Source organism: Chryseobacterium edaphi, from assembly GCF_025628985.1.
Taxonomy (GTDB): Bacteria; Bacteroidota; Bacteroidia; order Flavobacteriales; family Weeksellaceae; genus Chryseobacterium; species Chryseobacterium edaphi.
In genome coordinates this window covers 1,441,784-1,499,454 of record NZ_JAOTEM010000001.1, presented here as the reverse complement: position 1 = coordinate 1,499,454, position 57,671 = coordinate 1,441,784, and the positions used below count along the sequence as shown (strand labels likewise).

Here is a 57,671-nt window from a genome sequence, read left to right as displayed (position 1 = left end):
TGAAAGACCCGTTCCAAAAGGAGATACAACACAGGTTTTAGTTGCAATAGGTTTAAACAGTCGTGAAGAAGTCGATAAAATTGTAAATGCTGCTGTTGCCAATGGTGCTACTCAACACGAAGAACCACAGGATTACGGTTGGATGTACCAGAATTCTTTTTGGGACATCAACGGACACGGCTGGAATGTTACATTTGCCGACATGTCACAAATGCCTTCTGAGTAATTTTAGTTTCTCGCCAATTTAGCTGATGACGTAGATTTATAAATTCGGTGAAATCTGCTCAATCCGTAAAATCTGCGAGAGAAAATAAATAATAAATCTATCAATATTCTTTAATAAAACCACATTGATCTTTGAAAATCTGAGAAATCTGTGGGAAAATAAAAATCAAACTTATGGACACACCAAAATCAAAAAAGTTAGACATCATCATTCCTGCATTTCGTGGTCACAGCCAGAACTTTGTAATGGTCCTTGATGGAATTTCTGAAGAAGATGCTTTGAAAAGAATTGAAGGCAGAACCAATCATATCATTTGGATGGTTGGGAATTTCCTTGATATGCGTGATGCCATGGGAAATGTTCTCGGAATTGAAGACGAATTTGAATTCAAAGAATATTTTTCTCAGGGAAAAGCTTTAGATGAAAGTTTTAAATATCCGACTTTACAACAACTTAAAGACAGTTTTCATAAAATTTCACCTTTAGTATATCAAAAATTGCTTGAAGTTTCTGACGAAGATTTGGAGAAAGCCTTCCCGATGGGAATGAACATTGATTTTTTTCCGGAAGATGTTCTCAACTTCGTAGGAATGTGCATCGGTCGTGAAGATTATCTTTCCGGACAAGTCGGATTAATGCGAAGAATTCTCGGCTACGAAGGAATGAAATATGACTTTGACGAGAATATGAAGTATTGATTAAAGATTACAACTAACTAACTAACTAACTAACTAACTAACTAACTAACCCAAAAAATCATGGCAAAATTAAATCCATACCTCAATTTTGACGGTAAAGCAGAAGAAGCTTTTACGTTTTACAAATCAGTTTTCGGCGGAGAATTCGTTGGAGGAATCCACAAAATGGGAAATGCTCCCGGAACAGAGAATTTATCTGACGAAGAAAAAAATCGTGTTATGCATATTGCATTGCCGGTTGGAGGCGATCTTTTGATGGCTTCAGACATTGTTCCGTCATTTGGACAAACTTTGACGGTTGGAAACAATAATTATATTTCAATTTTCCCGGATTCAAGAGAAGATGCAGATAGAATTTTCAGAGCACTTTCTGAAGATGGAAATGTTGAAATGCCATTGGAAGATCAGTTTTGGGGCGACTATTTCGGAAGTTTCCAGGATAAATTCTGCGTTTACTGGATGATTAATTATAACGAAGAGTACACAAAATAATCTTATATTTAAATAATCAAGGGTAACCGTATTTTGGTTGCCTTTACTTTTAAAACAAATAAACAATGGAACCTATAAAAATAGATATTACGATTTTAGCACCTGTAGAAAAAGTTTGGGAATATTATAACGAACCGAAACATATCGTAAAATGGAATTTTGCACACGAATCATGGCAATGCCCGAGTTCTGAAAATGATCTAAGAGTAGGTGGAAAATTCAATAATAGAATGGAAGCCAAAGACGGAAGTTTTGGTTTTGATTTTGTGGGGATTTACGACGAAGTTGTAGAAAATGAACTGATCAGATATCACATGGAAGATGGCCGGAATGTTGAGATGATTTTTGATAAGATCGATGAAAACACAACGAAAGTCAATATCAGTTTTGATCCTGAAAAACAAAATTCTGTCGAAATGCAGCGTGACGGGTGGTATGCAATTCTGAACAACTTCCACAAGTACGTGGAAAATAACTAAAAACTCTTTCTATAACTCATGATCAATTTAGTAATAATGGCCAGATTTTTAAAACCCATTTGTACTGATCGTCATGAGGTTTCAGATAATTTTTTGAAGGGAATTATTGCAATGCCCGCAAGAAGAGCTTTGGGAAAAGAAAAGATAGATTCTCTAGAAAAACTCGCAGATTATTCTGAAAAGGAAATTTTACAGCTTCATGGTTTCGGAAAAAATGCAGTTGAAAAACTGAAAAATTATATGAAAGAAAATAATTTGTCTTTCAAAACTTAAACTAAATTTTATAGTTATGAACAACGATATATTTCCATGTCTATGGTACGATGGAGACGGCAAAGAATCAGCAGAATTTTATTGCAAGGTTTTCGGTGGAACGATCACGGCAGATACTCCTGTTGTATTGAATATTGATCTTTTTGGCCAGAAACTGATGCTTTTAAACGGTGGTCCGCAATTTGAAAAAAATGCTTCAGTTTCATTTATGGTAATGTGTGAAACTGAAGATGAAGTTCAGAAATATTGGGATCAGCTGGAAGAAGGCGGAATTGCTTTGATGCCTTTGGATTCTTATCCATGGAGTAAAAAATATGGTTGGATTCGCGATAAATTCGGAGTTACCTGGCAAGTTTATTTAGGTGAAAAACAAAACGACCAGAAAATTGTTCCGACTCTGATGTTTATCCATCAAAACAACGGAAAAGCGATGGAAGCAATGGAATTGTACACTCATATTTTTCCAAATTCCCAGATTGGCGGAGTTTTGAAATACGGAGACGGAGTAGGAGACGAAAATCACGAAGTTCCGGAAAATGTACAGCATGCTCATTTTGAAATCAATGGTTATTCTATATTCTGTATGGATAATTCTTACGATCACAAATTTGATTTCAATGAAGGAATTTCAATGGTCGTAATGACTGACGATCAGGAAGAAACAGATCATCTTTGGAACTCACTGACCGCCGATGGAGGAAGAGAAAGTATGTGCGGTTGGCTGAAAGATAAATTCGGATTCAGCTGGCAAATCGTTCCGAAAAAACTGATTCAGTTGATGAGTGATCCGGATCAGGAAAAGGCACAAAAAGTGGTTCAGGCAATGATGAAAATGCAGAAAATTGTGATTAAAGATTTAGAAGAAGCCTATAACTCTTAAAGTGTCGGAGATAACAAAAAACTGAACTTCAATAGTTATGGTTTAAAAAAAACTTCTAGCTTCCAATATCCAACTTCAATCTTTAACTCTTCGGCTTGCTGTTTGATGTTGTTGAGCTAAAGATTTGCCTATGAAAACGCAGAACAAGTCCAGATCTCTGTCAAAAGTACCTCAAGAGGGATTATACCCTGAAATTATCAGAAAAAATTATTTGGGAAGTAAAAAGCTTCTCAGTAAAAAAGCAGTAATTTCCGGTGGAGATAGCGGAATCGGACAGTCTGTAGCTGTTCATTTTGCCAGAGAAGGTGCAGATATTATCATTATTTATAAAGAAAATGATAAAGATGCCAAAGAAACGTTGAAACTTGTAGAAAAAGAAGGTCAGAAATGCATTTTAATGAAAGGTGATATTTCTAAAAAAACTTTCAGGAATAAATGTTTTGACAGAATAAAAAAAGACTGGAAAGAAATTGATATTTTGGTCAATAATGCAGGAATTCAGTTTCCTAAAAATGATGTTGAAAAGATTTCTGACCATCAGATTTCCGAAACTTTTAACGTCAATATTATTTCGATGATTTCTTTTACAAGAGATCTTTTAAAACTGATGAAAAAAGGCGGAAGAATCATCTGCACAACTTCCGTTACCGCATATCGTGGAAGCGAACATTTGATTGACTATTCAGCAACGAAAGGTGCGATTGCCACATTTATTCGTTCACTTTCGGTAAATCTTGCAGAAAAGAAAATTTTGGTCAATGGAGTTGCTCCCGGTCCGATCTGGACACCTTTAGTGAAAGAAACTTTTGAAGATATCGCATCCTTTGGGAAAGATACACCACTAAAAAGGGCAGGTCAACCCTCGGAAGTTGCTCCGGCTTATGTCTTTCTCGCTTCCGAAGATTCAAGTTTTATAACCGGAGAAATTATCCACATTAATGGCGGTGATTTTGTTGGAGGATAAATATTTACCTAAACCTAAACCTAAACCTGAACCTAAACCTAAACCTAAACCTAAAATTATATGGAAACTTTAGAATACACAATTCAAATCAATGCAACTCCTGAAAAAGTATGGACGGTACTATGGGATGATACAAGTTACAGACAATGGACTTCTGCTTTTACAAAAGGGTCATTTTATGTTGGAACTTGGGAAGAAGGAAGCATGATGAAATTTTATGACCCCGAAAACAACGGTATGTACAGCCGCGTTCTGAAAAATGATCCAAATAAGGAAATGGTTTTTATTCACTTAGGAGAAATTTTTGATGGAGTTGAAGTCCCACAAGATTGGGGTGATGCTACCGAAACATACATTTTGGAAGAGACTGAAGAAGGAACGAAACTGATTGCAAGAATCAAAGCTTCAGAAGAATTTAAAGGATTCTTTGAAGATAAATTTCCGGTAGCGCTTCAGAATGTTAAAAATTTATCTGAGAATCAATTATAACTAAACGCAAGTTGTACAAGTCAACTTCATAAATAAAATTAATTCTTATTAATCATTACTATGTAATTTCATTTGTGATTAAAATTAATGTTATTTGTGTTCAAATTAAAATTAAAATTATGGAAACTTTATCTTACGAAAAGATCATCAACGCACCAAAACAGAAAGTTTGGGACGTTCTTTGGGGAAAAGAAACTTACAGCGAATGGACACAATTTTTCGGTCCGGGATCGCAAATGAAAACTGACTGGAAAGTGGGTGGCAAAACCTATTTTGTAAATCCAAAAGGTGCAGGAATGGTATCTACCATCGACAGTATTGAAGAACCGGATCAGATGATTTTCAAACACCTCGGAATGATTGACGAAAATGGAGTAGAAGACACCGAAAGCATGGAAATCAAACAGTGGAGCGGTTGTTTTGAAAAGTATATTCTCATAGATTATGATGGCAAAACCAAGCTTCATGTGGAAGTTCAGACAGAGAAAGATTGGGAAGAGCATATGCAAAATGGTTTTACCAAAGGATTAGAAGTCGTTAAGAATCTTGCCGAAGCAAATTAGTGGGAGTTGAATAGCTGTTCGATTATTGATTTAGTTTAGATTACAACTTTTAGATTAGATTTACAGTTATAAAATTATAATCTGTAAGAAAAATGAAATTGTTAAGCATCCTTTTTGTCACATTTATTTTAACTTTAATTGGAAGCAAATTCATTCAGGGAAACTGGAATTTTTTGTTTGCAGGAAATCTGGGAATGGCAGCTTTCATTATTTTCACGGGTTTGTCGCATTTTAAATTTCAAAAAGGAATGGCTTTAATGATACCTGATTTTATTCCCGCTAAATTATTCTGGGTTTATTTTACTGGAATTATTGAAATTGCAGCAGGAATTGGTTTAATGATTCCTTCAATTCGTGAGATTACCGCAATTTTACTGATTACTTTTTATATTCTAGTTTTTACAGCCAATGTCAATTCATCTAAAAAGAATATTAATATTTTCAAAGGAGATTATTCAGGTCCCGGAATGGCTTATTTGTACAGAGAAAGAATTCCAATGCAGATTATTTTAATTGCGTGGACTTGGTATTTTGGAATTTATTTAAATTAAATCAGACAGAGTTTAAAATATAAAAGGGAGAGCATTTTGCTTTCCGTTTTTTTTTATTAAATAAAAATACAATTTTTTCACAATATTTCAGCGTATACAATTCCCCTCTTCTGGAGGGGTGGATCAATTTTCTTTGAAAATTGAGACGGGGTGGTTCTTATAGCCCGGATAGAAACGGCATCCTTTTTTGCAGTGGACGGAGCGAAGTGGAGACCAATGCAAAAAAGATATAGTGGATAGCCGGATAAGCTCCCGAAAAAAATCTTGCAACAAAAACACGATTAACAAACGAAAAACTGAAATGTCAAAAAAAATCTTTACATTCATTAAAGTAAAACAAAAAGTACAATCGTCATAGCAATATGGAGATTGCCGAGAAAATAACAATGCCACAGAAGGAAAAGGAAAACATTATTTCGCAAACCGTATCAAACTACGGCGGAAAACTGATGTCTTTCATTCGCCCGAAAGTGAAAAATACCGAAGATGCGGAAGATATTCTGCAGGAGGTGTGGTATCAGTTCAGCAGTTTGACCAATCTTTCTGAAATTGTAAATGTCGGCGGATGGTTATACCGAGTTACTTCCAACAAAATCATTGACAAATACCGTAAAAAGAAAACTGAAAACCTTGAAGATTTTGTCTATGAAGATGAAGACGGTTCGTTTTCGATAAAAGATATTCTGTTGCTCGACGACAGTGCAGGACCCGATGTGAAGATGTTTCAGGATGAAATTTGGAAAAAACTGTTTGAAGCTTTAGAAGAACTTCCGGAAAAACAGAAACTGGTTTACATGGAAAATGAACTCAATGATAAAACTTTACAGGAGATCGCTGATGAACAGGGAGAAAATATCAAAACCATCATCAGCCGTAAAAATTACGCAGTAAAGCATTTGAGAAACAGACTGAGACAGTTGTACGAAGATTTAAATAATTAGAAATAAAACAAAATGAACAATAAATATAAAAAAAGCTGGGCACTTCTAATTTTATGTCCGCCCTTGATTTTCCTTGCTGTTGCGCTGATTGTAATGTGGCTTTGGAACTGCATTTTACCAGAAGTTCTTGGTGTGAAAAGTATCAGTTACTGGCAGGCAATGGGAATTCTGGTGTTGAGTAAAATTCTTTTTGGTGGATTTCACGGAAAATTCGGGAGAGGAATGAGAGATATGAAAGAGAAACATCTGCAACATAAAATGGAAGGGATGTCTGACGAGGAAAAAGAAAAATTCAAAGAAGTCTGGAGACAGAAATGTTCAAGCGGATTTTTCAACAGAAATAACGAATAGATTCAGGAATTTTCTTTCCCCAACCCTGAAGGGAGGAAAATTTCTTTATCAACAACACAATTGATGTCATCCTGAGCTTGTCGAAGGATTTGCGAAATTAATTTTGATGAATTTAAAATAAGTAGTAAAGTAAAAACTAAAACAAATTCGTCTCTATAAAAAAACAAGAAGTAGTAAAATTTAAAATTTAAGAAAATGAAAAATTCAGTATTAAAAGGTGTTCTAGGAGCACTAGCCGTTGCCGGAGTTGCAGTGGTTGCCAAAAAAGTAATTGAAAGAAAAAGATTTGTAAGAGGTATTTTTAATGAATACGGAATCAAAGAAAAATCGCCTTTCGGACTGGCAGACAAAATCAGAGAAATGGATGAGGAGCAGTATCAGGAACTGAAAGGAAAGTTTAAGAAAGAATTTGCTTCAAAATGCTGTAGAAAAGATGTAAAAAAAGAAGATTTTGCAGAAGCATAATTAGAAAGTAACTAAATGAAATTGTTAAATTCCGGCGCAAAAGATGTGTCGGAATTTTTTTGCCACGAATGCACAAATTTCTTCAAATTTAAATCAACACAACGTCTGTCATTACGGAGGAATCTTGACAACGAAGATAAATGAATTCTTAGATTCTTGACAGAATAACAAATACGATAATCGTTCACTCAAAATTAAAACTAACTAACATTGCTGTCATTTGCTGATTAGAGCGTCTTTGCGAACGAGAAATGCACAAAAAACCTAAAAAATATCTTACCGACCTTTTCGTTAAAATAATACGTTCGTTTTGATAAAATTCGTGCATTCGTGGCATCATTATTTTTGCCCGCAACGACAAAATCCTTATTTTTGTTAGCCTAAATGAAAGACTACTACTATTTTCTCGGGATTTCTCGTGATGCTTCGGATGAAGACATCAAAAAATCCTACAGAAAACTTTCATTAAAATACCATCCTGATAAAAATCAAAATGATGATTTTTTTGCCGAACGTTTTAAAGAAATTCAGGAAGCGTACGAAACGCTGAGCGATAAAGGGAGAAGGATTACTTACGACCAGAATTTAGAAAGTCTACAGAAAAGTTTCAGATACACGGTTCCGCCTTCAATTAAAACTTTTTCGGCGAATAAAATTCATGCGAAAAAAGGTGAGGAAATCATCATCACTTGGCAGACACAGAATGCTGATGTGGTGAAAGTTTTACCGTTTGGTTTGGAAAAGGCGTATGGAGAAAGAATTTTTAAAATTACCGAATTTAAAAACGGAAAATTTCAGTTGCTGCTTCATGCGACCAATTCGCTTTTGCATAAAACTGTTGTTCAGGGAATTACAATAACGGAAGTTTTTGAATCTGACGGAGAAAAGTTCAGAGACAGAGCGGAAGAATTATTTAAGCCACAACCCAGAACAGTTATCAACCGACGAGGTTATCCAAAGATTATGTTGCTGATTTGGGGAATTATCATTCTGGCAATTGCTATTTATTTCTGGATCAGCAATTTCATTTAAGATTTTACAAACCCAAAATCTCTCAGACAGTAAAACACTCCAACACAATTAAGCCAGCTTTTTATTTCCCGGACATTTTTTGCATCGTTTCCCTTTCTTGAATTTTTTACAGCAAGATTTTTTGTCGCCACAGAACATTTCTTCATTCGCGAAAGAAAATACCGGAGCCAATGGCGGAACTTTAAACGGAGTAATGTTATTCATACTGCAAATATATTAATTTAGAATAAATATAATTAATAAAATTTAAAATTTCTTTAATTGCTGATTAGCAAAGGATATGAGACAATATTTTGTGGGAAAATTTATAGATGATTTTCATTAATTAATCACAAAAAAACCTTTAGCTTTTATAAGTTAGATCGAAAATTCGACGATGTCAAACGGCTCTGTTAAAATTAAGAACCGCTAACTGGCAAAAACTTTAATATCCTTCGTGTTCAAATTGAGTTATTAGTAAAAGAACTTTATAACCCAAATCGTTTCGATAGAAGATTTAAATAAATTCCGGATTATCACTCACAACCGGTCATTTGAAACATTAAAAACTTCGATTTTAAAGCCAATTGCAAAAAGCCAATCTCTGACAGCGACTTAGGTTGTGAAATCATTTTAAAAATCGTAATTTTACGAATCTTTTTTTTCAAACAAAATCTAATATATAAAAATGAATACAGAGCAGTTTGTGAGCCGTCACATTTCCCTAAACGAAGCCGATAAGCAGGCAATGTTGGAAAAAGTTGGCGTTTCAAGTATCGAAGAATTGATTTCTCAAACCATTCCATCATCAATCCGTTTAGATAATGATCTGAACATTTCAGAACCGCTTTCAGAATATCAGATGCTGAACCATTCGAAAGAACTGGCGGCGAAGAACACTGATTATACGAGCTATATCGGTTTTGGATATCACAATACCCTGTTGCCATCGGCGATTCAGAGAAATATCTTTGAAAACCCAAGCTGGTACACAGCGTACACGCCTTACCAGGCAGAAATCGCACAGGGAAGATTAGAAGCTTTGCTTAATTATCAGACTGTTGTGTGCGATTTGACAGGTTTTGCTTTGGCAAATGCATCTTTGTTGGATGAATCTACGGCGGCTGCAGAAGCGATGCACATGTTCTTCAACAACAGAACTAAAGATCAGAAAAAAGCAGGAGCCAACAAGTTCTTTATCTCTGATTTGGTTTTACCTCAAACCGTTTCTGTTTTAAAAACAAAAGCTGAAGGTTTAGCAATCGAAATCGTTGAAGGTGATCACAAAACGCACCAGTTCGACGAATCATATTACGGAGTTTTACTACAATATCCTGGAAAAAACGGAATCGTTTTAGACTACACTGAAGATATCGTTGAATACAAAAAATTAGACTTACAGGTTGTTGTTGCCTGTGATCCGATGGCTTTGGTTAAATTGAAATCTCCTGCGTCAATGGGCGCTGACTGTGCGGTTGGGACTTCGCAGAGATTCGGTATTCCATTGGGTTACGGTGGTCCTCACGCGGCGTTTTTCTCTTGTAAAGAAGATTATAAAAGAGATATTCCGGGAAGAATCATCGGGGTTTCTCAGGATATGTACGGAAAACGTGCACTGAGAATGGCTTTGCAAACGAGAGAGCAGCACATTAAAAGAGAAAGAGCGACTTCAAACATCTGTACTGCTCAGGTTCTTTTAGCGGTTATGGCCGGAATGTATGCTGTTTATCATGGTCCGAAAGGATTAAATTATATCGCTGACCAGATTCACTTTAAAGCCAATGCTTTGAAAGGCGGATTGAAAGCTTTAGGTTATCAGACGGTTGAAGAGCCGATTTTTGATACAGTAAAGATCGTGATGGCTGAAGATGAGAAAGCAAGATTAATGAGAATGATGCTTGATCATAAATTAAACCTGAACTATTTCACAGAAGGCGTTATCAGCATTGCGATCAACGAAAGTACAACGCTTGAAAAACTGAATGTTTTGATGGCTTCTTTCGCTCAGTTCAAAGACAAGCAGACTTTTAAATTAGAAATAAAAGAAGGATACAGCATTCCTGAAGAAAATCTTAGAAAAGATGAAATCTTAACGGAAGAAGTATTCAACAAATACCATACAGAGACAGAATTGATGCGTTACATCAAACGTCTTGAAAGAAAAGATTTATCATTAACCCACTCAATGATTTCTCTTGGTTCTTGTACTATGAAACTGAATGCTGCGACGCAGATGTTGCCGCTTTCATGGGCAGAATGGGGAAGTATTCACCCATTTGTACCGGTAAATCAGGCAGGCGGTTATCAGGAAATGATCAGAGAATTAGAGAAAGATCTTTCTGAAATTACTGGTTTTGCAGGAACTTCACTTCAGCCCAACTCTGGAGCTCAGGGAGAATATGCAGGATTGATGGTGATCAGAGAATATCACATCTCAAGAGGCGAAGGTCACAGAAATGTGGTGTTGATTCCTCAGTCTGCACACGGAACCAATCCGGCTTCTGCAGCAATGGCAGGAATGAAAATTGTTGTCGTGAAAAACCTTGAAAGCGGAGAAATTGATTTCGAAGACTTCAAAGCAAAAACTGAACAGCACTCTGAAAACCTTTCTTGTGTAATGATCACTTATCCGTCAACTTACGGATTCTTTGATGCCAATATTAAAGAAATTACTCAGTTGGTTCACGATCATGGTGGACAGGTTTATATGGATGGTGCCAACATGAACGCTCAGGTTGGATATACAAGTCCAGGAAACATCGGAGCAGATGTTTGTCACCTAAATCTTCACAAAACTTTCGCTATTCCTCACGGAGGTGGAGGTCCTGGAGTTGGTCCGATCTGTGTTGCAAAACATTTGGTTCCTTTCTTACCAACAAATGCCAACATTAAAGTAGGTTCAAAAGAAGCAATCGAAGGAATTTCTGCAGCGCCTTACGGTTCAGGATTGATCTTAAATATTTCTTACGCGTACATCAAAATGTTGGGAACTTCAGGTTTGAAAAAAGCAACTGAGCACGCTATTTTAAATGCAAACTATTTAAAAGAAATCTTAGCGGAGCATTTCCCTATTTTATATTCAAATACAGAAGGTAGAGTAGCGCACGAGTGTATCGTAGATTTCCGTCAGTTCAAATCTTTAGGAATTGAAGTGGCTGATGTTGCAAAAAGACTGATGGATTATGGTTTCCACGCACCTACGGTTTCTTTCCCGGTTGCAGGAACTTTGATGATTGAGCCTACAGAATCTGAAAGCAAATCTGAAATCGACCGTTTTGCAGAAGCTCTTATCGCCATCAAACATGAAATCGATGAGATTGCCAACGGTGAAGCTGATCAGGCAAACAACGTATTGAAAAACGCTCCTCACACTGAGCAATTGGTAATTTCTGACTCATGGGATAAACCATACAGCAGAGAAAAAGCAGCTTATCCATTAGACTGGGTTAGAGAGCACAAATTCTTTGCTTCAGTTTCCAGAGTTGATGAAGCTTACGGAGACAGAAACTTAGTTTGTACTTGTGAGCCGATTGAAGCTTATATGTAATTAGAAGTTTTTTTATATAATTAATCCCTTTCAGTTTTGAGAGGGATTTTTTGTTGACGAAATTGATTGATTAATAATTCAGAACAACCACTTCTACCTGCTGGTTAATTTTTTAATTAAAAAAACATTCATTATCTAATTAAATCCCGCCCGAAATTCAACCGGACTTTGCTGGGTCTTTGTTTTAAACAATTTACTGAAACTCTGTGAGTGCTCAAATCCCAATTCATAAGCAATTTCTGAAACAGATAATTCTGATGTTGATAATTTTTCCTTTGCTTTTGCAATCAGCTTTTCGTGGATGTGCTGTTGAGTGGAAAGCCCAGTCAGCTGTTTTAACAAACTTCCTAAATATTTACTTGAAATATTCAGCGTGTCAGCGACCAGTTGCACTGAGGGCAAACCTTTTGAGACCAAATCTTCGTTGTTAAAATAATCATTCAATACATCTTCCAACCGTTCCAAAACTTTATGATTCGTGATTTTTCTGGTAATGAATTGTCGTTCATAAAAGCGTTGAGCATAAGTAAATAGCAATTCCAGTTGGGCAATGATCACATCCTGACTGAATTTGTCAATATTAGAATTGTATTCGCCACGAATATTTTCAATGATCCCGTTCATCATCGTTTCTTCTTTGTCGGAAAGAAACAAGGCTTCGTTGGTGGCGTATCCGAAATATTCATATTGTTTTATTTTTTTTGCCAGTGAAGAATTCCACAAAAAATCGGGATGAATAAACATCATCCAGCCTTCAAGGTTTGGCGGAATCCCACTTTCTTCGCCTCTCAAAATTTGTCCGGGCCCCATAAAAGCCATCAACCCTTCATCAAAATCATATTTCTGCTGACCGTACAATAAATTATCACAACCCCGTTTCAGAGACACTGCATAAAAATCAAAAACCACAGCATTTACATCGGAATCATTTGTAAATTTTGAAACATCTACAATGCTGATCAAAGGATGGTTGGGTTTTTCAAGTCCTGCCAAACGATGAATTTCGGTGATGGATTTAATTCTATGCAGTGTCATTTTTAAGCAGTTTTAATAAAAGGATATTTCAGCCAAATCATAATTAAAGGCATAACCAAAAAAGGAATTTCCATGAAAACAATTTTAAAATTTCCTGCCTTCATCGCAAGTGCCATAATGATGACAATTGAAATGGCATTCAACATATTTCCCAGGAAAAAAGTTTTAGGAATGATCAGCAAAATACCAATCAATAATGTCAATCCACCAAAAATGGGAATCAAGGTTTCGGTAATGCCGAGTTCGTTCATCATCTTTAAAGATTCGGGATGTTTTTTATAATTTAAGGTATCCCAACCGTGCTTGAATGCCAGAAAAACTGATACAAGCAATAATATTAATGAAATTATACTTTTCAACATTGTTTTATTCTTTAATTAAAATCTAATTTATTGAATTTGTCGAGATTTATGATGATGACGAACACATTAAAATCTTGTAAATCATTTTATGAACTTTTTTTGTTTTGAATTTTTTTAATCTCCTTAAATTCTTTGTGACCTAAATTTAATAATACGTTGGGAATTAATCGGGCAGCCAATTTGATAATATTGATGGTTAAAGGTTTCAGTTCTTTTTTATTCTTCAAAAGTCCGTCGATTGATATTCGTACCATTTCATCGGCGTTCATCATCATTTTCGGGTTTGGCTGTTTTACCCAATCATTTTGAAGATTTGTTTTTACACCCGGTGGAATCATTTCAAAAACTTTCACATTGGTACCCTGAAGTTGGAGTCGCAAAGCTTGCGTGTAGGCACGAACTCCGGCTTTTGTAGCACTGTAAATAGGCGCCGGCGAATAGCTCATAAAAGCAATTCCCGAACTGACATTCACAATGCCTGCGGATTTTTGCCTGAGTAAATGCGGCAGAAACTGATGTACCATTTGGATGGTTCCTGTAAGATTCGTAGCAATTTCTCGGTTGATATTTTCCAAATCCAATGATTGATCCTGTAAATCTATTAAACGCATCATTCCGGCGTTGTTGATGATGATGTTCAGATCAGGAAAAAGTGTGGTTACATTATGAAACAAATCTTCAATATCTTTTGGATTGCTAACGTCGCTTTGAAACGTGTGCACATTTGGAAACAGACTTTTTGTTTCATACAAAGCTTCAAGATTACGGCCGGTTATGATAATATTAGCTCCGATTTTAGTTAATTGTTTAACAAATTCTAATCCCATTCCGCTGGTTCCTCCGGTAATGAGAATGGTACTGTTTTTTAAATCCATTTTTATGATTTTTATTGAAGCAAAGTTCTGCAGAAATCAAAAAGCGGATGTAGCCAAAAATCTGAAAATTGTAGTCTAAGTAGAGTATTAATTTTTTTTAAAGTTGAATGTTGATTTTTTTTATCATTACTAATTTGATAAAAACTCATTACCTTTTGTATCGTAGAATCACAATTTTCGTTGTACCGGCATAGTGATAGTTGGAGAGAAATTTCATTTCACTCAGTTTGAAATTAATTACTATTCAAATTTGTTCTTAGTATGATAATCAAATTAATTGCTGATGAGTCATCTAAAATGAAATCTTTCTATTTTCAACTTTTGAGGATTTATTAATTTTCTAAATATAAAAATTCCCTTTCAGATTTTGAAAGAGAATTTGTTTTTCCGTAGAAATTTTATTTTAAGTTGTAATGATTAATGGCGATAAGACGCACCAATAAAGTATTGTTTCTCTGCGTTATGCTGAAGTCCGTAATTAATTCCGGCATCAAGTTTTAAGTCTTTTACAACCTCCATCTGAATAGATGCATTTAAAAAATTAGATAATTCGTGAGCTTTAAAATCATAAGTGTAATACGTTTCAGCGATCCCGTCAATATTTTTTACTAATTGATGACTGAGAGTCAATGTTTGCAAAAATTCAGTATGCATTGCTTGCTGATCCAGATCTTTTAATCTGTCAACTTCCACCTGAAATCCCAGATTCCATTCTCCGGGCAGTTTATAAACCATTGGTACAATTAAGCCACCTTCAAAACGACTGTTTTCATCATATTTTGAAGTTGGAAATTTAATGTAAGGTAATAATGCCAATGCAAAGTTTCCGTTATTATTTCCTATTAAATTCTGTTTGATTCTCAAGGTCACATCACCGAAACCATGTGTCGTTTCTGTACTACCGGAAATGATGTCCGTTTCTTTTTGCCTTCCATAAGTCTGGAAACCAATTTGTAGTGCGGTGCTTCCGGTAAGTCCGATTTTAAGGTTTGCCTGATTGATCAATATTGTATTGGTCTTCTGAACATCAGATTTCTCTTTTATCAATCTTACAAAATCAGTTTCGTACTGAAAGTGTCCCGCATCTACGGTATACGGAGATTCTGTCACATCAGGACGGTCAGTTTCCATTTCTCTCATAAGAGATTGGGGAACAGGATTGAATAGCGAATAATTCTGATGTACGTCTTGCTGACCATAACTTATGAAAGGTAAAAGCAATGCACCAAAAAGAACTTTAAAAATCTTTTGATTATTTTTCATGGTTATAATTTGTGTTTGTGGAATATGCTTTTTAAACTAAAAATTTACTCTTATATCTTGTGGATTTTCCATAATGATTTTAATTTGTCTAAGATCATTGATGATTTCTGCGTCTATCTCGGCAAGAGTACCATCATCATTTTTCTTTTGTAATTTGACATCTCCAAAACCTATTTCATCTTTTGGAATTTCCAGGAAATACTTACCGTTTTTTTCGTCCTGAATAAAATGTTCTTTTTTGAATTCAATAAATTGCATAATAATATTTTTTAGTGGTGTTATACATTATTTGGCAAATTTCATCTAAGATCTGATCACTTTTCAAAGGCTGATCTTAAATTTGAAATGCTGTAATTTTCTTAACGCAATAACGAAGCCAGAGAGAAAATTTTAAAATAATTAGTTGTGACTAATTATTTTAAATTTCATTACTGGTGATAGTCTTTTCTGAAGAAGACAGTTGATTTTCCGATATTAATATTTTACACATCGCTTACTTCCATACCTTTTAATGGTAAATAAATATCGTCAGCTAAACAATCAGTAATTCCAACTCAAATGAAAATTAAAAATGAAAATTAAAGCTTAAAAAAGGAAATTTTACACTCTTTTATTTTGTGATTTTCAGTATGTTAAAACTTGTTCACTTCGTATGAAAAAGATGATTTAGGCTGTAAATGTTTGATTTTTAGGAGGTAGCAGGATGGTGCAGGATGCTCATATTTGCGTTTGTGTTTAGCTTGGTTAACACAAAATTAATATTTTATGAAAAGCAAATCTTTACCATTTAAGCATGTATTTAAATCTCTACTGCTTGGTGGATTAATTGTATCCACAGTCGATATCAATGCGCAAACTCTTGCATTTCCGGAAGCTACCGGTTTTGGTAGATTTACCACAGGAGCAAGAGGTGCAGCAAACCCTCAAATCTATTTAGTGACCAATTTGAATGACAGTGGTGCCGGTTCGTTTCGTGATGCGGTAAGTCAGCCGGGTCGTTTTGTTATTTTTAAAGTCGGAGGGATTATTAATCTACAATCTGTAGTTGCTGTCGCTGCTAATACCACGATTGCAGGACAGACTGCTCCCGGAGAAGGAGTTTTATTTTTAGGACCCAGAGTATCTTTTTCTGGAGCGAATAATACCATTGCACGATTTATGCGTCTGCGTTACGGAGGAACTTCTCAAAATCAGGATGCTTCGGGAATCGCCAACGGAGCCAATATCATTTTGGATCACATGACTTTTACCTGGGGTACAGATGAAGTATTTTCTGTGAACTGGGATAATAATGGTACTGCCCCGGATAATATTACAATTCAGAATTCTATCATCGGACAGGGAATGCACCGTCACAATCACTCTGCAGGAGGATTGATGCAACCGCCACCAGGAGGAAAAATAAGTCTGATCGGGAATTTATACATCTGTAACAAAACCCGTAACAACAAAATAAAAGGAATCAACGAGTTTGTGAACAATGTTGTTTACAACTGGGGGAACTATGGAAACACTTATGGTCACACTCAGTCCGGTGAAGCTTACATCATGGGTGGAGATTCTGCAGGAGCTTCGTATGCAAATATCATCAACAATTATTTCATCGGAGGTCCAAATACAGGTCCAACTGTCAGTACACCTTTCAGCGTAGGAAATGCTAACTTTAATTTGTACGGTTCGGGGAATTACTTCGATAACAATAAAAACGGAGTTCTGGACGGAACTTTGGTTCCGCAGGATTTGACGGGCTATCCTGTCGGAGATATTACTGCAATACAGCCAACTTCGTACGATTATCCGATGAAAAACCCGACATTGACCGCATTGGCTGCTTACAATAATATAGTTGCAGGTGTTGGTGCATCTTATCCGGTACGTGATCAGGTAGATCAGTTGATGATTTCAGATCTGTCATCAAAAGGAACAACTGCAACATATGTTTATGTACAGACTGATTTAACAACACAATTTGGATTTACCAATGGCGGTGCAGGACACATTTATGGTGCTCCGGCTCCTTTAGATACTGATAATGACGGAATGCCGGATGCATGGGAAAATGCGAACGGACTGAATCCTAATGTTGCGGATGCATTGGCAGTTAGTACAACATATGCTCCGTATTTAAATATTGAAGTTTATATCAACGGTTTACCGAATACGGCTCCTCCTGCTTACATCATTCCGCCATCTAATTTAAATTTCACGAATGCATTGACAACGGGTACTCCTGCTGCAAGTTCGTTAACAGTAAATTGGAATGATAATGCAGCAAATGAAACCAATTATGTATTGGAACGTTCTACTGACGGTACCAATTTTACAGTGATTGCAACATTACCTGCAAATACGACAACAAATAATCAGACAGGTTTGACGCCAAATACTCAGTATTATTACAGAGTGAAAGCAACAAATGCTACAGAATCTTCTGTGTATACAGCCAATGCGTCTGTTACTACACCTCCTGTTCCGTCTGCTCCGGCACAGGCAACAAATCCTACTCCTGCAAACAATAATAATAGCGTTGAACTGTTGGCAGGTGGTAATCTTCTTTTAAAATGGACAGGAAGTACAAATACTACAAATTATACAGTTTATTTCGGAACAAATCCTCAAAATTTAACCAATGTTGCAACCGTACCATATTCTGCAACACCTTCTTATCAGCTTAACAATTTAAATACGGCAACCAATTACTACTGGAGAATTGATTCTTCGAATGCATTGGGTGCGGTAACAGGAACTGTCTGGAATTTCCGTGCAATCACACCAAGTCTTGTCGGAAACTGGCCATTCTCTGAAGCACCTTTATCCGGTGAGCAGATTGCCGATCTTACGTCTTATGCCAATAATGGAACATTAAATGTGGCTTATGATAACAGCAGCGTGAGAGTAACAGGTAAAGAAAATTATGCCCTTGACTTGGCAACATCACCGAATACTCCGTACATCGCAAGTATTCCTCATCAAGAGCAGATTTTGTTTAATACCAATTCATTTACGGTTTCTTACTGGATGAAAGCTCCGGCAAGCATGATTCCGTCGTCTTCGGCGACCAGTCTTTATGTATTGTGTAAAGGTTCGTTTACCAAAAATCTTACAACAGGAGCTACTGGTAAACGTTTTAACATAGAGATCAAAGGAGGTCAGCTGAGATATGCTATCGATGATGATATTACGAAAAAAGAAATCACATCTCCAATTGCCAATTATTTTACAGGAAACTGGGTGCATGTAGTTATCCAGAGAGACGTTACTACACATAAAATGAGAATTTACACCAATGGTGTTTTAAGTTCTGAAGGAGACGAAACTGCTGTTACAGGTATTGGTGAAGCAAGTGATCTGATTATCGGAAATATCGGTGAGCTGGAATTTTTATCAACTGCAAATGCTCCGGCTCCTTATAAAGGTGCATTTGACGAATTGAAAATGTACAATTATGCACTAACTCCGGCGGAAATATCTGCTTTGTACAATCAGGCAGTTTTGGGTAATGCAGAATTCAGCATCAGCAAAAATGTTGGAACTGTATATCCGAATCCTGTAAAAGATCAGATTTTCATTAAACTTCCTGAGTATAAAAAATCGAGTCTTACTGCTACAGTAATTGATATGACCGGAAAAGTAATCATTAAAGAAAAATTAAATGCTAACGGAAGCGGAATTTTCAATTTAAATGTTGGCGGAAGAAAAGTATCAGGTAATTATATTCTGAATGTTTCAGGAGACAACCTGAACAGCAATTTTAAAATTATTGTTCAGTAAAAGGGTAAAGCGCACTTAATACATTCATATTTTCAAAAGGAATCCTTTCAATTTATTGAAAGGATTTTTTTGTTTAAGGGAGCTGTAACCACCCCATCTTTTTCCTGCGGAAAAATCCACCCCTTCAAAGGAGGGGAATTTTACGATGGTACTACAGGACAAAGAATTCCCCTCCTCTGGAGGGGTGGCGAAAATTCGAAGAATTTTTGACGGGGTGGTTCTTAAAACGGTAATCTTTTATTTCTAAATTTTTTAAACCAACCCATCTACTTCTTTCAGAAAAATCTACTCCATCAGAGAAAGAGAATTTCTGTGAAGCCAAAGTCTATCTTTTTTTCAATTCACCAATATTTTCTAAAAAGGCTGTAAAGTGTTGAAATTAAACAAATTGTACTTGATTGCCTCTTCGGAGTGGTTGATTGCTTCTTCGGAGTGGTTGATTGGCTCTTCGGACTGATTGATTGGCTCTTCGAAATGGTTGATCGTCTCTTCGAAACTGTTGATTGCTTATTCGAAATACTTGAACGGCATAACGTAGTAGTTGATCGCCACAACTAAATGCCTAACTGCCACTTCTAAGCGGTTGAAACTTTCATTGAACAACTTTATTGATCTAACAGACTGCTTTAACCGTTTTTCATAAAGCTGTAACAAATTACATATTTTATCGGATCATGGATTTGCATTTTTATTTACTTAAAAATTAAACCAATGCAATTAACAAATTAATTTTAATTCAATAAATAATAAAAACCCTGACTTAAAGCCAAGGTCCTAAAATATGTGACAATTTTTATTTTTTCTCGATCTTTACCAATCCTTGTCTTGTGGCTAAATAAAGGTTTCCTTTTTCATCAAATGTCATGGTAGAAATGTATGATGTGGGAATATCTGAGTTTTGATTATGATAATTTTCCCATCCATCTTTCAGATCGTATCTTATCAATCCTGCTCTGTCTGTAGAAATCCACACAACTTTTTCTGCCTTGTCGTAAAGAATACAGTTGGTATGATTAAATGGCATTCCTGAATTTTCAGTTGTATATTGCTTGAATGTACCGTCTGTGTTTCTGATGGCAATACCTTCATTTTTGTTTACTTGACCCTTTTCTTTAGGATTAAATTCATATAATGTAAAGTATAGATTTCCATTCTCATCCTCATCCATCGAAGTGATACATTTTCCTTTCAGTACCGATGAAGTATTTTCAAAATTTGTAGCTTTTCCATTTTCATCAATCATTACAGTCCCGCTAAAAGTTCCGATCCAGATTCTGTTTTTAGAGTCTCTTTTCGCAAATGTGACTCTGTCGGAAGGGAACTCTTTGACTTTACTTTTATTAATATTTGTCCATTTTCCGTTCTTGTAAATCGTTAATCCTTCATCAGAACAGAAAAAAACTTCGCCGGTTTTAGGATTGTTGATGATTTCATAAGCTCCGTCAATACCGATTTCTTTAGGATCAAATTTTGTCCATTTAATATTGTCGAAACTATAGATGTTATTGGTTCCATACACCCATTTATTATTGTCGTTATCAGAAGCTAGTGCGTAGTATGAAAAGAACTTTCCTTTATCAGTGATGTTTTGCTCTGCATTTTTAAAATCTTTTCCATCAAAAGTTACCAGACCTTCGTCTACAGTTAACCAGACTAAACCATTTTTATCAATTGCAATATGATCATTCATATTGTTCGGAAGGGTAGAGTTGCCGGAGTTCCAGACTGTAATTTTATAATTTTTAAGATTTTCATTCTTATAATCAAATGTTTTATTGAATATTTCAGGACTTTGAGGCTTATCAAATGATTTTGTAAAAGCTTTCACATCCACTCTTTCTACCTTTCCTTTGATCTTGTTTTCATTGATGGTGAAAACTAAATTGATTGACGACTTTTCTTCCTTCTTTCCCTCTGTAACTGCAGGTGACCAGTTTTTAAATTTATTTAATTTTTCAATGATTTTTAGAGTAATGGGATTTTTAGACTGGTCGGTATGACTTAGAACACAGCCTTTTCCCTTCGAATCTACAAGTACCTGAAACTGAACAGCTCCTTTTAATCCTTTTAAATCTAAAGATTCCTGCAGTTCGTTTTGCAGCTGCAAAAAATTCTCTTCAATATATCCTGCTTTTACATCTCCACAGTCAAGACAAAAACGATCTGTTTTGCAATTGTCTAATTTTATTGGAAAAATATTTTGTGCATTAAGATTTGCTGATAAGGCAATCGCTAATATAAGGATTGTATGTTTCATGAAGTTTTTAGTTTTTTTTTTAAATATAATTTTTCTGCTTCTAATCAACCAAAATTCTGTAATCAAAAATTTCTTTTCTGTTTTTTAAAATTGAATCAAAACCGACGGGCTTAAAATTAATTTCTCTACGATAATATTCAAAGTCGTCGTGATAAATTTCCAAAATCTTGTCTTTGATTTCTTTATCTGGGTTTTGCAGATATTTTTCACAAAGACAAAGTGCCAATTCCTGTTTTGCCGATTCAAATCTCCATTGATTTCCAACGATATACTGATTGTCAGATTTATGTTCTTTATTCTCATCAAGAACATCATATTTGATCTTACAGGATTTGAAACTCACTTCTCCAGTGTAATTTTCACTGCAGAAAAATAGTAGGATCAAAACCAAAAAAAGATAAGCTAATTTCATTTTGTAGATTCCAACTTCTCAATCAAATTCCCTTTCACCACTGTAAAGGTATAATCCTTTGCTTCAGCAAAAGAAATCTCATATTTTCTTTCAATATTTCTTAAATCTTCCGGAAACTTCGACAAAAGCTGATCATAAAAACGATCCAGAAATTCTTGTGAAGGCATTTCATATTTTATTTTCAGCTGAAAACGTCTGATGATAGCAGTATCAATGATTTCTGCATGATTGGTTGCGCAAAGTAAAAGCGCATTTTCCGGATAATAATCAATCAGCTGAATCAATGTATTGACGAGTCTTCTCATTTCGCCCACATCTTTATCGTCGCTTCCACGGGCTTTCCCAATCTGGTCGAGCTCATCTAGAAAAAGCACAGATCTTTCTCTTGCTGCTTTATCGAAAATCATTTTTATGTTTTGGGAAGTCTCACCGATTCTTGAAGAGACAATATTGCTGAGGTTGAGAATTATGATATTTTTACCTAATGCATTTGCAATGGCTTTTGCAGTCATTGTTTTTCCGCAGCCGGAACTTCCTTCGAGAAGAATTTTGTTGTTGACGGGAAGTCCGTATTCCATCAGCTCTTTGGCGTAGGTTTGTTCTTTGATAAGCTGTACAAACTGCTCTTTATTTTTGGGTTCAAGGAAGACATCATCGAGCGTCACTTCTTCTTTGTCCTGAATGATGAGATTGTACAGATTCATTTTTTTGTCTTTGCTTAAATTGTTGTTGCAGCAAAGATAATTCTTTCGAAACTTTTGGATGATATAGTTTTTCGAATTACGTCACTTCGAGTAGATTTTGAAAAAATCGTATCGAGAAGTTTGTTATTCACGAGTTGTCTTTGATTCATGGGTTCTCGATACATTTTCATTATTTTATAATGAAAAACACTCGAACAGACGAAGTTTTCCAAGAAAATCCGCGTCTGAAAAATCAATAAAAAAATCTTTTTGCCAATTTTGAGTTTTTGTAGCTTGTCTATTTTCAGGAGAATCCCAATCCGGATAAACTCTGAAACCTCTTTTTCCCTCTTTGGAAGACGTTGTTAGAATTTGTTTTTGGGCTAAAATGTTTTTAGGAAAAAAGAAAAATCCGGATTTATCATCATTATTACAAAAGATAATGTAAAAATCAAAAGGATCTTCTGATGTAAAAGGTTCGGTTTGTTTGCTTTCGGGATTTCTCTTCCATAAAGTTACAAATTGTCCGACTTTCTTTGGGGTAATTTTTGCCTTTCTGAATTTGATGCTAAGATGATTAAGTTGGAAACTGTGACCAAAATAATCTTCACACTCAGAATCAGGCTGAAGTTGGGAAATGATTAAGCTGAGCTTTGAAAAAACTGAATTTTGAAGTTGCTCGAGTTCTGTAATCATTTATTATGTTTTTTGCGCTGCTTTACTCCGATTGAGCAAAACAGCGGGCAGTGATTGAGACTGCAAACATAAATAATACTAACTGATAAATTTGTTAAATAGGCAGGTTTATTTTAATTCCTGATTAGTTATTTTCCTTTTTCACTGTTGCGATATAAGAAGAAACTAAAACTGCACATGTTGCTACTCCGATAATTGCGATCATAATTTTTGAATTTTTATTTATTTTAATATTTATTGCGAATTCTGTAATGCAATATTACGGCTTTCAAATTGTATTGACAATATAAAAATTATGATGTATATCAGTTTGTTACGCGAGTATTAAGCAATTTTAGACTTAATCTTAATTGATTAATTTTAAAATTTAAATATAAATTTTCTGTAAAATAAATTATTTTATTCGTAAAATAATGTGAATTTGTTAATGTATTCGTATTTTGTATTTAAGACTTGATAATCCAAATAACATAAAAATGCTTTGCATAACAAAAAGAAAAGCATCCTTTAATGATGCTTTATTAGTTTGAAATGAATAAAATTTAATGCTAAAATTGCGGATGATTATTTCATGATATCAATATAATTTCTGATCGTTCTCACAGAAAAAACTTGTCCGTTTACTTTTTCCGGTGTCTTTTTTAATGACTTCATTGCCACAGATCGGACAATTCTTTTGATGATAAATCTGAAAATGCTTACTCAGAACATTTGCTTTTTTCCATTTTTTAAAATCAAAGCCATAATTTCTGGCTTCTGCAATAATTTTTTGAAGCTTTTTTGGAGGTAAATTTCCAATTAAACTTTCCGGATGAATGCCTGCTTTAAACAAAGCTTCGTTTTTGATAATATTGCCGACTCCGGAAAAAATATCCTGATTCATCAATGCGTCACAGATCATCATTTTAGGGGTTGCTTTTAAAGTCTTCTCCGTTTTTTCGGGATTCCATTTGTCACTCATAATATCGACTTCCCAATCAATTTTCTTGAGATAACTTTCGTCAATGACCTTTACAACGCAAGTATAAAAATACATTCCGCCGTCTTTAAAGGTTAATCCCAATTTAAGCGTATCAATATCTTTTCTTTTATATAAACTGTAAGAACCAAACATCATCAAATGAACTTTGAAAATAATGGTATCAAAAATCAAGTATGTTTGTTTTCCAAAAGTTTTTATATCTCTTAAAATTCCTCCTTTGATTTTGGAATCTTTCGGAACTTCGCTTCCGCTCACTTCAGTTAGTTTTTCACCTACAAATTTTTGCAGATCTTCTTTCATCAGAACGATTGTTGGACCTTCAGGCATAATATTGTTTTCAACAAAAACTCAAATATTATTCCTTTAAAAGTAAAAATTGAATTAATTTTGGAAAATGATGAATTTGAACCAGATTTTTACCAGTCAGCGTACCGGTAACAATCCAAATACTGTTGCTTCAAGAACAGATTTTCAAAGAGATTTTGACCGTATTATTTTTTCATCTGCCTTCAGAAGATTGCAGAACAAAACGCAGGTTTTTCCGCTTCCGGGAAGTGTTTTTGTACACAACCGATTGACGCATTCTTTAGAAGTTTCCTCTGTCGGAAGAAGTTTGGGAAGTGTGATCGGAGAATTTATTGCAGAAAATAATAAAAGTGATCTTACCGAAGAATCTAAAAATTTTTACCAGCATAATTTAGGAAACGTAATTGCAGCAGCATGTCTTTGTCATGATGTCGGAAATCCTGCTTTCGGACATTCAGGAGAAGATGCGATTGCAAGTTATTTTGATAAAAACGAAAATGATCTGAAACCCAAGTTCTCAGAAAAAGAGTGGGCAGATCTGGTTAATTTTGAAGGAAACGCGAATGCGATCCGTGTTTTGGCTCATCAACAGCAAGGGAAAGATTTGGGTGGAACTCAATTGACTTTTACCACTTTGGCAAGTATCGCAAAATATCCTTGTGAAGCGATTGCCAAGAAAAAAGGAATCATTCACAGAAAGAAATTCGGTTTTTTTCAGAACGAAAAAGAAACTTTCCTTGAAATTGCAAAAGGCGTGAATCTGATTCAGGAAAATGAGGAACCTTATATTTTTAAAAGACATCCTTTTGTGTGGTTGGTAGAAGCAGCCGATGATATTTGCTATAATATTATCGATATGGAAGATGCGCATCGTTTAGGAATTATTTCAAATGCGGACTGTGAAAATCTTTTTCTTGATTTAATTGAATCTGAAAATCAGGACATCAAAAAAGTGAAAGATAAATTAGTGGCAATTTCCAATGATAACGAGAGAGTTTCATATTTGAGGGCGAAAGTTATCAATGCACTAATCAATAAGTCGATTGAGAGCTTTAAAACTAATTTTGATGCGATTTTAGGAGGGAATTTAGATAAAGGTTTGCTGGATATTTACAGAGACGGAAATAAGGCTTTACAGGAAATAGAATCTTATTCAATCGCAAAAATTTATAATCATAAAGCTGTAGTTGAAATCGAAAATGCCGGTTACAACGTCATGTACGAATTGCTAAATCATTTTATTCCTTCTATTTTAAAACCTAAAGATGAAAGAAAATCTTACGATAGAATGGCGCTGAAACTGCTTCCACAACAATTTGTTTATGAAGAGGGAAGTGACTATCAGAAAGTTTTGGGTGTCATCGATTTTGTTTCGGGAATGACAGACAATTACGCGACCGATCTTTACCGAAAAATAAAAGGAATTGATATTGGAATGACGATGTAAATTTTAAATAATTAAAGTGTAAAAGGTGTAGTGAAAATTATATTTTCACTTTTAGATTCGTCTGCAGTTGAATAGATTGCTTTAACGAATAGTTGATTGTCTTTAAATTCAAAAATTAAAGTTTTGATCTTTAAACTGTTGATTTGTCGGTTTTTCAGATAAAATTCTTTTGAAAATTTGCCGTCTACAGTGAATGAAGCATAGTTTTCTCTTTTAATAACTGTTTCAATACTTTCAAAGTAAAATTCACCATTGTATTCGCCATTTCCGGCAGTTGCATTGAGAAGATGCAGGGGAATAAAAAGAGCGATTTTGTCTGCTTTACTTAGTTCCAGATTAGATTTCATCTCGCTTATTTCGCCATCTTGGTTTTCATTAAAACCTTCGGTATAAGTAAGCGGAATATGAATTTCTTTATCACCCAACAGTTTTAAAGTAAAACCCTGAACAAAAAAGTTTTCATAAGTCTGTATAAGCGGAACCAATTCCAAACTTGTGAATGAACCATGACCGCCTGCTGAAGTACTGATCATGTAATTGGAATAAAAAGTTTTTTGAGATATTTTTGAAAGTTCAGCAACCAGATTTTTCTTAGCATAAATAAATTCATTGTAATCTCTGTCTTTACTAGATAAATAGGTGTCGTTCAATCTTGGATAATACATCAGCTTATTTTGAGCATTCACGCTGCAAATTCCAAACAAAAGAATGATAAAAATGATTCTCATAACGATTTATTTAATGGCTAAATATAGGTCATTTCAAATAAATAAATTATCTTTAAGAAATTCATAAATTAAAAACAGATATGGTGTACTTAGGTATTTTGGTCTTTTTCGGACTTGTCACGTTATTCGCTTCCTTTTTTACGGTGAAGCAGGAATCAGCTGCTGTTGTAGAAAGATTAGGTAAGTTTTTAAAAGTCAGTCACGCAGGTTTGCATCTGAAGATTCCCTTTTTGGATCAGATTTCAAAGCGCCTGAATCTTAGAATTCAGCAATTGGATGTCATTATTGACACCAAAACTCTGGACAATGTTTTCATTAAAATGAAAGTTTCCGTTCAGTATCAAGTAATCAGAGAGAATGTGAAAGACGCATATTACCGTCTCGAAAATCCTGAAAATCAGATTACATCTTACGTATTTGATGTGGTTCGTGCTGAAGTTCCAAAAACAAAATTGGACGATGTTTTCGTAAGAAAAGATGATATTGCGGTGGCTGTAAAAAGCGAATTGCAGGAAGCGATGCAAAGTTATGGTTACGATATTATCAAAGCTTTGGTTACAGATATTGATCCGGATGAGCAAGTGAAACATGCTATGAACAGAATCAACGCTGCAGAACGTGAAAAAACTGCCGCAGAATACGAATCTGAGGCTCAGAGAATCAGAATTGTTGCGGTTGCAAAAGCTGAGGCAGAATCTAAAAAATTACAAGGACAAGGTATAGCAGATCAGAGAAGAGAAATTGCAAAAGGTCTTGAAGAATCTGTAAAAATGTTGAACGCTGCAGGAATCAATGCACAAGAAGCTTCGGCATTAATTGTGGTGACGCAGCATTATGATACTTTACATTCCATCGGAGCAAATAATAGAAGCAATTTGGTGCTATTGCCCAATTCGCCACAAGCAGCAAGCTCTATGCTGAATGAATTGGTTGTTTCGATGGCAGCAACTCAGAAAATGGATGAAGTAAATAAAGCTCAACTTCCAAATCTTCCGAAAAATCGAGGTGGTCATCAGGAACAGCTTTAAAATACAAATCCCTTTCAAATTTTTTGAAAGGGATTTTTTTATTTCTTAGTTTTAGAAACCTGTTGTACCAAAGTATATTTGATTGACGAACCATCCATTGGCGGATTTTCAATTTTCTCTGTTTTTACTTTTAAAACATATTCAAATCCGGGTTCGTAAGTGAAACCTTCGATGTTGCTGTAGAAATTTCCCCAACTGTCAGATTCTTTTTCTTTAACCTGAAGACATTTCATTGGCGCAACTCCTGTGCAATCTACAGCTTGTGAGGCAATGATGAAAGTTTTTTCATCTCCTGAAGTTGAATTTGGCATCGGTTTGCATTGTATCATTAAGAATGTCATTGCAAATGTATAGCTTACTATTTTTAGAATATTTTTCATAGTATAAATTTAGTGATAGCCAAAGTTAAGCTTTTTCCTGAGTTCTGAATTTCTGCCTGCCTATCAACAGTTCAAAAAATAATTTGAAATCTGAAATCAACGACCAAAGCGGATATTTGAAAGTTGCAGGCTTATTTCTTTCAATGAATGCATGACTGAGCCATGCGAAACCATATCCGAATATAGGAATGTACCAAAGGAATCTTTCTTTTCCGGTATAAATAACAAAACCGATCACGAGAAATACAAATAAAATTCCAAGAAAGTGAAAAATTCTTGTACCTAATTTTTTGTGTTCATCAAGATAAAACTCATAGAACTCTTGGTATGTTTTGATTCTTTCAGACATGGCATTAATTTTTAAAGTTCTTAAATGAACCTTAGCAATTATTTCGCCAAATATTAAAACATTAAGAAAATAAACGGTCTAAGAATGATTAAGAATCATTAAATTGATTTAAGCAAATTGCTTAATGATTCACCTTGGTGATCCTAAAAATGTTAATAAAGATTGTTCTCTAAAACTTCAATATCTTTTAAACATTAAGAAAATTGAAGGGTTTAAGAATGATTTAGCATATTGCTTAATCATTCACCTTGGTGAATCTTAAAAAATGTGAATGATGATTATACTTAAAAACTTCACAACCTTAATGGTTCAAAAAACCTATTATTGCTTTTAGGATTTTACTGAAATTTTAATAATTTAACGTTCCAATCATAAAAGTTTTAGAAGCATTCAATGCTTTTGAAGTTCGACATAGTTCCTTCGTTACGCCTTTATTTTTAATGTAATTGGAATGAATAAAATAAGTGTCTTTATTTTCTCTTGTAATAAATCCTGTATGAAAGTCGAGACCGACAATATATACTTGGTTTTTATCTTTACTCAAAATATATTTTTCTAAATCTTGTCTTTTGCTGAAATATTTGATGTCTTTGCAAAGCTTTTTAATCATCACAGAAGAAGCTTGTTGCGCCAGATAAGTTCTGTTGATATCAAAACCAAAATCAGTCAACGTATTTGTAATGAAATATCCGCAAGCAATACTTCCATTTTGTGGTTTTCTTGTCGTTCCATTGAATGACCAAGGTGTACCCATCCAATAATTGGGAACATCATAGTTGATAAATTTAAACAGATAATTTTTCTTTTCTTCTGCAGTTTTTTTATTAATTGAAACTAAAAATTCTTTGTAGGGAATTTTCTTTGCTTCCGCCTTTTCTACAATTATGTCATTTCCGGATTCAATTTTGTTTTTTTTGCATCCGATTAAGATTAAAAATAGCAGACAGAAAAGGCATTTCATCAATCGATTAAGCATTTCTCAGTTTGCTGTTTCTATATCCATAACAGAAATAAATAACCAAACCAACAGCAAACCAAAGTCCGAAATAGAACCAGTTTTCGTGGCTCATTCCGGTGAGTAGATATAAACAAGAACTTAAACCGATCAATGGAATCAGTGAAAAGTTTTTAATGAAAGTCAATACACAAAGTCCTAAATTAATCAAGATGAAAAAGAAAATAGAAGCTCTGAATTCTCCGTTTTTAGGATCTTTCCAATCCATTAAAGTATCAAAAAACTCCGGCTGGAAATAATAAAATCCTACCAAAGCGCCAATAAAAATAATTGGGAAAATAATCTTACCGTTAATATAAGGAAGGTGAAATCTACCTTTGATTTTCTCTTTTGCAGGTAGCATTAAAACTCCTGCACAAACCAAAACAAAAGCGAAAATAGTTCCAATACTAGTAAAGTCTAAGATGAAACTTTTATCAGTGAAAAGAATAGGAACTCCCACTACAATACCCGTCACAATCGTTGCAAATGAGGGTGTTTTATATTTTGGGTGAACATCCTGAAATTTTTTAGGCATCAATCCGTCACGGCTCATTGCGTACCAGATTCTCGGCTGTCCCATCTGGAATACCAATAAAACAGTTGTAATGGCTACAATCGCTACAAATGAAACTGTCAATTCCATCCATGCGACATTTGCGTTTGTTTTTTCAAATATAAAAGATAAAGGATCTCCAACTCCGTCAAATTTTCTGTAATCAACCATTCCGGTTAAAACTAAAGTCAGGCAGATGTAGATTACCGTACACAACCCCAAAGAAATAATCATTCCTTTTGGTAAAGTCTTTTGCGGATCTTTTGTTTCTTCAGAAAGTACACTTAATGCATCAAAACCTATGTAGGCAAAGAAAACTCCGGAAACTGCGCTCATTACTCCGGCAAAACCATTCGGCATAAAAGATCTCGTTCCTTCTACACTTACAGGTGTCCAGTTTTCAGTATTGATGTATGAAAAACCAACCAAAATAACCAAAACGATTACGGCAAGTTTTAATATAACCAAAGAATTGTTGAAATTTTTACTTTCTTTCACTCCGCGGTAACACAACCAGGTAATCAATCCGTTAATTACCAATGCAGGAATATCAACGATGAATTTTAAACCTCCCAATAATGGTGCATTTGTCCATGCATTGATGAGTTCTTTGTTTTCAGAACCGTTTAAGAAAGCTTTATGAGCTTCGGTGTAGCTGCAAGTTAAATAATCAGGAATGTGCATTCCGAGTCGTTCAATGAAACTGGTAAAATAATCTGACCATGAAAAGGCAACATAAATATTTCCGAAAGAATATTCCATAATCAAAGCCCATCCAATTACCCAGGCTATTAATTCACCAAAACTGGCGTAAGCATAAGTATAAGCAGAACCTGCTGTAGGAATTCTACTCGCAAATTCGGCATAACATAAGGCGGTAAAACCACAGGCAAAACCACATATCAAATAAAGAAGAATAACACCGGGACCGCCTCTGAAAACTGCTTCACCCAAACTGCTGAAGCTTCCTGCTCCTATAATTGCTGCAATACCAAAAAAAACGATATCCCAAACTCCTAAAACCCGTAATAAACTTGTAGATGTGTCTGTTTCTGAGTATTGTTTTCTTCTGAAAAGTTGATTCATTCAATGACGATTTATGTTGAAAAAAACAAATGTAATTATTTCTGTGAAATAATTAAGATTTTCTTAATATTTCTTCTTGAAAAGTTAATAAGTATTAAAAAATAATCCACATACTAACATTATGTGAAAAGACTTGTTTATACAATATCTTTTCGATATTTTCGTTGATAATTTGTGGATAAAATCTTATCTTAAAATTAAGAAATTTGGTCTTATTTTTGAAGGCCTATCCATTTTAAAATTTGATGTTAATGAAATCAAAAAAAATACTTTTAGCGGCTGCTGTTTTCTATTTCGGAGTATCCGAAGCGCAACAGTCTCAATACTTTACCCAAAAGGAAAACTACAGGTTTAATCTTGCTCAAAATCTATATCAAACAAAAGTTTACAACGCTTCTCAATACGAATATGCACGTCAGTATTTCTATAATCAGAATCTGGAGCAGTCGAAAAAAGAAGCTGCACAGTTTTTTGATAACGTAATCGGAGTGATTCTTCAAAAAAATCATGCGGAAGACGGTTTGACTGCTTTTATGAAAGAATATCCGAACTCTGCGTATTTTGCTCAGGCAAATTTACCTTTGGCGGATTATTATTTAGCTAAAAAAGATTTTAAGGAAGCTTTAAAAACTTTAAAGAAAGTCAATCAATATCAGTTAACCCGTGAAGAAAATACACAGTATATTCTGAAATTGGGTTATGCTAAATTTATGACAGGCGATTCTAAAGGTGCAATTGATGCTCTGGAAGAAGCTTACAAAACCGCTGATGAATCTCAAAAAGGTGATATTGCCTATATGTTGGGACATTTGTTTTATTCTAAAAGACAAAACGATCAGGCTTTTCAGTATTTTGATTCTATAAAAGATCAGCCTAAATTTTCAAAACTTGTACGTCCGTATTATGTGCAGATGTACTACAATGATAAAGATTACGATAAGGCAATTTCGGAAGGAAATGCTTTATTGAATGAAGATATTTCGGAATCTTATAAAGCGGAAGTTCACAAAATCATTGGTGAAAGTTATTTCATGAAAAATGATTATAACTCTGCTTATCCGCATTTGAAAGATTATCTGAGTGTTCAGCAAAATCCATCTGAGAATGATTTGTATGAAATGGGATTTGTTGCGGCTCAGCTTAAAAAATATGACGAAGCGGTTTCTTATTACAATCAATTGTTAAACAGCAATTCGGCGTTGGCTCAGAATGCTTACTATCAATTAGGAAATGCATATTTGGCGGTAGAGAAAAAGCAGGAAGCACTTTCAGCATTCCGTTCGTCTTATCAAATGGATTATGATGCGAGTGTGAAAAAACTGGCTCACGAACAATACGCAAAATTAAGTTATGATATTGGGAATCCATTTGAAAACCCGACAACGGTTATTCAGAATTACATTACCATCAACAACAACGATGCGAAAACTGCGGAAATGAGATCACTTTTGGTGAAATCTTATCTGTATTCCGGGAACTTTAAAGAGACTCTTAACGCAATCGACAAATTACCAAACTCAACTCCTGAAACGGACAAAGTAGATCAGGAAGTTTCTTATTTATTAGGAACCGAAGAATTTAACAAAGGAAATTTTGACGAAGCTGAAAAATATTTCCTGAGAAGTTTAGAATTTGATTTAAATAAAGAATTCCACAGCAGAGCTTTGTATTGGTTGGGTCAGGTTTATTATCAAAAAGGGAATTATCCTTCTGCAATTGCCCGTTACGAAAAACTAACAAATGAAACTTTCCCTGAAAAACAGCAGTTGCCATACGACATTGGTTACGCTTATTTTAAATCTAAAAAATTCGATCAGGCGGAACAGTTTTTTACACAATATTTAAAAAATCCAAAGCCTGAATTTAAAAATGATGCAGAACTTCGTTTAGCGGATATCAATTACGCCAACAACGATCTTGATCAGGCAATTGCGATTTACGATAAAAACGAAGATGCTACAGATTATACTTTATACCAGAAAGCTTTGGCTTTAGGATTTAAAGATGATCAGGCTGCGAAAATCACCAACTTAAAATTATTAATTTCTAAATACCCTGCTTCAGAATATATTGATGATGCACAATACGAAATGGGTGTTGCTTATGCAGCTCAAGATGATTTTGCCAACTCCAATGACTTCTTCGGAAAAGTTATTAAATCTTCTTCTGATAAAGATTTGGTGGCGAATGCATCTATTTACAGAGCGCAGAATTATATTGATCAGAATCAAAATGATAAAGCTTTATCTGAATTAAGATCTTTAGGAGAGCAATATAAAAACACAGCTTACGCACAGAAAATCGCTCAGGCTGCAAAACCTATTTTCACGAAAAATGGTGATGTTTCAGGATATTCTGATTTTGCACGAAATGTCGGAGTCAATATTGATGCTTCTGAAATAGACGAAATCAATTTATCAACAGGAAAACAGTATTTTACCAAGAAAGATTATAAAAACGCAATTTCTTATTACGAGAAATATTTAACTCAAAATCCAAGCGGTGAAGGTCTTTATCAGGCTAAATATGAATTGGGTGAAAGTTATTACCAGACGAATAATCCTACGAAAGCTTTATTAGTTTTACAGGAAATTGCAAACGTTCAGAATGATTATCAAGACGACGCACGAACTCGTGTGGCACAAATTTATATCGCACAGGGAAATTCTGCTGAAGCTAAAAAATATTTAGAAAATATTAAAAATTCATCCAATATCAACGTTAAAAATTATGCTAATGTTGAGTTGATGAAAATGTATGCGGAAGAAAAGAATTTCTCAGAAGCTGAAAAATTAGCCGATGCTGTAATTGCCAATAATAAAAACTCTGCTGCAGTTATTGAAACTGCAAAAGTAATCAAGGCAAGAAGTCTGATGAATTCAGGGAAAGATAAAGATGCACAAACCGCTTATACTTCGCTTGAGAAATCTTCAAATACTGAAGTTGCAGCTGAAGCTCTTTATGCAAAAGCATTCTATCAAAACAAAGGAAAAGCATTCAAATCTTCTAATGAAACCATCTTTAAATTAGCTAATAATTACGCATCAGAAGATTACTGGGGAGCAAAAGCATTGGTTTTGATGGCGAAAAATTATATTGGGCTGAAAGATAATTATCAGGCGAGTTATACCTGCGATCAGATCATTTCAAACTATGCAGATTTCCCGGAAATTGTTGCAGAAGCGAAAGAGGTTAAAAAGCAGATTAAAAAGTAAAATGTACTGTCGTATTCATGTAAAATGTATTTGGGTGATTTGATCATCAATACTTTTTACTTTATACATTAATACAACATATATGAACAAGAAAATTCAAATACTATCTATATTATTTTTGGGAATTTCGTCCGTGGCGTTTTCTCAGATCAAAGAGGAAAAACTGATTCTTAATAAAAAAAGAGAACCAGAAGTAAAGAAAATCGAGAAGAAAAAAACTTCGGTGGAAACAGTGAAAAATTATCCGCCTGAAGAGAAATCAGCAAATCCTGTAAAGTACACGATTACAGACGTTCCTGCTGTTTCAGATTTTAAAACTTCAACCATTCAAAGTGAAGATGTTGCGCCAAAATTTGATGCGACAGCTCAGAATAGCTATTTCCAGTTCGGAATGGGGAATTACGGAAAGATTTTAGCAGATGCTAATATCTCTAAAACGCTTGAGAATAAAATCGAAGTTGGAGCAGATGTTCATGTGCTTTCTACGAACGGTTTGAAGAAAGTTTACGACTGGGATTCAAATCAAAGTTCGGCAACTTTGGGAGCTTTCTTAAATTCTTATGGAGAGAAAGGTAAAATCAATATAAATGCTGAATACGGTTTAGATAATTACAACTATTACGGAATTTACGCGCTGACGCCTTCTGCGGATGTAGATTTAAAACAAAAAGTCAATCAGTTTAAAGTGAACGGTTATTATGATTTTTATTCAAATGAAATCTTGAATGATGTACGAGTAAAATCTTCATTTTTAAGTGATCATTTTGATGCAAAAGAAAATCAGGCTTCTATTTTGGCAAATCTTTCAAAACACGCTGTAAAGCTTTCTGATAACGGAATCGTTTTAAATGCAGATTTAGGATTAGGATTGGAAACGGTGAAAACTGATTTCGCTATATTAAACGAAAATTCATCAACGTTTTTCAATGCGAATATAGCTCCGAAAGTGACGTTTGCAAAGGGTGAATCATATTTAATGTTGGGATCTTCTTTTTCTTTTTTAAATGCAAGAAATTCTAATTTAATTTTAGCCGAAGAATTAAAAAATAATAAAACATACTGGTTTCCACAGGCAGAATTTCAGGTTGCTGCTGCTAAAGAATTCAAATTCTACGGTGGAGTAGATGGTGGTTTAAAGCTAAATACATATAGTGAATTGCTGCAGCAAAATCCATTTTTGGTTTCAGATCAGATGTTGAGACCAACTGAGACGCAATATCATTTTTATGCAGGTTTAAGAGGTGATATCGATGAAATTTTTAAATATGATGTTTCTGCGGGATTCGGCAAGATGAGGGATATTATGTTCTTCCAGGGGAATACTTTATTTAACAACAGTTTTACTTTAGATCGTCCCGGTTATGATTTTGCCAATACATTTTCTGCAGTTTATGATGACGGAAATGTGAGCGATATCAAAGGTAGTTTGCAATATTTTCCGTTGGAAAACCTTATTGTAGATGCTGATGTGAGATTTTTAAAGTATGATTTAAAGAATTATGACAATATTTATAATGTTCCTTTGGTATCAGGAAGCATCGGTGCAAAATATACGTTATTTGAGAAAAAATTGTCTTTAGGTTTCAAAGGAATCTTTGCAACTGACAGAACTACAAACTCATACATGATTGAAGGTATTGGTACTCCTTCGGTGATATTTCAGTCAACGGAAGACACGGATGATAAAGTTGGTGGTTATGCAGATTTAAATTTGTCCGCAGAGTACAAAATTCATAAAAATTTCAGTATTTTCGCACTCGGAAACAATCTTCTAAGCTCAAAATACCAAACGTACAAAGGATATAAAGTTCTTGGTGCACAGATTTTAGGAGGAGTGAAAATCACATTTTAGTGTGGGAGATTGGTAGAGTTATAGAAAACTCTGAAACTCTACCAATCTCAGGCCTAAAACACAAACGGCTTCGTAGTTCAACTGGATAGAATATCGGATTTCGGCTCCGAGGGTTGGGGGTTCGAACCCCTCCGAAGTCACAAAAGGAGACACTATTTAATGGTGTCTCCTTTTTAATGAAAGAAAGTAAAAAAGTAATTTAATATTTTTTAATAAAATGCTTTTCTGCATTAATTTAATGTTATTCTGAGAATTTAAAAACAAACTCATTTCTCAGGTCTGTTTTATAAGCATTTTTCTGAGTAACCGGTGAAATTCCGAAAAGTGGTGAATATGTCTTTACTTTCACGGTTTTATTATCAGGATAGAACTCAATAATTCTGAGCCAGCCGTCACCTCCGTTACCGTCACGATGACCGCCGCCTTCGCTTTGCATATCAAAAAGCATCTGATTCACGTTTTTTCCAAAACTGTTGGGATCTACACGAAAACCTTCTCCTGAAATATGACCACTTAGTACCAACTGAAGATTTTGAGATGGCTCTACCAGCTTTTTCCAGATTTGTTCTCCATTATTAGACTCAGGAAGTATGATGGTTTTTGATTTTTGCGGAACGTTGTTTATCAGAAAAGGCTCATACATAAACCATGAATTTTCTTTATTCGTTCTTTTATCTTTCTCATTCAAAAAAGCGTGGGTGATTAGAATTGATTTATGATTTTTGTATTGAGGCATATCCAAAACTTTTTTAGCCCATTCGAGTGCCTTATTTCTCGGCGCAAATTCAAGGCTTAGAAATAAATAATCCTGGCCATTTAATCCTTTCAATTCCAAAACAGAATTTTCCATGCTTGGAGCACCGGCATCATTAAAAAAGTTCTGTGCTAAAGATCTCTGATTTAAATAATTAAAATTAGAAGGAAAAAACTCATTATAACGAGAAAATCTTCTGCCTTCCTCATTAATACTGAAGTCATGATTTCCTGTTGCAGCAACATAAGGTACTTTTCCATTGAGTCTTCCCAGAATTGACTGTACAGATTTCCATTGGTCATCTGCACTTTGATCTCCGTCATATCCCTGATTCAGAATATTATTATGTTCCACCAAATCGCCAACTTGGCAAACCATTTTAATATTTAAGGGAGAAATATTATCCTCAATCCATCTCACCATCAGATCCAAAACAGGTTGATTTCTGTTCCATTTTACATAGTTTTGGGTATCCGGAATGAGGATGATACTCCATGATTTTTCGTTATCCAATTTTGGACTTTGAAATTTTTCCTGTGCAAAAACCACTGTACATACCAGTACGAACAGTAGCGATATACTCTTCTTCATAATTTTTAAAATTAATATCCTGGGTTTTGTTTCAATAATGGGTTTGCATCCATTTCCGATTGTGGGATCGGCCAATATTCATCTTTATTGTTGGTATAAACTACTTGCTGTGTAGAAAAAGCTGCTGAAGCCTGTGAATGATTATAGATAGGATTTGCACTTTCATCAAACCCGGTTACAACAGATTTGTTCCAGTTGTTTGCATTACGGTTGAGGTATAAATATCCGTTCATCACATTGCTTGCAATTCCCCAACGTCTTATGTCATACCATCTTAATCCGTCATTTGCCAATTCTACTTTTCTTTCGTATCGAAGTGCTTTTCTCAATTGAGCCTGTGACAATCCTATTGGTAAAGCCGGCATTTTTGCACGCACTCTGATCTGATTAATCATGTCATAAACCGAACTATCCAACTGATTCGACTCAATTTTTGCCTCTGCATAAATCAGCATTAATTCTGATAATCTGAAAATTCCGACATTTAAATCTGAATTTCCACTTACTGAAGTAGAATTAAAATCAGCAATATCCACCACTTTTCTCCAAAGATAACCGCTAAACGAACGGTATGCATTGGTCGCATCGGCATTCGTAACCTGAGTTGGTGCTCCGGTTGACCAGTAGTTATTTACTTTTGTGAAAGATGTATTTGGCTCAAATTGGTATCCCAAATATCTTGAGTGCGGTCGTACAGCATACATATCCAAACGTGGATCTCTGTTTTTAAACGGGTTTGTATTATCATATAACGGAGATTCCAATATTGAAAGACCATCTGTCATTTCATAAGAATCAATAAGATTTTGAGTAGGTCCCCAATAGCAAACTCCTTTACCTAAACGAGATGCAGCATAATATTGCTGATTGTGAAGATATCCCGGTACATTCTTATTGAATTCTGCCACCCAAATCCATTCTTTACTTGTTGAAAAACCGTTATGTCCAAATATATTACTTGGATCCGGCTCTCCAACGGTATGATCTTTACCAGCGAAATTCACAGAAGCATTGAAAGGTGTCAAACTGTAAATACCAGATGCTGCGTCTAAAGCTTGTTTTGAAGTAACTGCTGCTGCTGCATATTGTTTAGAATAAAGTTCAACTCTGGCTTTTAGCATTAAAGCTGCGATACGAGATGCGCGAACATTTCCATACTGTGATTGTGAAATCGGAAGTTGAGGTGCAACAGCTCCCAGTTCTGCAATGATAAACTGCTGAATTTCTGCAACAGGTGTTCTTGCAACATTTGCATTGCTTAAGATAACAGCTGATTTTATTAATGGAACATCTCCGTAAAGCTCAATCAGTTGAGAATAAGCATAAGCACGGACAAATCTCAATTCCGAACCAAGTTCAGACTTTTGTGCGGCGGTAAGTCCTGAAATTCCATCTAATTTATCAAGTACTGCGTGACATCTTGCAATAGTTTTATAATGAATTTCCCATGGTTTAATGGTTAATGCATTGGTTGTCGTAATAGAACTTGTGATGGGAGAAGTGTAATTGGTTCCCGGTCTTGCATATCCGATATCCGTAATATTATCCATCACGTGCCAAATTGGGGTACTTGCTGCATCAATTGTACTCAAGTTTCTGTAAGCTGCGAATAGACCCATCTTTCCTTCCTCGTATGATGCGGGGAAAGTTCCAGATGTGGGTCCGTTAAGTGGCTCTAAATCCATATCGGCACTTGAGCACGACGTGATTATAGCTAAAAGAGATATTTTTAAAAAGTTTTTCATTTTTTTTATCATTAAAATTTAACATCAATACCAAAAGAGATTGTTTTTACCTGTGGATAATAATTTCCGCCTCCCAAAGCGACACCGTCGGAACTTCCAAGATTATAATTGATTTCCGGATCATATCCTTCGTAGAAATCAGTGAAAGTCAATAGATTTTGTCCGTTCAGATAAAGGTAAATGCTTTGCAGAAATGTGTTGTCTGTAAAAGATTTAGGTAATTCGTATCCGATCTGTACATTTTTAAGACGCATGTAAGCTGCACTTCTCATCCATTTGGTTGAGTTTTGTGTATTGTTTGTAGAGGTAAGGGAAACACGAGGGAATTCGGCATCCGTATTTTCCGGTGTCCAATAATCCAATTGCCAAGGTTTCACAGCACTAGAATTGACTGCGGGAATGACGTAATGAGAATCAAGATAACCGTCAACTTTTCCGACACCCTGTATCAAAGCTGATAGTTTAAAGCCTTTATAAGATAAACCCAAATTAAACCCGTAAGTATACCTCGGAACAGTACTTCCGATAATGGTTCTGTCGGCATCTGTGATTTTTCCGTCTCCGATTGGATTTCCGTTGGCATCAAAAGCTCCGGCAATATCCTTATACCTTATATCTCCCGGCTTTAAAGTTCCAAATTGTGTCGGTCCCGCATCGATTTCTGCCTGACTTTGATAGAGTCCGTCAGCAATAAAACCATAAATCGAATTCACTGAAGAACCAACCTGTTGACGAAGAAGTGTTCCGGAAGACTGACCTTTCATATCAACGATTTCGTTTTTAACATCTGAGAGATTAAATCCAATATTCATTTTAAAATCTCCCCATCTTTCATTATACTGTGCACCAATTTCCCAGCCTTTGTTGCTTACCGTTGCCGCATTTTGAACGGGTGCTTCTAGACCTGTAAGCTGAGAAGTATTTAATCTTAAAAGAATTCCGTCAGTCTTTTTATTATAAATATCGAAAGTAAGGTCTAATTTTTTCCATAACGATAAATCAACACCCAAACCCGACATTGTAGTTTCTTCCCACTTCAGATCTGGATTTGACATGATTAATTGCTGAATCGTCTGGTACACAACTCCGTTCATAGAAGTACTTCCCAATGATAAAGGTTCCGAAAAAGGGTAGTATGACGAACTGATATTCTGATTTCCCAGTTTACCCCAGGATCCTCTGAATTTTAATTGGCTGATCGTTCCTCTTAAACCTTCGAAAAAGTTTTCTCTAGAAACTACCCAACCCGCAGAAAATGACGGAAAAACTGCCCAACGGTTTTTTCCGATAAACCTTGAAGTACCGTCGTATCTTACATTGGCTTCAAACAAATATTTCTGATCAAAATTATAATTAAATCTTCCAAAAGCAGAAACCAATAACCATTCGTATTCTGATCCTGCATTATCTTTCGTTTCGTTATCTGCACCTGCATCGATCACTTCGTAGTTGTCATAAAGGAAATCCCTTCTATATCCGGATAATATTTTTTCGTTATACGTTTCTCTTGAAGCTCCGGCAAGAAGCTCAAAACCGTGTTTACCAAAGTCTTTTTTTGCATCTGCCTGAAACTGATAGGTTCCGTAAAACTGACGTCTTGCAGATTCTGTAAGTTCTGTAAACGTGTTGGCCGAACCAGCTTCGGTTCCGTCTTCATAATATGTAGGCACACTTTTTCTGAAAAGATGAATGTTGGTCGTAAGATAACGTGGAGCAACCATACCTTTTAAAGTCAACCAATCGGTAGGTTTGTAAGAAATATTCATATTTCCTATAAACTCAAGATTATTCTGCTTACGGTTTCCTCCATTTTCGATATAACCGACTGGATTGATTTTTACCCAACCGTCAGAATAGTTTTGTCCATAATAAATGGGAATATTGGTAGGCATTCTTCCTAGATAATTCCAGACCGTTCCTTCATCGGCAATCTGTGTTCTGTCTTTATTTAAGAAAGACATATCGAGTCTGATATTCCACTGATCATTTGGTGTAATATCCATATTATTACGGAAAACAAACCTTGTAAAATCAGTATTTTTAATAATACCTTCCTGTTTTGAATATCCAAATGACGGCGAAACACTTATGATTCCGGATTTTGCGGATAGAGAAAGATAATGATCCTGCAGGAATCCGCTTCCCTGAAGAATTGCTTTTTGCCAGTCGTAATTGCCTGGATTTTTACTGTATTCGTTTCTGAAATCATTGATTGCTTCGTCACTGTAGATCTTTGTACCATTGTCGTTCATACTTGCATCGTTAAATACTTTCATGTAAGTAAGACCATCAGTAACTTTTGGTATCGCTGTAGCTCTTTGCCAACCTGTATATACTCGGTATTGAGCGGTCAGTTTATTTCCTTTAGCACGTTTTGTGGTTACAAGAATAACTCCACCTGCAGCTCTTGAACCGTATATTGCAGCAGAAGCAGCATCTTTCAGAACAGAAATAGACTCGATCATATTGACATCAACATCATTGATGTTTCCTGCAACACCATCGATAATCACTAAAGGATTACTGTCAGAACCTCCAAAACTATTGATTCCTCTGATTCTGATATTTCCGGCATCACCTCCCGGTGCACCAGTTTGTGTAGTTACTGTAACACCCGGAGCAAGACCCTGCAAAGCATTTCCGGCTGAAAGTACAGGTTGTCCTTCTGCTGTTGAACCTTTCACGACGGAAACAGAACCTGTAATAATAGATTTCTTTTGTGTACCGTAACCGACAACTACAACTTCCTCTATTTGTTTTTCCTGATTGTTTAATGTATCTCTTTTAGGTTCTAAATTATTTTCTGCAAAAGAAGAATTCGTGGAAGCTAATTTTCTAAGGCTTACCGTATTGTTCTGGATCTGGTAATCCAAAGGAACACTCTTTTTCAGATAGTTTAAGCTTTGCTGTAATGATGAGTAATTGATTTTGCTTTCATCTACCCAGATGTTTTTAAAATCTGACGCAGAATAAAAGAATTTAGTATTGGTAGATTTCTCTAATTTTTTAAGAATTTTCACTAATGAAACCTGTCCCTGATTGTTTGTGACAGACATGTTAGTTTGGGTTTGCGCATAATTTTGCACAGGAATTCCCATAGCGACGAGTAAAGCAATAGAAATTGCAGTTTTTTTCATAAATTTGAAAGAGTTAATTTATTATTCTTAAGCGAGTTTTGAATTAATTTACAAGCACTGATAACGCCACATTATTGGTGCTGTTTTATTTAATATAGAGTTATTTCATGTTCATTTTTAATGGTAGTTTTTAGATTAAATGGATAATTGATAATGGAAAGAATTTCTTTCAGATTTCCTGAGAACGATCCAGAGACTTCGTTTTTAGCAATTTTTTTCGGATAAGTGATTTTGGTTCCGTATGTATTTTCTATTTCGGTTATTGCATCCTCGAAAGACGTATTTTCAAAAGTGAAAGTTTTTATTGCAGTTACTGCATAATAATGATAATCTTTTTTGGCAGGAGAGGTGCTCCAGTTTTCATTTGGAAGGAGATAAGTCAGTTTGCCATTGTGATTGACTTTTACTTTTCCTTCAAATAATTTTACCTTTTTTTCATCCGATTTCTGATCGACTGAAAATTTAGTTCCCAACACTTCAACACTGAAACCTCCTGCATCTACAATGAAAGGCTTAGATTTATCTTTTGCAATCGAGAAAAAACCTTTGCCTTGAAATTTTACTTTTCTGTATTTCTTCCCAAAATCTTTATTGATGGATAACTTACTGTGAGGTTCTAAGGTAATTACACTTTGATCAGACAATCTAAAAGTTTTAGAAACTTCATTGGTCTGCAATACGATTGCTGATAAACTATTTTTCGTTTCTTTTGGCTCAAAATCTTTATAAAAAAAGAGAATCCCGAATAAAGGAATCAAAATCGCCGCAGCAGCCGTCCAATAATATTTTCGTCTATCATTTTTCTTAATTCTTCCTTCGATACCGTTCCAGATTCTGGAGTCTGTTGCCGAATCCATTTCCTGTTTTTCTTCGGAAACTTTTGTCCAAATTTTTTCAAAATGTTTTTGAGAATCTTTCATACAATTATAATTACGCAGCAAAATAAAAATATCCACCCCGAAGAGATGGATTTAATAATTTGTTTAAACTGGTTAATATTTCGTTAAAACAGATTCAGATTCGCTTTAATGTGTCGGATGACTTTGTTAACCTGTTTTTCTACCGCTGTTTTTGAGATGTTATTTTCTTTTGCGATCTGAGAATAGCTTATTTTCTCCAATTTGTTTTTGTAGAAAAAAGTCTTGCTTCTTTCGGGAACTTTTTCCAGAAGGTTTTGTATTTTTTGTAATTGCTCATCTTTAAATTCCTGATCAGTTTTTTCAGAATCTGCTTCATCTTTAATTAAACTTTCATCCGAAAAAGAGAAGATCATTTTATTTTTTCTGTAAAAATTTGAAACTTCCTGTTGAGCGGTTTTGAAGATAATAGATTCTAAAGTCTGTGAATTTTTGAGCGAAGAAGAGTGTTTCCAGAGATGTACAAAAATCTCCTGTACAACATCTTCCACATCTTCGATATTGGAAATAAACTTTTTGACAAAAAAGTATACCTGATGTTTGTAATCTAAATATATTTTTTCAAAATACTCCATTATAATGAACCACATTGTAGAAATGCTTGGCAAAAGTAGTCAATTCGTGTTGCGAGAATATGACGTGTATATTAAATTTTTAACTTGATTGGACGTTGTTTAATCTAGATCCACTTAATTGATTATCGACTGGAAAAGTAATTTTTAATATTTAGTTAAATGCATTTTAAAGATATTTGAATTCAACCAATTCTTCAAATCTTACACATTTATTTATGTTTAATTACCAAATTTCTTTGAGTGTATCTTCTTCTCCTTCACTTTAATGACAAACTCAGGAAGTGTAAAAAGTTCACCCGCTTTTACTGAAAAAGTGAAGCGTTCTGTATCGCAGTATGTGTTTTGAGGAAGCGAATTGGCATTAAGTAAAATAGTATAGTTTCCGATGGGTAAAAATGAAATAAATTCACCATTGTCGTCTGAAGTTGCGGTTTCAATTAAAACATTATCACGGAAAATATTAAATGTAATTCCATTAGCTCTCGGCGTGAAATCTACAGCTGTTTTCTTATCAAATTCATAATTGATATGTCCTGCAACAGTACCATTTTGATGCAACGGAATAGCAATTTCAAGCTTGTACTGATTAATATCCAACATTTGATCATCATAATACCATCCCTCCTGAATAGCCTGCTTCAAACGGTATTTTCCGAAAGGAACATTTTTATATAAGATTTTTCCTTCAGGATCAGTTTTAAATGCGATATTATTGATATTGATCAGATAATCTGATGCAGTTTCTTCGTCTGTATCAAATATATTATTGTTGTTTTTGTCATAAAAAGCAAAAGCATGAACGTCCGATTTTTTCTTTGTGCTTAAAGTAGCTTTCTGCAAGTTTAAGGTAACTCCTGCCTCAATGGTGAAGATATTATTTCTCATGTTTGCCGAAGAATAATTGTACAGAGACGAATTCACAAAAAAATCGTACATTCTTGTGTGCCATTTCAAATTGCAAAATGCTGAAGGCGATTTTCCGTAGATATTATCGTCTGTATACGAAAGTCCGGAGGTTAAGCTTAGTTTATCTTTAAATGCATTGCTGCTGTAATACACAGAGGTATTGAGTTTTGTAAACTTTTTATTTTTATCTGCAAGTTGAGAGAAAGCGTATTCAGATAAATAGTAGCTTCCGATTTGATACTGAGAAGTGAAATTTATTCTCATGTAATTGTAACTGAAATTTATTTTCCCCTGAAACTGTTGATTTTCATCATTCGGATATTGTGCAAAACCAAGCTCAAGAGCCAAAACAGCAGAATGTTTTTTATTGATACTCGTCCAATTGGTACTTTCTACGATTCTGTTAGCTTGAATTGATAAAGCGTTTTTTTGAAATTGCGGCAGAAAATTGTTGTAAGAATTAGACTTTTCAAATTGATACTGATACGCAAAAGAATAACCGAATGATCCTGTTTTAGCCAAATTCAATCCAGCCTCCATTTTGACATTGTCCGAAGAGAGCTGAGTCTGATAAAAATAATATTTAGGAGAATAATTAGAATAAAAAATATTGGCAAAAGCATAGTGCTTTTTGAATGCAATCAAATTAATATTTTGCTGGATCTGTACACTTCCTCTACGGTTTCCGGGGTAATAATCTGAACTGTAAAAGATATTTCCGTTGAGATTTAATTTTTTAAAAATTCCTGAATATTGAGATTCAAATGCGAGAGAAGGTTTTGTAATTCCGTTCCGGTCATAGACGCTGATTCCTCCGTACAATTTTGATGAGGTCTGCCAAAGATTATTGAAGTTGTGGGTAAATTCCGTTCCAACTAAATGATGTTTTGCTTTCTCGTAAGGATCATTTTTAAATATATAAATTGACGATATATTATGAGAGAAATTGTAAGGATTGAGAATTCCTTTCACATAAAAACCATATCCATTTTTAAAGAACGAATTTCTTTCCAATAAACTGAAGCTCTGCTCAATAAAACCAACCTCAAGTTTTTTGTCTTTTGCAGCATTCAGAAAACTGTATTCTATTCCTCTACCGAAAAGTGAAAGCTCAAGAAGTTTACTGATATTTCCTAAGGTAAACTCGCTTTTCTCCCGACGGTAAGAAATGTAAGTGTTGTTGATGACAGGATCGTTCTGCGAATTCATCAAAAACATATTTCCATTAATAAAAACATATCCTGAAGCCACATTAAAACCGCCACTTCCTAAAATCTGATACATATCGAGATCATTCCCAACCCGCCTGTAACTTGCTGTGATCGAATTTCTTGTTGTACTTGCGAATCCGTTTTGCTGTTCGTCCTGAAACTTTTGTGTATGAGAAATACTTTGTACGGAAATTCTCGTATTTCCGAAGATTTCTTTATCTGGATCTTTAAATCCGGTAACGTTGATGGTAAAATTATTATGTTTGAGAAGTTCTTTCGATGGCAAAAAACTAAAGGTAAATGTAGAATCCTGTTGTGGGCGAAGCGTTCCGTGTTGTTCGATAAAATGATTACTGTCGCTGTAATCAGGAATTTTAAAGACCAAAGTTGTTTGCTGCATTCTGTTCCCTTTATTTGAAACTTTTATTCTGATTTTAAGAGAATCAAGATCATTACTTCTGAAAATTTGTGGACTTTCAGCCATCATTTGTAAGAGATTGCTTTCTTCGACCTGATGAATAACGGTTTTTTCACCAATTTTCTGATCAAATTCATTAGCTAAAATCAAATTAATCTGCGCATCTCCCGCATCGGCATTATTTCCAACAAAAAATTTAAGCGAAATAAATCTTTTTTCGTTTTTCTGAAGATCAATCGCAATTTCCTGTCCTAAAATAGATTTAAATCCTGTCGGAGTCGAAATTTTTAATTTTCCTTTAAAATTTTCATTCTTGCTGTTATCTACAATAATCACCATGTCGAGAATTTTAGATTCTGCATTGTATGATTTTTCGTGAATATCAAATAGGATGTTTTCGGTTTTGTTTTGAGCCGACAAAAAGAGCGAACAAATCAATAGCAGACAATTCGCAAAGCTTTTTATAAAATTTTGACTAAAAACAGGGGACATTATTGCGGAGTTATCTCATATTGTAAGGTTGCGGTATATTCATCAGGTTTTGCATTGATGAAATATTCGTCATTGGGTTTTGTGAAATATTTGATCGTGTAGTCAAGATTTGCTCCTTGTGTAGACGAGCCTTTTGCAATAATCTGTGAAGCTGTATTCAGGAAAACTGTATTGAAAGACGATCCTGCATTTTGTGCTGTTGGCAGTAAATTCATCTGCACATTGCTGACCGGAATCGTTTTTCCGCTGGTTGATGTGAAATTATTCTGAATTGCTTTTACCGTTATCTGAAAATTAGTATTCGCTTTTACAGTAAGCGCATTCGGATACGTTACACTTTTACCGTCTTTATAATCCTGCATGCTGCTGAATTCCAATAGACCATTGTTTGCATTTGCATTTACTTTTAACGAAAGTTCTGTGCTTGTGGGCGGAGTTCCGGTAAGTGCACCGATCTGAAACTGAATATTATGATCCATCTTTCCTATGATCGTATTATTTTGGTTATAGGCGGTAAATTCCATTGGAGCAATAAATGTTGTCCATGCAGGATAGTTTGCGAGATAAGCTCCACCAGCAACCGTAATGCTAAATTTTATCTGTAAACTGTAATATCCGTTTTGCTGACTCGGTTGGTTTCGCAACGGTGCATTTGACTTTGGAATTAAAAAGAATTCTGAACCTTCCGTCATAATAGTATTGGGCGGAATTCCAATGTCAGAAATAGTCGGAACAGGATTAGGATTCGCCTGACCTGTTGAAGAAACGGGTTGAAAAGATATTTTATTGGCAGGGAAAATATATGATCCGCTATTTGCCGTGATAGCACTTTTCAGGCGTGCAGTTACTTTCCAGTTAGGTATGTTGAAATTTCCGTTTCCGGCGAGCGTCATGGTGTAACCTTCAGGATCTGTATTTCCCTGATAAGAATTTATTTGAAGATAGCCATTTACCCATGACGAATACGATACTTGAGAATGCAGCTGACCCATCAGAAAAATTGTCATTACAAAAAAGCAGAATTTTCTATTCATAACTAAAATTTAATTCGCCCATTTCTAAATTTTCTGCGTCTCCGTAGTCTATAAGTAAAGATGCTGTGTATTTTCCTTTTTCAAGAGATGATGGAAGTGTAATTTCCATTTCACGTTTGTTTCCAGGCATTGTATAAAATACAATCGGACTCAAAGCCGTTTTTTTACCATTACCTGCATTCAGAATATCGGTCGTCACTTTACCATCGACCCAGATTTCTGCCTGATTTTCAAAATTTAAGGTTAATGTTTTTTTAGTTGCATCAAATTTTAAATCTGTTATTTCAATTTTTTTCTTTGTGATATTTGGTTTTTTATGGAAAATTTTAATTCCTGAGCGAATGCTTACTTTTATGTTTGCACCTTTACTGTCGACATCTTCAACAGGATTCATTTGACTCACATACAGCAGAGCGGTATGAGCTGGTAAATTATCTTTTTGAAGAGTAGGTGAGGTGATGGTCATTTCGATATCACGTCTTTCTCCGGGTGCCAATGAAAAATAAGTATCTTCTTTTTTAATGGTAATCCATCCTGCGCAAGAAGTGGGTAGCGAGTTTGCCGGATGCATTTGGTTTTCTCCCTTCACGTCATATTCCCAATCGCCGAGACTTACCGCAAGATCAAGACTGTTTTTTGCGCTTACGTTAGTTACGGTTATTTTTTCGGTATTGCTGATTCCCGGACCTGATTCAAAATAAAGTCGGGGCGGAGACACCGATATTCCGGTTTGTGCTTTGACATTGAAAATAAATGCAAAAAAGAAAAAGCAGAATAGCTGAGAGATATTTTTCATGACGAAAGTATGTAATGAAAGAGAAGTGCTGCAAAAACTGCAACACTTCTTTTATTTTATTAAGATTTTTTGGAATCTTATTGAGCTACGATAGTGTAAGTCAGTTCAGCAGTATATACTGTAGGATCTTGTCCTGCGATATAATTGTCAAGGTAAGTATTTGAGCCAGCTCCTTTGTATTCGATGCTGATTTTCTTGTCAACACCTCCATTTGACGAGCTTACTAACATAGTTTCAGTATTAGAAAGCTGAACGGTCTGAGCATATTGTGCACCGTTCACTGCATCAGAGCCTGCAGTTGCCTTGATCTGAATCGTATTTGCCTGAATGTTTTTTCCACCATTTTGCATAGCAGAATTAGAACTCTTTACTTTTACCTGAAAACCTCCTGTACTGAAGATGTTTAAGTGATCTGCATTCAAAGAGCTTACTCCGTTTGCATAGTCATCTTTAGTAACATAATCTAGGTTTACGATTTTTTGTGCGTTGTTCACGACTAATGTCTGGATAGGTTTCAATCTTACGTTTAGAGTAACGTTTTGTGCACTGAGGGTTCCTACACCTAATATTGCTATTGATGTAATAATGAATTTTTTCATTAAAGTTATTGTTATATTGTTTCTAAGTTTCGATTGCAAAAGTATGACGACTCAGAAGAATATAGATTGTGAAAAATGACTAATGTTTTGTGAAATTTAACAAATGATTAGAAAATACTCTGTTTTGTTGCGTTTTTGTAAATTTAAACATAATATTATATGATTAAATATAATTGTTAAAATAGATTGTTTGAATGTGAATTAAAATATCATTTTTAATATTATGTAATTAAATTAATAATTTTTAAATTAAATTATTGTTATTTATTACATAGAAGAAATTTAATATATTTTTAATTTGCTATTGTGTAATGATCAGATAAACAAGCATTCTGTCATTTTCTGATGTTACGCATTTGTTAAGCAGATCTTTTGAAGCAGCAGATAGATGTGACGTAGGAATTTTTTGATCTATTGATGAGGATGTTTGAGAAAATATAAGTTTTGATTCGGATGAACAATTTTTTTTGTCATTAAAAGTTTCAGGAAGCTTGGTGTTTGTATGTTCTTCGTTCAGTAGTTTAATTTGATAGCCATATAAATTTGACGCGACTAATTTGTTGTCGTTATTTTGATGTTTGTTGATCACGGCATGCTGTGAATCTTTTGCAGTGGCAATCGATAAAACCTGAGAAGGAAAAATTCTGATATTGATGCGAGTTTGATCTGCGCTCTGTGCAGGTAATAGTGCTGATATTCCTAAAAGGAAAGCGAACACAATATACTTGGCGTACATATTAACTAAGATGAAATGGTTTGGTTACATAAATATAGGAATTTATGCTGATATCTCCCTCATTTCAGACGGTTTTTTTCCGGTATGTTTTTTTACAAAATTGCTGAAATTGCCTTCATCGTTGAAACCCAGATCAAAAGCGATCTCCGACATGGTGAAGTTGGAGAATTTAATTGCTTTTTCGCATTCAATCTTTACTTTTTCAATGATGAGCTGTTTGGCAGATTTTCCATATACATATTCTGTCATCTCTGTAAGTCTGCGTACTGAAATTTTCAATTCTTCTGCGTAGTGCGAAACCTTTTTTGCGATTTTAAAATCTCTTTGTAGCAGAATTCTGAAGCGATTAACGTAAGAAACGTATTCCATTCTCTCATCTTTTTCAACATGATGATTTTCAACATGTAAGTAGGCGTCTAAAATAAGTCCTTCAATAGCGTTATGTGCAGCTGAAATATAAAGACTTTCATCCTTGCTCTGGAATTTTAGCAAACGTTCGACAAGAATAATTTGGTTGTATTTATTATTTCCAAAATAAGGGGCGATAAAAATTTCTGACTGAGAATTGAAAAAAACCTGAGAATTCAAAAAGAGGCTATCTTTTGAGGATTTATCGTAAAAGCCTGCTGAAAATGCAATGACATAAATCTCCTTTCCGAATGCATTGTCAATCTCAACATCTTTTTGAGGCCCGATGAAAACAGCATTTCCGCCACTGATTCTGTAAGCTCTGTTTGAAACAACGATATCCAGATCTTGTGCGGTAAGCAAAATGCAAAAAAATTCCTGTGTATTGAATTGTCTTTGATAGTTGTTGCGCTTGATAATACTGCTTATTAAACTGATGCTGAAACCTATTTTATGAAGTTGATTGGTTATCTGATACATTTTGGTGTTGAATACTTAGAATAATAACTTTAATAATTCCAAAATTAAAATAAAATTTTAAACAATTAGCAAATAATTTGTGATTATGTGTTAAAATTAATAATTTGTTATTTTATATCTTGTAATTTCCTTGTATTTGTGGCGGCCTAGGTGGTTTTAATCCCTTTCTGATCACATTGATTAAAGTTAAAAAAATGAATTTTGATTTAATATGCATCATTAAATTTTTAAAAGAAATTCACTTGTAATATTGAATTTTATTCGATAAATATTGGTTTTAGCTATAATTTAAAAGTTTTTAAAATAATTTAAATAAAATGATTTAATGAGATTAAAAAATTTTGATCATCTGTTTTAAATGAATTTTTTTAACATTTAAATTATTACTTTTGTAACAGTAAACTATTATTATTGAAATAATTGTTATTTTATAAGAAAGCATTTTGCTGTAAAAAAATGAAAATAAATTTTGAGAGGGTTCTATTGTCGATTGTAATGGCGTTTTCGTCAGTTTTTATCTTCGGTCAAAAGGAGATAAAGAAAAGAAATGATTCTCTCCCGGTCATCAAAATTGTTGGAGCAACAAAGATTTATTCAGCAGATAAATCATTGAATGATCAACTAAAAAGCAGTTCATTTTTCTTAAATAACAATGAAGTTACCTACAAAACAACTCAAGGTAAGGTTGATTCATTGATCGGAGCAAGTAAAGAAAGCAGAAAACGAAAGGTTTTTAAGAAGAAAAATATTGCAAAATAACCAGAAAGAAATATCTAAATAATCTCCATTAATTTTTTACACCTATTTAATTTATTTATACTTTGTATACGATTTGTTAATATAGGATTGTAAGAATTGCATCTGAAATGATGTAATTTTACTCCATGAGAAAGAAGAAAAAAAAGGTAACCAAAGAGCAGTTAGACGAACTTAAAGGTTTAAGAAAACATTTGACACCTCAGTTATCAATCGATAATAAAATCAATACACTCATTCAAATCAGTCAGGTATTGAGAACGATCAATTTGACGAGCACTTTTTCAAGCAATATTTCAACAGAATTTACCGGTTTGGAAGTCTTTGGGGAAAGATATAATAATTTTCCTAGAATAACTTCTGTGATCGATGAAGCAATTGTGTATTATGATGAACAGTTAAACTCATTTCCACAATCTTCTTAAAAACACCGCTGTATACATAATACCAACCAATGAAATTTTCATTGGTTTTTTTATTTTCAATGTTGATTTTGCAGTAATCGGTAATGATTTTATCTTTATTACTTAGAATATCTTTATCAATTTACTCAACCCGAAAGAGCAGGATACTACAATTTGCAAAAATGTATACTTTTATAAAAAATGAAACGAAAATAATCTTCTTTTAAAAAATGAAAGTTATTTTACTGATTATGTGTTTGTAACCAAATATAAAAATCAGATCATATAGCAATATAATTAAATTATGAAATTTCAAAATACATCCAATTTTATATTATCTCTCTTCGCATTTTTCCTGTTTTCATCAACTGTGAAAAGCCAGGACAAATTTCCCGACGGAACTACAATTCCAAAATGGTTTAAAGAAAACAAGCCTACAGACATCAATAAACTAGGAAAAAAATACATCCTTACCGACAACGGTGTCAAGAATGACAGTACGATTCTTCAGACCAAAGAACTTCAGGCTGTGATTGATTTGGCGGCTAAAAACGGTGGTGGAGTCATAGTAGTTCCAAAAGGAACATTTCTCATCAGCTCGGTTTTCTTCAAGCAGGGAACGCATTTGCATCTGGAAAGTGGCGCGAAATTAAAAGGAAGCGACGATATCAATGATTTTCCGGTGGTCACCACAAGAATGGAAGGTCAGACGGTAAAATATTTTCCTGCTTTAATTAATGCTGACGGATTGGATGGTTTCACGATTTCAGGAAAAGGAACTTTGGACGGAAACGGACTTCGCTTCTGGAAATCTTTTTGGAAAAGACGCGAGTGGAATCCAAAATGCACCAATATGGACGAAATGAGACCAAGAATTCTCTACGTTTCCAATTCGAAAAACATTCAAGTTGAGGGAATTACCATAAAAAATTCGCCTTTCTGGAGCACTCATTATTATAAAAGTGATTTTGTTAAATTATTAAACCTGACAATTATTGCTCCAAAAGAACCTGTAAAAGCACCAAGTACAGACGCAATCGACATCGATGCCTGCACAAATTTTTTGGTTAAAAACTGTTATCTTTCAGTAAACGATGACGCCATTGCATTAAAAGGCGGAAAAGGTCCAAAAGCCGACAAAGATCCGAATAATGGAGAAAACAGAAACATCATCATCGAAGATAATACGTTTGGATTTTGTCACTCAGCATTAACTTGCGGAAGCGAATCGATTCATAATTACAACATTATTTTCAGAAACTCCACCGTGAATGATGCTTCAAGATTATTACACTTGAAAATGCGTCCTGACACGCCTCAACATTACGAATACATTACCGTTGAAAACATCAAAGGAAACGTAAAAACTTTCTTGTATGTAAAAGGCTGGAGCCAGTTTTTTGATTTGAAAGGAGAAGAAGCACCAAAAAGGAGATTAGCAAATAATATTACCTTAAAAAATATTGATATCACTTGTGAAATAGCTTTTGATATTGAAAAATCTGACCTGTACGAGTTAACAGATTTTACTTTGGAAAACTTAAAAATAAAAGCACTTAAACCTAAAGAAGAAAACTTAGATGCGATTAAAAATCTGAAAAAAGTCAAAGTCAATGTTACTCAAATCGCTGCTTTAGACAAATCTTACGACAAAAAAGACGATTCCGACGAAGGCAAAAAATAATGAATTATTCTTGCAAAATATTCGTTCTCTTATGTTTATGCTCACAATTACTGCATTCTCAATCTAAGGAAATCCAATTCCTGAGCGGGACAGATTCTGAGCATACAAAAGAATGGGATTTTTGGATAACCGGCGGAAGAAAATCCGGAAGTTGGGATAAAATAAAGGTTCCTTCACAATGGGAACAGCAGGGATTTGGCTCGTACAATTACGGAAGAGATTACGTCACCTACGGCAAGAATTTTAAATTCAATGATGAAGTAGGTCTGTACAAACATAAATTTTCAGTTCCGAATTCGTGGAAAGGAAAATCAGTCAATATCGTTTTCGAAGGTTCGATGACCGACACCGAAGTGAAAATCAACGGAAAATTGGCCGGAGAAATTCATCAGGGTGCTTTTTATGAATTTAAATATGATATTTCGGATAAATTAATTTTCGGAAAAGAAAATATTCTGGAGGTCAAAGTTTCCAAAATGTCTGCGGATAAATCAGTTAACAACGCAGAACGTCTCGCAGATTATTGGGTTTTAGGCGGAATTTTCAGACCGGTATATTTGGAAGCAAGCTCAAAAGAAAACATCACATCAACATCAATTGATGCTAAAGCAGACGGAACGTTTCGCTCGAATATTTATTTAAAAGGAATCAATTCTGTCAATAATTTAAAGGTTGAAATTTTTGATATTAAGAATAATCTCGTCGGCGAATCTCAGCTTAATATTGAAAAAGGCGATACTTTAAAACAAATTCAATTCTCCGTTAATAATCCAAAACTCTGGACAGCGGAAACGCCTAATTTATACAAGGCAAAATTCAGCTTAAATAAAAACAGAAAAAATATCTATCAAACCGAAGAAAAATTCGGTTTCCGAACCATTGAAATTTGTAAAGGTGACGGAATTTTCATCAACGGAACAAAGGTAAAAATGAAAGGCATCAATCGTCACGTTTGGTGGCCTGAAACAGGTAGAGCAATGACGGAAAATATCGATTTGATGGACGTTCAGCTCATCAAGGAAATGAATATGAATGCCGTTCGCTGTTCGCATTATCCGCCAAATAAATCATTTCTTCAAATTTGCGATTCGTTGGGTTTATATGTTTTGGATGAACTCGCTGGCTGGCAAAAAAAATACAGCACAGAAGTTGGTAAAAAGCTTGTGAGAGAAATGGTTACGCGCGATGCGAATCATCCATCCATTATTTTTTGGAGCAACGGAAACGAGGGCGGACATAATTTTGATTTGGATGCAGAATATGCAAAATATGACCTTTCCAACCGTCCTGTTATTCACGCGCATCATAAGCCTGGAAATGCTTTCAACGGCATCGACTGCAATCATTACGAAGATTATTACAGCACCAAAAAAATTCTCGAAGGAGAAAATATTTATATGCCAACCGAGTTTCTGCACGCACAGGATGATGGCGGTGGCGGAACTTCTCTGGCCGATTACTGGGAATTGCATTGGAATTCCAAAAAAGGTGCAGGCGGATTTCTCTGGGCATTTGCAGACGAAGGTTTGGTACGAACCGATTTTAATAATCAACTCGATGTGAACGCAATCAACGCTCCGGATGGATTGGTGGGTCCGCATCGTGAAAAAGAAGGAAGTTTTTACGCGATTCGGGAAATTTACAGTCCGGTAAAAATAGATTTGAAAACGTTGCCGGAGGATTTTAATGGAACAATTCCTGTTGAAAACCGATATCATTTTACGAATTTAAATGAATGTCAGTTTGAATGGAAATTAGTCAAATTTAAAACACCATTTTCATCTGAATCGGGATTTGATTTGGTTAAAAATGGTAGGGCAGAATCTCCGAATATTGAACCCAGTGAAAAAGGAAATATTAAATTAAATCTTCCAACCAACTGGAAAGAAAGTGAAGCCATAATGCTGACTGCGACCGATTCTTTTGGAAAAGAAATTTACACGTGGACTTGGAAAATCAAGTCGAACGATGATATTTCCAAACAGTTTTCGAAATCCTTAATCAAAGAATTTTCGGTTTCAGTTATCGAAAATGATTCTTTGTTTATTTTAAAATCAGACGAGAAAGAATTTTCATTTGGAAAAAAAGATGGATTGTTAAAGTCTGTGATTTTAGATAAAAAAGGCAAAAAAATGAACTTCCGAAACGGACCGGTTTTCGTGAATGGAAAAACAGAATTATCAACCATAAAAGCTTTTGCAGAAGGACAAAATCAAGGTATTCAGATTTCCTACAAAGACGGGACAAAAGCCGTTTGGAAACTGAATCCGAATGGAATTTTAGAATTAAATTATGAATATTCGCTTGCCGGAGATTATCAGTTTGCGGGCGTGAGTTTTGACTATCCCGAAAATTATGTCATCGGCGCAAAATGGCTCGGTAAAGGTCCATATCACGTTTGGAAAAATCGTACGCAAGGACAGACTTACAATGTTTGGCAAAATCTGAAAAACTCAACCAGAACAGGTTTTTCACCTTGGATTTATCCTGAATTTAAAGGCTATTTCGACGATATTTCGTGGTTGCAACTGAATACTGCGGAAGGTAGAATAGCAATCGGAACGAAAGAAGAAAAAATGTTCGTCAGACTCTTTGATTTTTATGGAATTTACGGTGCAGAAGGTTATCCGAAATTACCGACAGGAAATATTTCATTCCTCGACGCCATTCCGCCGTTGGGAACAGCCTTGGCGTTTAACATTAATAATGACACTTCGACTTTAGGCCCTGAAAGTGAACCAAACCATTTGAATGGAACTTTTAAAAGAACTTTGTACTTCTATTTTGGTCTGCCTGATTTGGGCGATGAAAATAAGCAGTTTACAATGCCGAAAGAAAATATTTTAACAGATTAAGATGCAGAACTTGATGAGATTTTTGATGCTGTTTTTGGGTTCGTTTTTGTTTGCGCAACAAACAACGTTCATGTTTGATTTTGGTACAGACAGAACCGAAAACGGATTTATTCCCATCACGTCAACCTCAAAATTTGATAAGAAAATCGGTTACGGATTTGTGGATATTTCCGGTTTGAAATCTATTGATAACGGCGGAAATGCTTTGACGGGAGATTATATTACCAGCGACAAACCATTCTATTTTTCAGTCGCGATTCCTGAAGGAAATTATAATATTACATTAAAGCTTGGCGATACCGAAAGAACATCCGAAACAACCGTTCGTGTAGAAAACCGCCGTCTGATGCTGAATGATATTAAAACGAAAAAAGGTGAAATCCTCGAAAAACAAATCACCATTCACGTCAAAGACAGCATCATCCGAAATCAGGACGGAACTCAAATCGGAATTGTAAAACTGAAACCAAGAGAACGGAAATATTTGCACTGGGACAATTTGCTGACGATTGAATTCAATGACAAAGCATCGAAAGTTTGTTCGGTCATCATTCAGCCCAACAAAACCGCAAAAACCATCTATCTGACGGGCGATTCCACGGTTGTGGATGCGCAGTACGAACCCTGGGCGTCGTGGGGACAGATGTTACCTTATTTTTTTGTTCCGAATGAAGTCGTGATTGCCAACTACGCCGAAAGCGGAGAAACCCTGAAAGCCTTTGAAGACCGCCACCGAATCGATAAAATCTGGAATAAAATAAAGCCTGGAGATTATCTTTTCATTCAGTTTGGGCACAACGACCAGAAAGCGGGGAACAGTACAAAATCCGGCTACAAAAAACGATTAAAAGAATGGATTTTAAAGGCCAAAGAACTGAGAGCAATTCCTGTGTTGGTCACCTCAATGAACCGCAGAGTTTTTGACGAGAACAATAAAATCGTCAATACTTTAGATGATTTTCCTGA

The 57,671-nt window shown here is 34.8% G+C and carries 52 protein-coding genes and 1 tRNA gene (2 of these 53 running past the window's edge); 26 read left to right on the top strand and 27 right to left on the bottom strand.

Annotated features, from left to right (window positions below; genetic code table 11):
- The 14 genes from NZ698_RS07005 to NZ698_RS06940 form a co-directional block, all read left to right on the top strand.
- A protein-coding gene (locus tag NZ698_RS07005; RefSeq protein WP_263002358.1) for a VOC family protein crosses the window boundary here: on the top strand, positions 1–226 show its 3' portion. It extends 182 nt beyond the left edge of the window; the window shows 226 of its 408 coding nt (coding positions 183–408); its start codon lies beyond the left edge, outside the window; its stop codon occupies positions 224–226.
- Positions 227–399: 173 nt separating this feature from the next.
- A complete protein-coding gene (locus NZ698_RS07000) occupies positions 400–924 on the top strand; it encodes a DinB family protein (RefSeq protein ID WP_263002357.1) in 525 nt (174 codons plus the stop codon).
- A gap of 60 nt (positions 925–984) precedes the next feature.
- Entirely contained in the window at positions 985–1,416 is a 432-nt protein-coding gene (locus NZ698_RS06995) for a VOC family protein (RefSeq protein ID WP_263002356.1), read from the top strand.
- Between the two features lie 65 nt (positions 1,417–1,481).
- Complete coding sequence (locus NZ698_RS06990) at positions 1,482–1,895, top strand: SRPBCC family protein (protein ID WP_263002355.1); 414 nt, start codon at positions 1,482–1,484, stop codon at positions 1,893–1,895.
- A gap of 36 nt (positions 1,896–1,931) precedes the next feature.
- The gene (locus NZ698_RS06985; RefSeq protein ID WP_263002354.1) at positions 1,932–2,168 is read left to right on the top strand and encodes a helix-hairpin-helix domain-containing protein; all 237 of its coding nucleotides are present in this window, start codon (positions 1,932–1,934) and stop codon (positions 2,166–2,168) included.
- 16 nt (positions 2,169–2,184) lie between these two features.
- Entirely contained in the window at positions 2,185–3,048 is an 864-nt protein-coding gene (locus NZ698_RS06980) for a VOC family protein (RefSeq protein WP_263002353.1), read from the top strand.
- Between the two features lie 130 nt (positions 3,049–3,178).
- Positions 3,179–4,012 carry an SDR family oxidoreductase gene (locus NZ698_RS06975; protein ID WP_263002352.1) on the top strand — a complete coding sequence of 278 codons (834 nt, stop codon included), beginning with the start codon at positions 3,179–3,181 and terminating at the stop codon, positions 4,010–4,012.
- Positions 4,013–4,072: 60 nt separating this feature from the next.
- Entirely contained in the window at positions 4,073–4,501 is a 429-nt protein-coding gene (locus tag NZ698_RS06970) for an SRPBCC domain-containing protein (protein WP_263002351.1), read from the top strand.
- 119 nt (positions 4,502–4,620) lie between these two features.
- Positions 4,621–5,064 carry an SRPBCC family protein gene (locus tag NZ698_RS06965; protein ID WP_263002350.1) on the top strand — a complete coding sequence of 148 codons (444 nt, stop codon included), beginning with the start codon at positions 4,621–4,623 and terminating at the stop codon, positions 5,062–5,064.
- A gap of 92 nt (positions 5,065–5,156) precedes the next feature.
- Complete coding sequence (locus NZ698_RS06960) at positions 5,157–5,615, top strand: DoxX family protein (RefSeq protein ID WP_263002349.1); 459 nt, start codon at positions 5,157–5,159, stop codon at positions 5,613–5,615.
- Positions 5,616–6,001: 386 nt separating this feature from the next.
- Positions 6,002–6,556: an RNA polymerase sigma factor gene (locus NZ698_RS06955; RefSeq protein WP_128414330.1), complete on the top strand. Its 555-nt coding sequence runs from the start codon at positions 6,002–6,004 to the stop codon at positions 6,554–6,556.
- 12 nt (positions 6,557–6,568) lie between these two features.
- Positions 6,569–6,907 carry a hypothetical protein gene (locus NZ698_RS06950; RefSeq protein WP_263002348.1) on the top strand — a complete coding sequence of 113 codons (339 nt, stop codon included), beginning with the start codon at positions 6,569–6,571 and terminating at the stop codon, positions 6,905–6,907.
- A 195-nt stretch (positions 6,908–7,102) separates the two neighbouring features.
- Entirely contained in the window at positions 7,103–7,372 is a 270-nt protein-coding gene (locus NZ698_RS06945) for a hypothetical protein (RefSeq protein ID WP_263002347.1), read from the top strand.
- 384 nt (positions 7,373–7,756) lie between these two features.
- Positions 7,757–8,404: a DnaJ domain-containing protein gene (locus NZ698_RS06940; RefSeq protein WP_056080995.1), complete on the top strand. Its 648-nt coding sequence runs from the start codon at positions 7,757–7,759 to the stop codon at positions 8,402–8,404.
- Positions 8,405–8,452: 48 nt separating this feature from the next.
- Here NZ698_RS06940 and NZ698_RS06935 read toward each other — a convergent pair whose 3' ends face one another.
- Complete coding sequence (locus NZ698_RS06935; protein WP_263002346.1) at positions 8,453–8,608, bottom strand: hypothetical protein; 156 nt, start codon at positions 8,606–8,608, stop codon at positions 8,453–8,455.
- 463 nt (positions 8,609–9,071) lie between these two features.
- Between NZ698_RS06935 and gcvP the strand changes: the two genes are divergently transcribed.
- Complete coding sequence (gene gcvP, locus NZ698_RS06930; RefSeq protein WP_263002345.1) at positions 9,072–11,930, top strand: aminomethyl-transferring glycine dehydrogenase; 2,859 nt, start codon at positions 9,072–9,074, stop codon at positions 11,928–11,930.
- 135 nt (positions 11,931–12,065) lie between these two features.
- Here gcvP and NZ698_RS06925 read toward each other — a convergent pair whose 3' ends face one another.
- The 5 genes from NZ698_RS06925 to NZ698_RS06905 all read right to left on the bottom strand — a co-directional run bounded on the left by NZ698_RS06925 (position 12,066) and on the right by NZ698_RS06905 (position 15,723).
- On the bottom strand, positions 12,066–12,965 hold the full coding sequence (locus NZ698_RS06925; RefSeq protein ID WP_263002344.1) for a helix-turn-helix domain-containing protein: 900 nt from the start codon (positions 12,963–12,965) through the stop codon (positions 12,066–12,068).
- 2 nt (positions 12,966–12,967) lie between these two features.
- Entirely contained in the window at positions 12,968–13,327 is a 360-nt protein-coding gene (locus NZ698_RS06920) for a hypothetical protein (protein WP_263002342.1), read from the bottom strand.
- Between the two features lie 86 nt (positions 13,328–13,413).
- Positions 13,414–14,202 carry an SDR family oxidoreductase gene (locus NZ698_RS06915; protein WP_263002341.1) on the bottom strand — a complete coding sequence of 263 codons (789 nt, stop codon included), beginning with the start codon at positions 14,200–14,202 and terminating at the stop codon, positions 13,414–13,416.
- 417 nt (positions 14,203–14,619) lie between these two features.
- The gene (locus NZ698_RS06910; protein ID WP_263002340.1) at positions 14,620–15,465 is read right to left on the bottom strand and encodes a transporter; all 846 of its coding nucleotides are present in this window, start codon (positions 15,463–15,465) and stop codon (positions 14,620–14,622) included.
- Positions 15,466–15,501: 36 nt separating this feature from the next.
- A complete protein-coding gene (locus NZ698_RS06905; RefSeq protein WP_263002339.1) occupies positions 15,502–15,723 on the bottom strand; it encodes a hypothetical protein in 222 nt (73 codons plus the stop codon).
- 507 nt (positions 15,724–16,230) lie between these two features.
- On the opposite strand from NZ698_RS06905, the gene NZ698_RS06900 reads away from it, so the two are divergent.
- Positions 16,231–19,236 (top strand): LamG-like jellyroll fold domain-containing protein, encoded by a 3,006-nt coding sequence (locus NZ698_RS06900; protein ID WP_263002338.1) that lies wholly within the window; start codon positions 16,231–16,233, stop codon positions 19,234–19,236.
- A 793-nt stretch (positions 19,237–20,029) separates the two neighbouring features.
- On the opposite strand, the gene NZ698_RS06895 is transcribed toward NZ698_RS06900, so the two are convergent.
- From NZ698_RS06895 to NZ698_RS06875, 5 genes are all read right to left on the bottom strand, one after another.
- Positions 20,030–21,493, bottom strand: a complete 1,464-nt coding sequence (locus tag NZ698_RS06895) for a ligand-binding sensor domain-containing protein (protein WP_263002337.1) — start codon at positions 21,491–21,493, stop codon at positions 20,030–20,032.
- 40 nt (positions 21,494–21,533) lie between these two features.
- Positions 21,534–21,905 carry a hypothetical protein gene (locus NZ698_RS06890; protein WP_263002336.1) on the bottom strand — a complete coding sequence of 124 codons (372 nt, stop codon included), beginning with the start codon at positions 21,903–21,905 and terminating at the stop codon, positions 21,534–21,536.
- On the bottom strand, positions 21,902–22,609 hold the full coding sequence (locus NZ698_RS06885; RefSeq protein WP_263002335.1) for an AAA family ATPase: 708 nt from the start codon (positions 22,607–22,609) through the stop codon (positions 21,902–21,904). Before NZ698_RS06885 ends, NZ698_RS06890 begins: the two co-directional genes overlap by 4 nt.
- A 174-nt stretch (positions 22,610–22,783) precedes the next feature.
- Positions 22,784–23,284, bottom strand: coding sequence for a MepB family protein (locus NZ698_RS06880; RefSeq protein WP_263002334.1), 501 nt, complete (start codon positions 23,282–23,284; stop codon positions 22,784–22,786).
- Positions 23,285–23,861: 577 nt separating this feature from the next.
- Positions 23,862–24,593: an endonuclease gene (locus NZ698_RS06875; protein ID WP_263002333.1), complete on the bottom strand. Its 732-nt coding sequence runs from the start codon at positions 24,591–24,593 to the stop codon at positions 23,862–23,864.
- A gap of 70 nt (positions 24,594–24,663) precedes the next feature.
- On the opposite strand from NZ698_RS06875, the gene NZ698_RS06870 reads away from it, so the two are divergent.
- Positions 24,664–26,019 (top strand): deoxyguanosinetriphosphate triphosphohydrolase, encoded by a 1,356-nt coding sequence (locus NZ698_RS06870; protein WP_263002611.1) that lies wholly within the window; start codon positions 24,664–24,666, stop codon positions 26,017–26,019.
- An 11-nt stretch (positions 26,020–26,030) separates the two neighbouring features.
- Here the strand turns inward: NZ698_RS06870 and NZ698_RS06865 are convergent, their stop codons facing one another.
- Positions 26,031–26,747: a hypothetical protein gene (locus tag NZ698_RS06865; RefSeq protein WP_263002332.1), complete on the bottom strand. Its 717-nt coding sequence runs from the start codon at positions 26,745–26,747 to the stop codon at positions 26,031–26,033.
- Positions 26,748–26,827: 80 nt separating this feature from the next.
- On the opposite strand from NZ698_RS06865, the gene NZ698_RS06860 reads away from it, so the two are divergent.
- Positions 26,828–27,775, top strand: a complete 948-nt coding sequence (locus NZ698_RS06860; RefSeq protein WP_263002331.1) for an SPFH domain-containing protein — start codon at positions 26,828–26,830, stop codon at positions 27,773–27,775.
- A gap of 38 nt (positions 27,776–27,813) precedes the next feature.
- Here the strand turns inward: NZ698_RS06860 and NZ698_RS06855 are convergent, their stop codons facing one another.
- The 4 genes from NZ698_RS06855 to NZ698_RS06840 all read right to left on the bottom strand — a co-directional run bounded on the left by NZ698_RS06855 (position 27,814) and on the right by NZ698_RS06840 (position 31,140).
- A complete protein-coding gene (locus tag NZ698_RS06855) occupies positions 27,814–28,155 on the bottom strand; it encodes a DUF4377 domain-containing protein (RefSeq protein ID WP_263002330.1) in 342 nt (113 codons plus the stop codon).
- 25 nt (positions 28,156–28,180) lie between these two features.
- Entirely contained in the window at positions 28,181–28,504 is a 324-nt protein-coding gene (locus tag NZ698_RS06850) for an Mpo1-like protein (protein ID WP_263002329.1), read from the bottom strand.
- Positions 28,505–28,853: 349 nt separating this feature from the next.
- Positions 28,854–29,465 (bottom strand): hypothetical protein, encoded by a 612-nt coding sequence (locus tag NZ698_RS06845; RefSeq protein WP_263002328.1) that lies wholly within the window; start codon positions 29,463–29,465, stop codon positions 28,854–28,856.
- A gap of 7 nt (positions 29,466–29,472) precedes the next feature.
- Positions 29,473–31,140 (bottom strand): APC family permease, encoded by a 1,668-nt coding sequence (locus tag NZ698_RS06840; RefSeq protein WP_263002327.1) that lies wholly within the window; start codon positions 31,138–31,140, stop codon positions 29,473–29,475.
- Between the two features lie 251 nt (positions 31,141–31,391).
- On the opposite strand from NZ698_RS06840, the gene NZ698_RS06835 reads away from it, so the two are divergent.
- The 3 genes from NZ698_RS06835 to NZ698_RS06825 all read left to right on the top strand — a co-directional run bounded on the left by NZ698_RS06835 (position 31,392) and on the right by NZ698_RS06825 (position 36,347).
- Positions 31,392–34,355: a tetratricopeptide repeat protein gene (locus NZ698_RS06835; protein WP_263002326.1), complete on the top strand. Its 2,964-nt coding sequence runs from the start codon at positions 31,392–31,394 to the stop codon at positions 34,353–34,355.
- Between the two features lie 82 nt (positions 34,356–34,437).
- Positions 34,438–36,207, top strand: a complete 1,770-nt coding sequence (locus tag NZ698_RS06830) for a TonB-dependent receptor (protein WP_263002325.1) — start codon at positions 34,438–34,440, stop codon at positions 36,205–36,207.
- A gap of 66 nt (positions 36,208–36,273) precedes the next feature.
- Positions 36,274–36,347: transfer RNA gene (locus NZ698_RS06825), tRNA-Arg, on the top strand.
- 101 nt (positions 36,348–36,448) lie between these two features.
- Here the strand turns inward: NZ698_RS06825 and NZ698_RS06820 are convergent.
- The 11 genes from NZ698_RS06820 to NZ698_RS06770 form a co-directional block, all read right to left on the bottom strand.
- A complete protein-coding gene (locus NZ698_RS06820; protein ID WP_263002324.1) occupies positions 36,449–37,552 on the bottom strand; it encodes a metallophosphoesterase in 1,104 nt (367 codons plus the stop codon).
- 11 nt (positions 37,553–37,563) lie between these two features.
- Positions 37,564–39,297 carry a RagB/SusD family nutrient uptake outer membrane protein gene (locus NZ698_RS06815; protein WP_263002323.1) on the bottom strand — a complete coding sequence of 578 codons (1,734 nt, stop codon included), beginning with the start codon at positions 39,295–39,297 and terminating at the stop codon, positions 37,564–37,566.
- An 11-nt stretch (positions 39,298–39,308) separates the two neighbouring features.
- Positions 39,309–42,434, bottom strand: coding sequence for a SusC/RagA family TonB-linked outer membrane protein (locus tag NZ698_RS06810; protein WP_263002322.1), 3,126 nt, complete (start codon positions 42,432–42,434; stop codon positions 39,309–39,311).
- An 89-nt stretch (positions 42,435–42,523) separates the two neighbouring features.
- A complete protein-coding gene (locus NZ698_RS06805) occupies positions 42,524–43,354 on the bottom strand; it encodes a FecR family protein (RefSeq protein WP_263002321.1) in 831 nt (276 codons plus the stop codon).
- Positions 43,355–43,437: 83 nt separating this feature from the next.
- On the bottom strand, positions 43,438–43,926 hold the full coding sequence (locus tag NZ698_RS06800; protein WP_263002320.1) for an RNA polymerase sigma factor: 489 nt from the start codon (positions 43,924–43,926) through the stop codon (positions 43,438–43,440).
- Between the two features lie 219 nt (positions 43,927–44,145).
- A complete protein-coding gene (locus NZ698_RS06795) occupies positions 44,146–46,899 on the bottom strand; it encodes an MSCRAMM family protein (RefSeq protein WP_263002319.1) in 2,754 nt (917 codons plus the stop codon).
- Positions 46,900–46,952: 53 nt separating this feature from the next.
- A complete protein-coding gene (locus NZ698_RS06790; RefSeq protein WP_263002318.1) occupies positions 46,953–47,987 on the bottom strand; it encodes a hypothetical protein in 1,035 nt (344 codons plus the stop codon).
- Entirely contained in the window at positions 47,980–48,783 is an 804-nt protein-coding gene (locus NZ698_RS06785) for a fimbrial biogenesis chaperone (RefSeq protein WP_263002317.1), read from the bottom strand. The genes NZ698_RS06790 and NZ698_RS06785 overlap by 8 nt, the downstream gene beginning before the upstream one ends.
- Before the next feature lie 77 nt (positions 48,784–48,860).
- On the bottom strand, positions 48,861–49,382 hold the full coding sequence (locus NZ698_RS06780; RefSeq protein WP_263002316.1) for a hypothetical protein: 522 nt from the start codon (positions 49,380–49,382) through the stop codon (positions 48,861–48,863).
- 301 nt (positions 49,383–49,683) lie between these two features.
- The gene (locus NZ698_RS06775; RefSeq protein ID WP_263002315.1) at positions 49,684–50,118 is read right to left on the bottom strand and encodes a hypothetical protein; all 435 of its coding nucleotides are present in this window, start codon (positions 50,116–50,118) and stop codon (positions 49,684–49,686) included.
- 42 nt (positions 50,119–50,160) lie between these two features.
- Entirely contained in the window at positions 50,161–51,006 is an 846-nt protein-coding gene (locus NZ698_RS06770) for a helix-turn-helix domain-containing protein (RefSeq protein ID WP_263002314.1), read from the bottom strand.
- Positions 51,007–51,462: 456 nt separating this feature from the next.
- On the opposite strand from NZ698_RS06770, the gene NZ698_RS06765 reads away from it, so the two are divergent.
- The 5 genes from NZ698_RS06765 to NZ698_RS06745 form a co-directional block, all read left to right on the top strand.
- On the top strand, positions 51,463–51,765 hold the full coding sequence (locus NZ698_RS06765; protein ID WP_263002313.1) for a hypothetical protein: 303 nt from the start codon (positions 51,463–51,465) through the stop codon (positions 51,763–51,765).
- Between the two features lie 125 nt (positions 51,766–51,890).
- Positions 51,891–52,187, top strand: a complete 297-nt coding sequence (locus NZ698_RS06760) for a hypothetical protein (RefSeq protein WP_263002312.1) — start codon at positions 51,891–51,893, stop codon at positions 52,185–52,187.
- Between the two features lie 283 nt (positions 52,188–52,470).
- Positions 52,471–53,850, top strand: a complete 1,380-nt coding sequence (locus tag NZ698_RS06755; RefSeq protein ID WP_263002311.1) for a rhamnogalacturonidase — start codon at positions 52,471–52,473, stop codon at positions 53,848–53,850.
- Complete coding sequence (locus NZ698_RS06750; protein ID WP_263002310.1) at positions 53,850–56,705, top strand: glycoside hydrolase family 2 protein; 2,856 nt, start codon at positions 53,850–53,852, stop codon at positions 56,703–56,705. Before NZ698_RS06755 ends, NZ698_RS06750 begins: the two co-directional genes overlap by 1 nt.
- A 1-nt stretch (position 56,706) precedes the next feature.
- On the top strand, positions 56,707–57,671 hold the 5' portion of the coding sequence (locus NZ698_RS06745) for a rhamnogalacturonan acetylesterase (RefSeq protein ID WP_263002309.1). The gene runs 358 nt beyond the window's last position; 965 of the gene's 1,323 nt are visible here — the first part of the coding sequence; the start codon lies at positions 56,707–56,709; its stop codon lies off the right edge, out of view.

Bases quoted from the DNA above. Each gene is read 5' to 3' on its own strand.
- NZ698_RS07000 (WP_263002357.1), top strand. From the start codon at position 400: ATGGACACACCAAAATCAAAAAAGTTAGACATCATCATTCCTGCATTT.
- NZ698_RS06995 (WP_263002356.1), top strand. From the start codon at position 985: ATGGCAAAATTAAATCCATACCTCAATTTTGACGGTAAAGCAGAAGAA.
- NZ698_RS06990 (WP_263002355.1), top strand. From the start codon at position 1,482: ATGGAACCTATAAAAATAGATATTACGATTTTAGCACCTGTAGAAAAA.
- NZ698_RS06985 (WP_263002354.1), top strand. From the start codon at position 1,932: ATGGCCAGATTTTTAAAACCCATTTGTACTGATCGTCATGAGGTTTCA.
- NZ698_RS06980 (WP_263002353.1), top strand. From the start codon at position 2,185: ATGAACAACGATATATTTCCATGTCTATGGTACGATGGAGACGGCAAA.
- NZ698_RS06975 (WP_263002352.1), top strand. From the start codon at position 3,179: ATGAAAACGCAGAACAAGTCCAGATCTCTGTCAAAAGTACCTCAAGAG.
- NZ698_RS06970 (WP_263002351.1), top strand. From the start codon at position 4,073: ATGGAAACTTTAGAATACACAATTCAAATCAATGCAACTCCTGAAAAA.
- NZ698_RS06965 (WP_263002350.1), top strand. From the start codon at position 4,621: ATGGAAACTTTATCTTACGAAAAGATCATCAACGCACCAAAACAGAAA.
- NZ698_RS06960 (WP_263002349.1), top strand. From the start codon at position 5,157: ATGAAATTGTTAAGCATCCTTTTTGTCACATTTATTTTAACTTTAATT.
- NZ698_RS06955 (WP_128414330.1), top strand. From the start codon at position 6,002: ATGCCACAGAAGGAAAAGGAAAACATTATTTCGCAAACCGTATCAAAC.
- NZ698_RS06950 (WP_263002348.1), top strand. From the start codon at position 6,569: ATGAACAATAAATATAAAAAAAGCTGGGCACTTCTAATTTTATGTCCG.
- NZ698_RS06945 (WP_263002347.1), top strand. From the start codon at position 7,103: ATGAAAAATTCAGTATTAAAAGGTGTTCTAGGAGCACTAGCCGTTGCC.
- NZ698_RS06940 (WP_056080995.1), top strand. From the start codon at position 7,757: ATGAAAGACTACTACTATTTTCTCGGGATTTCTCGTGATGCTTCGGAT.
- NZ698_RS06935 (WP_263002346.1), bottom strand. From the start codon at position 8,608: ATGAATAACATTACTCCGTTTAAAGTTCCGCCATTGGCTCCGGTATTT.
- gcvP (WP_263002345.1), top strand. From the start codon at position 9,072: ATGAATACAGAGCAGTTTGTGAGCCGTCACATTTCCCTAAACGAAGCC.
- NZ698_RS06925 (WP_263002344.1), bottom strand. From the start codon at position 12,965: ATGACACTGCATAGAATTAAATCCATCACCGAAATTCATCGTTTGGCA.
- NZ698_RS06920 (WP_263002342.1), bottom strand. From the start codon at position 13,327: ATGTTGAAAAGTATAATTTCATTAATATTATTGCTTGTATCAGTTTTT.
- NZ698_RS06915 (WP_263002341.1), bottom strand. From the start codon at position 14,202: ATGGATTTAAAAAACAGTACCATTCTCATTACCGGAGGAACCAGCGGA.
- NZ698_RS06910 (WP_263002340.1), bottom strand. From the start codon at position 15,465: ATGAAAAATAATCAAAAGATTTTTAAAGTTCTTTTTGGTGCATTGCTT.
- NZ698_RS06905 (WP_263002339.1), bottom strand. From the start codon at position 15,723: ATGCAATTTATTGAATTCAAAAAAGAACATTTTATTCAGGACGAAAAA.
- NZ698_RS06900 (WP_263002338.1), top strand. From the start codon at position 16,231: ATGAAAAGCAAATCTTTACCATTTAAGCATGTATTTAAATCTCTACTG.
- NZ698_RS06895 (WP_263002337.1), bottom strand. From the start codon at position 21,493: ATGAAACATACAATCCTTATATTAGCGATTGCCTTATCAGCAAATCTT.
- NZ698_RS06890 (WP_263002336.1), bottom strand. From the start codon at position 21,905: ATGAAATTAGCTTATCTTTTTTTGGTTTTGATCCTACTATTTTTCTGC.
- NZ698_RS06885 (WP_263002335.1), bottom strand. From the start codon at position 22,609: ATGAATCTGTACAATCTCATCATTCAGGACAAAGAAGAAGTGACGCTC.
- NZ698_RS06880 (WP_263002334.1), bottom strand. From the start codon at position 23,284: ATGATTACAGAACTCGAGCAACTTCAAAATTCAGTTTTTTCAAAGCTC.
- NZ698_RS06875 (WP_263002333.1), bottom strand. From the start codon at position 24,593: ATGCCTGAAGGTCCAACAATCGTTCTGATGAAAGAAGATCTGCAAAAA.
- NZ698_RS06870 (WP_263002611.1), top strand. From the start codon at position 24,664: ATGAATTTGAACCAGATTTTTACCAGTCAGCGTACCGGTAACAATCCA.
- NZ698_RS06865 (WP_263002332.1), bottom strand. From the start codon at position 26,747: ATGAGAATCATTTTTATCATTCTTTTGTTTGGAATTTGCAGCGTGAAT.
- NZ698_RS06860 (WP_263002331.1), top strand. From the start codon at position 26,828: ATGGTGTACTTAGGTATTTTGGTCTTTTTCGGACTTGTCACGTTATTC.
- NZ698_RS06855 (WP_263002330.1), bottom strand. From the start codon at position 28,155: ATGAAAAATATTCTAAAAATAGTAAGCTATACATTTGCAATGACATTC.
- NZ698_RS06850 (WP_263002329.1), bottom strand. From the start codon at position 28,504: ATGTCTGAAAGAATCAAAACATACCAAGAGTTCTATGAGTTTTATCTT.
- NZ698_RS06845 (WP_263002328.1), bottom strand. From the start codon at position 29,465: ATGAAATGCCTTTTCTGTCTGCTATTTTTAATCTTAATCGGATGCAAA.
- NZ698_RS06840 (WP_263002327.1), bottom strand. From the start codon at position 31,140: ATGAATCAACTTTTCAGAAGAAAACAATACTCAGAAACAGACACATCT.
- NZ698_RS06835 (WP_263002326.1), top strand. From the start codon at position 31,392: ATGAAATCAAAAAAAATACTTTTAGCGGCTGCTGTTTTCTATTTCGGA.
- NZ698_RS06830 (WP_263002325.1), top strand. From the start codon at position 34,438: ATGAACAAGAAAATTCAAATACTATCTATATTATTTTTGGGAATTTCG.
- NZ698_RS06820 (WP_263002324.1), bottom strand. From the start codon at position 37,552: ATGAAGAAGAGTATATCGCTACTGTTCGTACTGGTATGTACAGTGGTT.
- NZ698_RS06815 (WP_263002323.1), bottom strand. From the start codon at position 39,297: ATGAAAAACTTTTTAAAAATATCTCTTTTAGCTATAATCACGTCGTGC.
- NZ698_RS06810 (WP_263002322.1), bottom strand. From the start codon at position 42,434: ATGAAAAAAACTGCAATTTCTATTGCTTTACTCGTCGCTATGGGAATT.
- NZ698_RS06805 (WP_263002321.1), bottom strand. From the start codon at position 43,354: ATGAAAGATTCTCAAAAACATTTTGAAAAAATTTGGACAAAAGTTTCC.
- NZ698_RS06800 (WP_263002320.1), bottom strand. From the start codon at position 43,926: ATGGAGTATTTTGAAAAAATATATTTAGATTACAAACATCAGGTATAC.
- NZ698_RS06790 (WP_263002318.1), bottom strand. From the start codon at position 47,987: ATGAATAGAAAATTCTGCTTTTTTGTAATGACAATTTTTCTGATGGGT.
- NZ698_RS06785 (WP_263002317.1), bottom strand. From the start codon at position 48,783: ATGAAAAATATCTCTCAGCTATTCTGCTTTTTCTTTTTTGCATTTATT.
- NZ698_RS06780 (WP_263002316.1), bottom strand. From the start codon at position 49,382: ATGAAAAAATTCATTATTACATCAATAGCAATATTAGGTGTAGGAACC.
- NZ698_RS06775 (WP_263002315.1), bottom strand. From the start codon at position 50,118: ATGTACGCCAAGTATATTGTGTTCGCTTTCCTTTTAGGAATATCAGCA.
- NZ698_RS06770 (WP_263002314.1), bottom strand. From the start codon at position 51,006: ATGTATCAGATAACCAATCAACTTCATAAAATAGGTTTCAGCATCAGT.
- NZ698_RS06765 (WP_263002313.1), top strand. From the start codon at position 51,463: ATGAAAATAAATTTTGAGAGGGTTCTATTGTCGATTGTAATGGCGTTT.
- NZ698_RS06760 (WP_263002312.1), top strand. From the start codon at position 51,891: ATGAGAAAGAAGAAAAAAAAGGTAACCAAAGAGCAGTTAGACGAACTT.
- NZ698_RS06755 (WP_263002311.1), top strand. From the start codon at position 52,471: ATGAAATTTCAAAATACATCCAATTTTATATTATCTCTCTTCGCATTT.
- NZ698_RS06750 (WP_263002310.1), top strand. From the start codon at position 53,850: ATGAATTATTCTTGCAAAATATTCGTTCTCTTATGTTTATGCTCACAA.